This is a genomic window from Demequina activiva (assembly GCF_016862815.1).
GTDB classification, from domain to species: Bacteria; Actinomycetota; Actinomycetes; order Actinomycetales; family Demequinaceae; genus Demequina; species Demequina activiva.
In genome coordinates, this window is record NZ_BONR01000005.1 from 1 (window position 1) to 57536 (window position 57536).

The following is a 57536-nucleotide window of genomic DNA, read 5'->3' on the forward strand; positions in this document are numbered from 1 at the left end:
CGCGCGAACACGTGGGAGCGCGGCACGTCCGAGAATGTCGGGGTCGCGGGAAGGCTCTGCTCAGGCGATCCGACCAGCTTGTACAGGAAGGCTGCCATCTGTCCGCGCGTCACGGCGTCGGAGGGGCCGAAGGTGCCGTTGGCGTAGCCGGAGGTGACGCCCGAGTCCGCGAGCCATTGGATGTGCTTGGCGAAGACGTGCCCGCTGGAGACGTCCGCGAATGACGTCGCGGCCCGCGCGGGCGCGGCCACCATCGTGGTGAGCATCAACGCCACCAGCATCGCGACGCTCGTCAGTGCTGCGGTCAGGCTCACACGCGTGTTGGCGTGCATGGATGGACCCCCCTGCTCGATGGCTGTCATTCCGCAGGGGAGCGTACTGAGGGAGTGTGACGCGGTCAACACCGCGCGTGGATCTCAGCTGAAGACGATGGTGCGGTGCCCGTCGAGCAGCACACGGTGCTCGGCATGCCAGCGCACGGCCCGGGCCAGGGCGCGGCGCTCGACGTCCGCTCCCAGCGCCGTGAGCGTCTCCGGCGTCGCGGTGTGGTCCACCCTGTCCACGTCCTGCTCGATGATGGGCCCCTCGTCCAGGTCCGCGGTCACGTAGTGCGCGGTGGCCCCGATCAGCTTGACCCCCCGGTCGTGCGCCTGGAAGTACGGGCGCGCGCCCTTGAAGCTGGGCAGGAACGAGTGGTGGATGTTGATGGCCCGGCCGTGCAGGGCGGTCGACAGCTCGGGAGAGAGGATCTGCATGTAGCGGGCCAGCACCACGAGCTCCACGTCCAGCGACTCCACGAGCGCGAGCACCTGCGCCTCCGCCTGCGGCTTGGTGTCCGCGGTCACCGGAATGTGGTGGAAGGGCTTGCCGTAGAACTCCGCGAGCGGGCGCAGCGTCTCGTGATTGCCCACCACGGCAGCGATGTCGATCGGAAGGGTCCCGGCGCGCTCGCGGAACAGCAGGTCGTTGACGCAGTGGGCGGCCTTGGACACCATCACCACCGTGCGCATGCGCCGGCCGGCGACGTCGAGCGTCCACGTCATGTCGAAGGGCGCCAGCACCTCGAGGATGGCGCCCTCCAGCGTGGCGCGATCCGCGCTCGAGGAGAACTCCACTCGCATGAAGAACAGCCCCGTGTCAGGGTCGCCGAACTGCTGGCTCTCCGTGATGTTGCCCTCGTGGCGTGCGAGCAGGCCGGAGACGGCGTGCACGATGCCGGGACGATCGGGACACGACAGACTGAGAATCCAGGAAGCGGAGGCCATGACCTCAGCGTAATGGGGACCGCCCCGCCGCCTGCTCCGTCACAGGTCGCGCGGCGAGTAGGTCGCCCACACGCTCGAGAGGCCTCGCGTGCGCATGTAGACGCCGCGCTGCGGGTCACCCGATCCGTCGGTGGTGTTGCCCTCGATCGTGAACAGCGTGCTGCCCCCGGACACCGAGCGCACCATCGCCGCGTGCGATGGAGTCCCCGTGCCCCAGTCGAACAGCACCACGTCGCCGGGCTCCAGCTCCGCCGTGGAGGGGCTCATGTCGAGCACGCCCCGAGAGCGCAGCTCGTTGACGAAGCTCGGGTAGCTCGAGCTGTAGGGAATCTTGGAGCCCTGACCCGACGCGTAGAAGGACCAGGTCACGAACACCGAGCACCAGGCGTTGTTGTCGCCGATCCACGAGTTGTACTTGTTGCTCCGCCAGGACGGCTCCTCGTAGCCGGCCTGCGAGTAGGCCGCCGCGAGGGGCGAGGCGAGGTCGGGCGCGCCGTACGCGACGTACGTCCCCGGGCTCATCGAGGAGCCGTTCTCGTACACGGCGCCGCCCGAGAACTGCTGCAGGCAGCCGCTCTCCAGGTAGCCGCAGGTGACGTCGCCGAAGGGAAGGCCGAGCGACCCGCCCCACCAGTGGCGGTTGCGGTATGCCGTCTCGATGTCGTCGAGCACCATCCAGGTGCGGGTACCGAAGCGGTTCGTGACCTCGACGAGCATGCCGTCCTGGAAGAACTGGTAGCGGCCCGCGGTCGCCCCACCGGGATAGTCGGCCTTGCTCAGGTAGGCGGCACCGAGGTTCTTGATGGAGGACGTCGGCGAGCCCAGGCGCCAGGCCACGTCCTGCCGGCGCTCCTCGAGGGTGCGCGAGCCGGAGGAGGCCGTCACCGTCAGCGCAGGCCCGATGACCTGGCTCGACGTCCCCGGCAGCGCGACCACGCGGTAGTCGGTGGTCCTGCTGGGGTTGACCTGGTGACGGAACGAGCCGTTGCCCCAGGTCGTCAGGGTGGTGACGGTGAACCAGGATCCGCCCGTGCGCTGCTGGATGCGGACGCGCGTGGCGCCGGGGTTGCTGCCGCGGTCCTTGACCACGCCGGTGACCCACACCGCCTCCTTGTCCTTCACCGTGTTCGCGCTCACCGAGGACGACAGCGAGTAGCGCGCAGGTTGCGCCACGTAGATGCGGAAGGCTCCGGTGCTCGCGCCGAACGCGTTGACGCGGTAGTAGCGCGTCGAGGAGGGGCGCCACTGGATGTTCGCCTTGCCGTCGTCGCCGAACTCGACGCCGATCGAGGACGTGCCCCAGGTGCGACCGTCGCGGCTGTACTGCAGCACGCCGGAGCCCGACCCGCCGTGTGAGGCGCGCACGGTGACCTCGGCGACGTCGCCGCGATCGATGGACGCGTCGTGACGGTAGTAGGTGAGGTCGATGGGCTCGACGCGGACGGTGAAGGTGTCGAAAATCTGGCCGTTCGAGGTGAAGCGGTAGGTCCGCGTGCCTGACGGCGACCACGTGTGGGTCGCGACGCCATCCTGGATCGCGAGATGGATCGGGAACGTGTGCCAGGCGCCGTTCAGCTTGTACTGGAGATGCGCCGGCCCGGCCACGCCCTCGTCGCTCAGGTCGATCGACGCCGTGGTCGAGTCGCCTCGCTGGATGCTCGCCTCGCTGGTGGTCTGCGCCGCCTGCGCGCTGGTGGACGCCGCCACCATGAGAGCGGCGACCATGGCGCCGATGAGGAGAGCCACAATGCTGCGGTTCAACGTGGGTCGGAGTGATGCTGGCATGGGTTCCCGTTCTGGTCGCGTGCGCCTGTCCCGCCGTGCGGGCCCATTGTAGACAAAACGGATGTCGTCACTCTGAGAGTTCTCTCACACTGGCAGTATGGAGACATGAGCGAAGATCAGGTGCGCATCGATGTCGTCACAGCCGACCACGTGGGAGAGCTTCTCACCGTGCGCCGCGCGGCGTTCGTGACGGAGGCTCAACTCTACAACGACCCGAACATCCCCGCCCTCACGCAGACGCTCGAGGAGCTGCTGGTGGACCTCGAGTCCGAGGACGTGGTCACGCTGGGCGCATGGGAGGGTGCACGCCTCATCGGTTCGATCAGGGTGGGCATCGAGGGGGACAAGGCGACCATCGGCCGCCTCGCGGTGACGCCGGACAAGCAAGGGCAGGGCATCGGCACCCAGCTGCTGTTCGCGGTGCTGGGCCACCTGCCCGAGTCGACCAAGGAGGTCTGGGTCTTCACCGGCCAGAACTCCAAGCACAACATCGCGCTGTATAACAAGGCGGGCTACGAGCACCAGTTCGACCAGGTCGCCGGCGATCTGACCTACGCGTACCTCAAGAAGGTGCTCGAGGCCGGCGCGATCGTCGACGACGACGCGGACAACGCGGTGCGCGGCGACAACTGAGGCCGTCCATCTGAGCGTCATCTGAGAGGCGCAGCGGTGACGATGAGGGTGTGAGCACCGCACTGTCCACCCCCACGCCCGCGACCTCGCATGCCGCCGCAGGCGACGCCCCAGAGCGCGCGCCACGCGACCGCTCGATCGACACGGTCGCGGGCGCGCTCATCGTCCTGGTCGTGTTCGGTCACGCGATCGAGCCGCTCGAGGGTCGCGTCTCCGAGGCCGTGCTGCAGTGGCTGTTCCTGTTCCACATGCCTGCGTTCGTGTTCCTGACCGGCTACGTCACCCGGTGGTCCACGCACATCTCGCTGCGCAGCCTCGCGACGCGACTGCTGTTCCCGCTGGCGGTCTTCACCGTGATCCACGTGGCGCTGGCGGCCGCGCTCACGGCGGAGAGCCCCGCGTTGACCCCCCTGACGCCACCGTGGACCCTGTGGTACCTCGCCGCGGTGTTCGCGTGGCGTGTGGCCGCGCCGTGGCTGAGCCGCCTTCCGGCAGCGGTGACGGTGACCACCTGCGCCGCGCTGCTCGTGGGCACCCTCGATGTGGTGGGCTCGACGCTGGCGCTGGCGCTGTCGCGCATCGTCGCGTTCGCGCCGTTCTTCGTCGCAGGCCTGCTGTGGCGCGACGCGTGGTGGGCGCGGCTGCGCACCCGTCCCGTGCGGATCGCGGCGGCGATCGCGCTCGCTGGCGCGCTCGTCTGGTCGTGGGTGTCCTCACCCACGTTCGATCGCAGCGTGCTGTTCCTGACGGACAGCTATCAGGTGTTCGGGCTCACGAACGCCGCGGGGATCGTCCAGCGCGCGGCGGTCCTTGCCCTCGGTGGCGCGCTCGCTCTCGCACTGCTGTCGTTCAGCGGGCCGCAGTCGCGGCGTCTCGCCGTGATCGGCGCCGCCACCCTGCCGGTCTACCTGCTGCACCCGCTCCTGCTGTATCCGGCCCACCTGCATGGCTACCCGGAAGCGCTCTCGGGGCCGGTGATGCTGCCCGTCCTGGCCCTCGCATCGGCCCTCTTCGCGTGGGCAGTGACCCAGCCGCGCGTGGTCGCCTGGACACGCCCGCTCATGGACCTGCGGTGGTGGAGGGACCGCGCGCGCTCGCGTTAGCGCCGGGCTCGCACGCGGCCGATGCGCGTTGCTAGACTGGCGCGCGTCGCGACTGGCGCAGTGGGTCACCACGAGGGAGCGGCACTCTTCTAGGACTGTTGGTCGTACGCCTGGGCCAAGGTCACCGGACAACCGGCGGCCCTGCCGCCGCGGCAAGCAGACAAGGAACGAGATGAGCACCGACTCCAGCGCCACCGCAGAGGTCATGAACGCGACCCTGCAGGACTTCGACCCCGAGATCGCCCAGGTCCTCGACCGCGAGCTCACCCGCCAGCAGACCTACCTCGAGATGATCGCGTCCGAGAACTTCGTGCCCCGTTCCGTGCTGCAGGCGCAGGGCTCGGTGCTCACCAACAAGTACGCCGAGGGCTACCCCGGCCGCCGCTACTACGGCGGCTGCGAGGAGGTCGACGTCGCGGAGAACATCGCGCGTGACCGCGCGAAGTCGCTCTTCGGCGCCGAGTACGCCAACGTTCAGCCGCACTCGGGCGCCACCGCCAACGCCGCGGTGCTGCACGCCCTGATCAACGCGGGCGACACCATCATGGGCCTGTCCCTTCCCCACGGCGGTCACCTGACGCATGGCATGAAGCTGAACTTCTCCGGCAAGCTCTACAACGTCGCCGCCTACGGCGTCGACGAGCAGACTCACCGCATCGAGATGGACCAGGTGCGCGAGCAGGCCTTGGCCGAGCGTCCCGACGTCATCATCGCCGGCTGGTCCGCGTACCCCCGTCACCTCGACTTCGCCGCATTCCGCGAGATCGCGGACGAGGTGGGCGCCAAGCTGTGGACGGACATGGCTCACTTCGCCGGTCTGGTCGCCGCAGGTCTCCACCCCAGCCCCGTGCCGCACTCGGACGTGGTGTCGACCACGATCCACAAGACCATCGGTGGGCCGCGCTCGGGCATGATCCTGTCGCGCGATACGGAGTATGCGAAGAAGCTCAACTCCGCGGTGTTCCCGGGCCAGCAGGGCGGTCCGCTGATGCACGTCATCGCCGCGAAGGCCGTCGCGCTCAAGGCCGCCGCGGCACCCGAGTTCCGCGACCGCCAGGACCGCGTGCTCGAAGGCGCGCGCATCATCGCCGAACGCCTGCTCGCGCCCGATGCGACGGACGCCGGCGTGTCCGTCGTCACGGGCGGCACGGACGTCCACCTGGTGCTGGCGGACCTGCGCCACTCCGAGCTGACCGGCCAGGATGCCGAGGACCTGCTGCACGAGGTGGGCATCACGGTCAACCGCAACGCGGTGCCCTTCGACCCCCGCCCGCCGATGGTGACCTCCGGGCTTCGGATCGGCACGCCTGCGCTGGCCTCACGCGGCTTCGGCGCCGAGGAGTTCACCGAGGTGGCGGACGTCATCGCGACGGCGCTGATCGCCGGCAAGGGTGCGGACGTGAGCAGCCTGCGCGCTCGCGTGAAGCGCCTCGCGGACGACTTCCCGCTGTACGACGGGCTGCAGCAGTAGTGGCGGCTGCGGAGATGTCGGCTCAGCGACTCGACGGCAAGGCCACCGCGGCCGCCATCAAGGCCGAGCTCGCCGAGCGCGTCGCGGTCCTGCGGGACCGCGACGCGGCTCCGGGCCTCGGCACGCTGCTGGTGGGGGACGACCCGGGCTCCACCTGGTACGTCAACGGCAAGCACGCGGACTGCGCAGAGGTGGGCATCGCGTCGATCCGCGAAGACCTCCCGGCGACCGCGACGCAGCAGGAGATCGAGGCAGCGGTCGCGCGCCTCAACGAGGACCCGGCGTGCACGGGATTCATCGTCCAGCTGCCCCTTCCCCCGGGCATCGACACCAACCGCGTGCTCGAGCTGATCGACCCCGACAAGGACGCGGACGGACTGCATCCCACGAACCTGGGCCGCCTGGTGCTGCGAGTGTCCGAGGAGGTGACCTCCTCGCTTCCCTGCACGCCCAAGGGCATTATCGAGCTGATCGAGCGCCATGGCGTCTCGCTGCGCGGCAAGGACATCGTGGTCGTGGGACGCGGCACCACGGTGGGCCGCAGCATCGGCCTGCTGCTGACCCGCAAGGCCGTCAACGCCACGGTGACGCTGTGCCACACCGGCACCGCGGACCTGGCGTCGCACACGCGCGCAGCCGATGTGATCGTGGCTGCTGCGGGCGTTCCTGGCATCATCGCCGCGGACATGGTGAAGGACGGCGCCGTGCTGATCGACGTGGGAGTCTCCCGCGTGACGGACCCGGAGACCGGGAAGTCGAAGGTCGCCGGCGACATCAGCGGCGGTGCGGTGGCGAAGTCCTCCTGGTACTCGCCCAACCCCGGCGGCGTGGGTCCCATGACCCGCGCGATGCTGCTGTCGAATGTGGTCGAGGCCGCCGAACGAGAGGCAGGGATCCGCTGATGCGCATCGTGTCCGTCAACGTCAACGGCGTGCGAGCCGCCGCGCGCAAGGGCATGGCCGAGTGGCTCGACGGCTCGGGTGCGGACGTGGTGTGCCTCCAGGAGGTGCGCGCGCCGCTCGAGATCACGGGGCCGCTCGTCGGCGAGCACTGGCAGGTCGTCGAGGAGGCCTGCGAGATCAAGGGCCGCGCAGGCGTCGCGATAGCCTCGCGTTCCGAGCTCACGGATGTGGTGTCGGGCGTGGAGGCGCTGGGGGAGATCATGCGCGAGCCCGTCCACACGGGACGCTGGATCGAGGCCACCGTGCAGTCGCCCGCGGGGCCCGTGCGCGTGGTCTCCACGTACCAGCACTCCGGCACCGCAGGGACGCCCTCGATGGACCTGAAGTACGCGATGCTCGACGCCGCGACGGCGCGCATGGACGCCCTGCGCTCGCAGTTCGAGCGCGTGGTGGTGATGGGCGACATCAACATCGCGCACCAGAACAACGACATCAAGAACTGGAGGGGCAACCTGAAGTCCGCGGGCTTCCTGCCGGAGGAGCGCGCCTACCTCGATCGCTGGGTCGAGGCCGGCTGGGTCGACACCCACCGCACGCACGTGGGCGACCAGCCGGGGCCGTACACGTGGTGGTCCATGCGAGGCAAGGCGTTCGATAACGACGCGGGATGGCGCATCGACTACCAGTTCGCCTCACCGGCACTGGCAGCGGCCGTCACGGACGTCCGCGTGGACCGCGCGCCGTCGTACGACACCCGGTGGTCGGATCACGCGCCCCTGATCGTCGACTACGCGCTGTAGCCGCCTAGACCATCAGGAACCGCGGTCGCGGGCGGTGCTCCGCGACGAAGGCCTCGTCGATGCGGGCCGCGACGTGGTCCGCCTCTGCGCGGCGCACGAGTGCGATCGCGCTGCCGCCGAACCCGGCGCCCACGAGACGCGCACCGAGCACTCCCGCGCGGAAGGCGGAGTCGACGGCGAGATTGAGGTCCGCGCTCGAGACGTCGAAGTCGACCTCGAGCGAGGCGTGCGAGCGGTAGAGCTGCTTGCCCACGTGCACGAACCGCTCGTGTGCCGGGCCCGTGTTGGCGAGCTCGGCGCAGACGTCGGAGACGCGCTCGATCTCCGCGACCACGTGCCGTGCGCGCGCCTTCAGCACCGGATCAGCGAGGGCCTCGATGCGCATGCGCGCGTCCGGCGCCCCGGCGAGCTCGCGAAGCGAGGCCACGCCCAGCGCCTGTGCCGCAGCCGCGCACTGGCGCTGACGCTCCACGAAGCCCTCGGTGCGCCGGCGGCCTGCGGTGCGCACGTCGATCACCAGGAGTCCGAGCCCGTAGTCGGGAAAGTACAGCGGACGATGCTGCGCGAGCGGAGGGTGCTCGCTGAAGTCCAGCTCGAGGGCCTCGCCCTCGCGGCAGCGCAGCTGGGTGTGCTGGTCGAGCCCGCCCGTGGGCGCGCCCGCGATGGCCTCCTCCGCATGGAGGCAGGCCTCCGCGAGCTCGGCGTGCGCCTCGTCCGAATCGAGCGCCAGGCGCCACAGGGCGTTCGCCGCCAGTGCCGTCGCGCACTCGACCGCGCCCGATGACGCCAGGCCCGCACCCGGCGGCACGCATGACGTGATCGCGAGGTCGAGGCCAGGTCCGTCGAAGCCCCGCTCGCGCAACGCCCACACCACTCCGGCGCAGTACGCGGGCCACCCCTGAGCCGTCGTGGGATCGATGAGGTCCATGTCGCACTCCCAGGTGCGACCAGGGCCCTCGAGCCAGTCGCCCGCCTCCGAGACCACCCGCAGCCTGCCGTCCTCGCGAGCCCTGCCGGCCACATAGGTGCGGTGGGGAGTCACGGTGGGAAGCGAGAGGCCACCGTTGTAGTCCGTGTGCTCGCCGATGATCGTGATGCGACCGGGTGCGGACCAGACCCCCTTCGCCTCGCCGTCCCACGTCTGGGAGAACAGCGCGCGCGCACGGGCCTCCCCCTGCCCCCGTGTCCACGGATCGACCCAATCCGGGCCCTCCATGGAGGCCTCGCTCCCCATAGGGGCCATTGTGCCAGGAAGGACCGTGATGGCGAGGGCGTCGACGCGAGCGGCGTACCATGGGCGAACCGGTTCCGAGCAGGAGGACGACCCATGGCCGACGACGCATCTGCCCCCTCGGGCTCCGAGGAGGCTCCGGCCGCCCCCAAGCGAGCCCCGAGGAAGTCTCCCGTACGCAAGCCAGCGGCCACGAAGGCGCCCGCGACCAGGCGACCCGCAGCCGCGAACGCAGCCGCGCCCGCATCGGCGAGTGCCCAGGACGTCGCGCCGCCAGCAGACGCGGCGAGCGACGCACCGGCCGCGGAGCCGCCCGCGTCCGCTCCCGCCGTGGAGCCGTCCCACAGCAGGTCGATCCTCGACCGCGTGCGCGAGAATCGGGTGGGTCCGGTGACCGCTGGGCTCATCGTCGCGCTCGTGGTGGGCCTGCTGCTGTCCGTCCTGGTGGCGAGCGAGCCCAGCGTGCTCGCGATGACGATCCTGGGCGCGCTCCTGGCCGCCGCCGTGGGCTTCGCCGTGCGCTACCTGGCGACCGGTCCGAGTCTGCTGCTGCAGGCCGAGACGTTCCTGGTGACGGTGATCGGCATCCATCTCATGGGCGTGACGGGCATGGTCGGCGGCGACATCCCGCTGCTGTCGGAGCTGGGAGCGCAGGGGCCGGGCTTCAACGAGGCACTCCTCGTGGCGCTCGCGACGCCTCCGGTGTCCACCGGCGGCCTGTTCGCCGGCGTCGTGGCAGCGATCATCGTGGGCTGGGGCAGGCGAGTCGACCCCGTCTGAGCATGCAGGGCGGCTGAGTCGAGGGACTCAGCGGCTCACGGGGGTGACGCCCAGCGAGCGGCCTGCGAGGCCGCGCTGACGTCCGCTCAGCGTGCGTGCCATCTCGCGCATCGCCTGCGCAGCAGGCGACTGAGGGTCGCTGACCACCACGGGCGTGCCGGCGTCGCCCGCCTCGCGCGCCACGATGTCCAGCGGCACCTGACCCAGCATCGGCACCGTGGTGCCGAGGGTCTTCGAGAGCCTGTCAGCGACGATCTGTCCGCCGCCCTCTCCGAACACGTGAAGGCGCGAGCCGTCCGCCTGCTCGAGCCACGCCATGTTCTCGATCACGCCCACGACGTTCTGCGACGTCTGCGTCGCGATCGAGCCGGCGCGCTCGGCGACTCCAGCGGCCGCCGACTGAGGCGTGGTCACGACCACGAGCTCGGCGTGAGGCAGCAGCTGGGCGACGGAGATCGCGATGTCACCGGTGCCCGGCGGCAGGTCCAGGAGCAGCACGTCGAGATCGCCCCAGTAGACGTCCGCGAGGAACTGCTCGATCGCGCGGTGCAGCATGGGCCCGCGCCACACCACGGGTTGGCCCTCGGGCACGAACATGCCGATCGAGACCGCCTTGACCTCGTGCGCGATGGGAGGCAGGAGCATGTCGTCCAGGCGCGTGGGCTGGCCCTTGACTCCCAGCATCCCGGGAATCGAGAACCCGAAGATGTCCGCGTCGAGCACGCCCACCTTGAGGCCGTCCTGCGCCATGGCGGCGGCGAGGTTCGCGGTCACAGTGGACTTCCCCACGCCGCCCTTGCCGGAGGCGATCGCGTAGATCCGGGTCATGTTGCCGGGCTGAGTGAACTGGATGACGGGCTCAGGCTTGCCGCCGCGCAGCTTGGAGCGCAGCTCGAGGCGCTGCTCCTCGCTCATGACGCCCAGCTCGATGCGGACGTCGGCGACTCCGGCGACCTTGCCGGCGGCGCCCTTGACGTCGTCCGTGATGCGCTCCTTCATGGGACATCCGGACGTGGTGAGGTCGATGCCGATCACGGCGGTGGCGCCATCGAGGTCCACCGAGCGCACCATGCCGATCTCGGTGATCGGGCGGCGGATCTCGGGGTCGATGACGGTGCTGAGGGCGTCGCGGAGCAGCTCGACGGTAGGCATGCGTCCATCGTAGGTGCTGGGCTGCTGGCAGCGAACCGGCGGGGACGGCGCGGTGGCCGTCCTCTAGCCGGTGCATTCTCAGGCCTCTGCGCAGGGGCGTGTGAGATACTGCACGCGACGCGCCGCGCACCGTTGCCGACGCCGCGATTACATGCAACGATGCATGCAATGAGCGCCGGTTTCACGGGAGGGGTGACGGTGTCGTACTCACAGACGTTCTATCCGGAGCGCGGCTCGTCCGCGCCGCGGCAGTCTCGCGGAGGCGCCGCGATGGGCCCAGCGGAGCGCATCCATCCGCCCCGCGCGAACGCGCTGCCTCACGCCCCGGTCGAACCTGATCGCGAACGGGTGTGGCCACGGGCCCTCGCGCTCAGCGCCGTCCTGAGCCTGGCAGGGGGAGTCCTCTACGTGGCGCTGCAGGTGCTGGTGGGCCAGGAGATCCTCGCCGCGACCATCGTGATCGGCGTGCTGGCCGGTGCCGGCATGCGCCTGGGAGGCCTCGCGGATCGATGGCTGGTCGCGTTCGCGGCCGCAGGCATCGCCATGCTTGCCTGGATGCTCGCATCGGCGGTGGGAACGGCGCTCGACCGTGCGCTCCACCCCGAACAGTCGCTCATCACGGCGTTCGAGTCCTCGATCGCGCCCGACGCGATCATCGGCATGCACGCGAGCGAGCCCCTCCTGGCGCTCGTCGCTGCGCTGCTCGTGAGCTCGGGCGCCGTGGTCGCCACGGCGATGTTCACCCGCTCGCGCTCGCGAGCGCTTCCCTGGGACTGAGCCGCCAGCTCAGCGCACGCCCGGCTCGGTGGGCTGGGACTCCTCCTGCTCCGTCTGCTGGAGCTCCTCGAGAAGCGCCCGCAGCTCCGAGCGCACGAAGTCGCGCGTGGCGGTCTCGTTGATGGCCTGGCGCAGGGACGCGACCTCGCGCGCGAGGTACTCCGTGTCCGCGAGGGAGCGCTCGGCGCGCTGACGGTCCTGCTCGGCGGAGACGCGGTCGCGATCGTCCTGGCGGTTCTGGGCCAGCAGGATCAGCGGCGCGGCGTAGGACGCCTGCAGGGACAGCATGAGCGTGAGGGCGGTGAAGCCGTTCGCGGCTGAGTCGAAGCGCAGGTCCGCCGGCGCGAAGGAGTTCCACAGCAGCCACACGATGCAGAACACCGTGAGGTAGACCAGGAACCGAGGCGTCCCCAGGAACCGCGCGATGCCCTCCGACACCGCCCCGAACCGGTCGGAGTCCTTGCGCCGTCGCCGGCCGAACCTCCGCTGCTCGCCCTTGGGGCGATCGAGGCGGTCGCTCATGATGCCGCCTCCGCGGCGTCGGCATCGTCCATGTGCTCGCGCCAGTCGTTGGGGAGCAGGTGGTCCAGCACGTCATCGATCGAGATCGCGCCCAGGAGCCGGCGGTCGTCATCCACCACGGGCAGCGCGAGGATGTCGTACGCCGCCATGCGGCGCGACACCTCCTGGAGCGAGTCCTGCGCCTCGAGCGCCTCGATCGCGGGATCCGTGTAGCTGCCGATCGCCTCGTGCGGCGCCTCACGCAGCAGGCGCTGGATGTGCACGAGACCGAGGTAGCGACCGGTGGGAGTCTCGAGTGGCGGGCGCACCACGAACACCATCGAGGCAAGCGCGGGCGGCAGCTCCTGCTTGCGCACCAGGGCCAGGCAGGCGGCCACGGTGGTCTCCGGTCCCACGATCACGGGCTCCGTGGTCATGAGTCCGCCGGCGGTGTCGTCCTCGTAGGCGAGCAGCTGCCGCACCTGCTGAGCGTCCTCCGGCTCCATCAGGCCCAGCAGCGCCTCCGCCTGCGACTCCGGCAGGTCGCCCAGGAGGTCCGCGGCGTCGTCCGGGTCCATCGCCTCGAGCACGTCCGCGGCACGATCGCTGTGCAGCGTGCCCAGCAGGCGCATCTGGTCGTCCTCGGGCAGCTCCTCGAGGACGTCTGCGAGGCGCTCGTCGTCCAGCGCGGCGGCGATCTCCGCAGAGCGCTCGGGGGACATCTCCATGAGCGCGGCCGCGAGGTCCGCAGGCTTGTTGTCCGCGAAGCTCTGGATGACCAGCTGCGCCCCCTGGACCTCGTCGCGTCGCATGAGGCCGGTGACCTGGTCCAGCTCGACCACGACGGCCTCGCCGCGACGCGAGAAGCCCAGCACCGCCTTGCGGCGCTCGGCCTTGCGCACGTACAGACGCGTCACGGCCCAGGTGCCGCCGCGCATCGGCTCGATCGCGATGTCCTCGATGAAGGCCTTCTCGCGTCCGGACTTGATCGTGACCGAACGCTCGAACAGCTCCGCGATCGCGAGCGTCTCCGACGCGCGCGCCTTGAACCGGCGCAGGTTCAGCACGCCCGTGCAGATCACCTGCCCCGGCACGATCGACGTGACGCGGGTCAGCGGCAGGAACACGCGACGTCGCCCCGGAACCTCGACCACCAGGCCCACGGCCACGGGCGCTGCCCCTCGGCGCATGAGGATCACGACGTCGCGCACCCGCCCCACGGCGTCCCCGATGGGGTCGAAGACGGTGGTGCCGGCGAGGCGTGCGACGTAGACGCGCTCTGCGGGCTGACTCATGGGGTCAGCCTAACGGCGCCACCCGCGCCCGCCGGGGAGCCGCGCGAGCGTCAGGCCCGCACGGCCTCCCAGCACCGGAGCATCGCGGCGGCGCTCGCGTCCACATCGTCCGCTGTGGTGGCGACGTCGGAGACGGACACACGCATGGCCCGCCGTCCCTTCCACACCGTGGTGCCTGCCCAGCAGGTGCCGTCGCGCTCGATCGCCGCGATCACGGCCGCCGTCGTGTCCTCGTCGCCGAACTGGACCAGCACCTGGTTGAGCGACACCGGCGCCAGCACGGTCGCACCGCCCGCCTGCAGTGCGCCGGCGAAGCGTCCCGCGAGGTCGCACGCGCGCTCGACGAGCTGGGCGAGCCCGTGGCGTCCGTGCGAGGCGAGCATGGCCCATGCGTCGATGGCGCGGGCGCGTTGGGAGATCTGGATGCCCTTATACATGGGGGCCGATGCGGCGCCGCGCAGGTAGGGCGCGTCGCCGGCCATGGCGCGCGTCAGGTCCTCCGGCTCGCGCACGATGACGATCCCTGAGTCGTAGGGGACGTTCAGCCACTTGTGGCCGTCCGTCGCCCACGAGTCCGCCAGCTCGACGCCTGCGACCTGGTGGCGCAACCGGGGCGAGGCCGCGGCCCACAGGCCGAATGCCCCGTCCACGTGCACCCATCCGCCGCGCTCGCGCACGCCCGGGATGATCTCCTCGAACGGGTCCGAGGCGCCCGTGTTGACGTTGCCCGCCTGCAGGAGCACCAGGGTGCGGTCGTCAGTGTCCGCCGGGAACGCATCGGCGCGGATGGCGCCGGCGGCGTCCGTGGGGACGCGCTCGATCTGGCTCTCCCCGAACCCGGCCAGTCGCAACGCCTTGAGAGCGGAGGCGTGGACCTCCTCGCCCACGACGATGCGCAGGGCCGGGGCGCCGGCGAGACCGTCTCGCGCGACGTCCCAGCCCTGGCGCGCGTAGAGCGCGTCGCGAGCGGCGATGATGCCGGTGAGGTTCGCGACGGTGGCTCCCGCGTTGAAGGACGCGACGGCCGTGGAGGGAAGGCCGAGCGCGTCGATCACCCACCCGCACGCCACCTCGTCGAGGACGGACGTGACGGGGGACATGCCGCCGGCGTTCTGGTCCCAGGCTCCGGCGAGGATGGCGGCCGCCCCTGCGGCCAGGTCGGTGCCGCCCGTGACGAAGCCGAAGTAGCGGCCGTCGTTGAGGACCGTGGTGGCGGGGGAGCCGAAGGTGTCGAGCTCCGCCAGCACCTCACGGGCCGGGATGGGGTCGTCCTGGAGGGGGCGCCGGAAGACGTCCAGGCCGGCCACGGCATCGGCGCTGGGGAAGACGGGCCGATGGGCGGCGCCGGCCACGTACGAGCCGGCGCGCCGCGCGGCCTCCGTGATGAGGCCGATGCGCTCGCGGCTGCGGCCCAGGGTCACCGGGTTGGTGTGGACTCGGTTCAGGGGATCGGTGATCGTCATGGCTCGAGCATGGCGGTGACTGGCCCCTCGATGAAAGAGCCAGTGCAATCGCGACTGGCTCTTGCTCCAAGGGGCCAGTTTGCGGTGTGATGGCCCCATGCGCACCACAGCCGATCAGCTTCGCGACGTCCTCGACCACTGGCAGTCGGGGACCGGACCGCTCTACAGCCAGCTCGCGGACGCGATCGTGTCGCTCGCGGAGGCCGGCTCGCTCGACCACGGCACCCGCCTGCCGTCCGAGCGTGCGCTGGCCGACGCCCTGCACCTGTCCCGCAACACCGTCACCGCCGCCTACCAGCGGCTCCGCGACGAAGAGTGGCTCGAGGTGCGGCCCGGGGCCGCGCCCACGCTCGGCTCGCGAGCGCGAGGGCTCGATGGCATGTCCTATCAGGACCGCTTCGCACGCATCCTCCCCGGCGTACAGGCGCCGCTCGTGGGCCTGAGCTCGGCGTGCCCTCCGCCGGCGCCCGTGGTCTCGGAAGCGCTGCGCGACCCGGCCGCGATGATCGACGGCTCCGTCTCCGCCGGCACGGGCTACGCCGCCCTGGGCGACCCGGACCTGGTGCGGGCGATCGTCGAGCACCTGCGCGCTCGCGGCATCGACGCCCACCCCGACGAGGTGGTGGTGACCGCGGGCGGCCAGCAGGCGCTCTGGCTGGCGGTCACGGCGCTGGCTGGCCCGAGCTGCCCTGTCGCGATGGAGGCCGTCGCGTATCCAGGCGTGTTCGACGCGATCGCCTCCGCAGGGTCGAGGCCCCTCGCGCTGCCCATGACGCCCGACGGCCTCGACGTCGCCGCGTCGGTGAAGCTCATCCGCGCGGCCCGCCCCGACGTCGCGTATCTCACCAGCTTCCAGAACCCCACTGGAACGGCGCTCGCAGCCGAGGACGCGGCGCGGCTGCTCGCCGCAGCCGAGGCAGCCGGCACCACCGTGATCGACGATCGCATCACCGGGGAGCTCGCGCTGACCGGCTCCCCGCGCACCCCCTTCGCCGCGCTGGGCACCGGCGCGACGGTGGTGACCATCGGCGGGCTGTCGAAGATCTTCTGGGGCGGCATGCGCATCGGCTGGCTGCACACCAACGCCACGCTCGCCACGCAGCTGCGCAACCGCAAGGCGGCCATGGACCTGGGCAGCCCGGCCTTCTTCCAGCAGCTCGCGACGCGATTCCTGACAGCGCACTACGACGCGACCCTCGCGTGGCGGCTGGACTCCATGCGGGAGTCGCTCGCCGCGACCGTCGACGCGATCGCGGAGCACGGTCTGGACTGGGAGTTCCGGATGCCCGACGGCGGACCGTGCCTGTGGGTGAGGATCCCGGGTGGCAACGCCGAGCGCTTCGCGGCTCGGGCGGCCGATGCGGGCGTCCCGGTGGCGCCGGGCCCGGCCTTCGAGGTGATCCCAGGCGCCGGCGCGGAGTACTTCCGTCTGCCGTTCTACCTGCCGCCGGAGGACATGCGCCTGGGCGTGAAGATGCTGGCGGAGAGGGCGGCGTAGCCTCCGGTGGAGTCGGTGGAGTCGGTGGAGTCGGTGGAGTCGGTGGAGTCGGTGGAGTCGGTGGAGTCGGTGGAGTCGGCCCGCCCGCGCGATGGTCGCTAGAGCTATGACCAAGTTTTCGGTACAAGACCAACTGTGCTCAAGAAGTGCTCAAGGCGAACGCGCGTGATATAGGGAGCACATGACCCGCCGTAACTGCCCTCCAGAAGGCTGTAGTTCTCGACAATTCGTGCGCGGAGTTCATCTGGACCCAGTGTGCTCGACTTGAGCGCGAATATGCAGTCGCTCAGAACCACTTCGTCTGCCCGGTCCAACACGGCGATCTTGTCGACCGCGGGACGTCCAACTCTTGGAAGCAGAACGGCCGGACCCCGGATCCGGCGTCCGCGGGTCGTCCGCCGACTCGCCTTTGCGACCTTTCCGCCGCGAAGATTATCGGAGTGAATGAACTCCACTGGTGGTGAACTGCCGGAGTCGCTCAAGTGCACCGGCGTCGTGCCTCGGTAAAGCTCTACCGATTGGGTGGCTTTGCGGACGAAGGGCGGGATCACCGCCTCCAAGGACGCCTGTCGTCTCACCCCCGGCTCCTGGGTGAGCCTAACGAGCACAGTGGATGCATTTGTTCCAGCAAACGTACCTCGGCCATACTCTGCCAGCAGTTCAAGACTGTAGACCGCGCGGACCGCCTCGCGTGCCCTCTTGTCGATCTCAGAAGTCAAGACCGAGCGCGGAAGCAGGACCACTGCGGCTAGCGCCATAGGGGAGCGATCCAAAGCGCTTATCACGCAGGCCAAGGCACGCGAAGACCGCAGCTCGTCTCCCCGCAGGGTTGAGTGGAACCCGCGGTTGCCGCGATAGCTAAATGGTGGATTCAGAAGAAGTTGGGTGGGCTGCGGACAGGCATCATCGTGGCGGCAGGACATTTTAGGGCTGGCCGAGGAGAGTAGGTCGGCACGGCCAATGTGCCAGTAGGCCCGTGATCGGCTCAGTGCCTCGGTGACGGTCGGGTCCACGTCGGTCGCAAAGTACTGTCGCCGGCTTCCGAAGCGGTCTTCAGCGGCGTCGAGTAGAGCTCCTCCGCCTACGGCGAGGTCCCCGATCACACCATTCTGGTCGTCGGGAAGCGCGGCCGCCATCGCCGCCGCAATCTCGAACGGCGTGTAGTGAGCGTCGATGGCTATTCCCTAGTGATCGACGCGCGACTCGTCCGCCGCGCGATCAAGCAAGAAACCGGAGATGTCGTACGTACACACACGATGGACTCCGCGAGCGGCGTCCTCCCTCGGCACAGGGTGATCGTAGACGATCTCGACGCGCCCAGGGTTCGTCAGTGCAAACAGAATCGCACCCACCCCATGCGGTCGGGTCCCAATGGGTGCCACGATTAGGTACGGATCGTCCTCATCGCGTGCGATATCCTCCAGCAGCCCAAAGACGGAGAATGGACAACTTGCTTTCGCGAATCTCACTCTCCGGAACATGAAGCCGTCTGCGAGGGGATCCTGATTGCCGGCCCATGCAGAGAACGGGTAGTCGAGCCGATAGCCAGGAACGCCGACCACGGGATGTACCGATTCAGCAGGCTCCTGAACGGTCTCTACGATGTAGCCGAGGCGATTGCCTTCGAACCCTAGGAGAGGGACTACAAGCTTGTTGTCTTCGTGCTCGGCTGAAATCTTGGCGAACCCGGGAAGCGGACGCACGCCTCGAATTGTTTCGCTCAGGTCGAAGAGTACGCCCCGCTCATTGAAGTCGCTCTCGACGTACTCGTTGGGCGCGCGGTAGACGACGTGAAGTGCCTGCGGCACATCGAGTGCTGCCTTCAATAGGGGCGCCCACAGGGCGTAAGGCAACTGAGTGATGTCCAAGTACATTGGCCGGCCGATGCCGGAGAGGTACTCAACGACATGGTCTAGCTCGTACAGGTCAAGCTCCGTCGTAGAAGCTTCTCCAAGCGTCGCCTCAACGCGCGCTTCGCCCGATGGGCTCAGGACGAGAAAGAGCGTTCCTGCGGACTCCTCGCTAGCGCGCCACTCGTTGTCAATTGCTCCTCGCGGGCCTGCCCCCGAGCCATATATGTACACCGCTGCTGCGGGCACGTGAAACTGCTGCGGCTCGCATTCCCGAGTGCGAAGCAACGTATCAAGACTCGGCACGGAACACCTCCGAGAAAAGCGTGTTCTCGCTGGCGGCGGTGTCGTGAGGCGACCTGCTCGCGCGCTTGAGGATGACGTCGAGATGGCGGCGTGGGTCAGAGCCAAGACCCAGAATCTCGCCAGCGCGCAACTTCAACTTGCGCTTTCGACGATGACTGTAGTTGAAGTACGCAGAGAATATGGGATGAAGCTGGTAGCTAAAGTCGCTCACCTCACCTGACGCTGACGCCCGCTTGTCGGTTCGAAAGCGAGTGAGGGCGATATGCATCACTCCGGCATTGAGAAGCGGCAATGCACCTTCAATATTGCCCGTTGGAGTGAACTGATTGACCTCGGGTGCATGACCCTCCGGATGCGCAGCAAGAACTTGAAAAAGCCGGCCCAATCCTAGAACCAGTCGCGCGAGCTGCGCACCCTCGGCAGCGAGACCCGGGAGTTGTAGTAAAGCCCTTTCAGGCACACTGTGCGCCGCCGCTGTCTGCGTTCTGGGTGATACAGGATCCTCAAGAGAGTTGTCAAGTTCGAGGTGGCGATTGAGCGCCTCGAAAACCAGCTCCAACAAGAACCTGATGTTGCCATCGGCAAGCAGAGTATAGGTTCCCCAGCCGCAGTAGAACTTCTTCTTCCCGAGTTTATTTCTTCCAAGTGTGAACAGCATCGCATAGGCGTGGTTGTTGTACGCGTTTCGAAGCTTCGTCCTATTTCCGACGTAGGCGGAGCAAGTATCTACAAGAGTGCGCTCTTCAGCGCGCGCAAGATAATCAAGCAACAGAACGTAACTCACTGGCAGAGCCTCAACTTGCTCGACAAGTCCTTGCGACGCTCCCTGCTCAGACAGGCTCTCGATCACTCGCCTCGAGGCCGGCTCGCCGTCGAGCTGCAATGCTTCCTCGTCGACCGTCAGTCCTGGTAGGAGCGCACGGATTTCCGGCGCTTCGGCTCCATCGAAGACGCGATTGAGCCGTAGCTGGCAGATGTTCCGAGCGAACTCCTCAAAGGCGTCTCCACGGAGGCTCTGCGCGATATCGACAGAAGCAAAATCTGCTGGCTCCGAAATTGCCTGGCCATTTCCTAAGGTGCCAACCTCCCGATGCCCAGTTTCCTTGACCCCAATCTTGAAGGTGTAGGCCGCATCGCCGGAGTGCTTAACTAACGTGTTTATGACGCGCTGCTGATAGTTCAGCAGGTTTTCAAACTCATCTACTAGGAAATAAACGGGAAGCTCACCGCCGGGCTTCAGCGCCGAGACCTCGGCTGCTAATTCGTCGAGCGGTCTGCCAGGCAGGGAGAGCGTGACCGCATCTAGGGCCGATGAACTGTTGATGCGAGTCTCAAGATCGAGCAGCGCCTCATGAATCGATCTCGCGAGCGCTGCGGCCGAGGAGCACGATTCTAGCCCAAGAGAAGTCGCAGTGGCGCGGCAGGCGCTGCGGTCTGAGGGGCCAGCATTGACCCTATCATCGTGCCAGATAAGAAAGCGAGCCAACTTCTCCGCGAGTACAAGGTTGACATAGTGGCCGAACACGCTTTCCCATTTGTGCTCGTCGTATCCTCGCTGTTCGAAGGCACTCACAGCATTGGTGTTGACTCGCCAGTACACGCCGACGTGATTCCAGCGATCTAGGTCCTCTCCCTGTAGCGCTGCCTCACCCTCGTAGGACAGGCCCCTCAGGACTGTAGTCTTGCCAGTCCCCCGGCCGCCGATTAGGAACACTGGACGCATGGTCAATAACTCGGGCCAGTAGGTTGGCCTCGTGAACAAGCCGAACAGTTCGTGACGAAGATACTCTGCCCTTACTCCACCAAAATTCGCGTGGAGCGCCTCTACCTGGTCGTTGACTTCCATGAGTATCGCTACCTCCGCTTCACTAGGCAGGTCCATCCGGGGGTCTCAGCCCAGAACAGCGGGATCGTCGCATCGGGCACGGAGTGTTCGAAGGCGATGGCCAAGCCCAGTTCCTTGTATCCGTATCGTGCGTTCTCTTGGATTCCCGCGCGCTCGGATGCGGAGGCAATCGTGTCAACAATTGTTGCTCGCACGTCTGAGGGTAGAAGGTAGCACTCAGGGTGGGTGACGGAGGCTTCCGCCGCAAGCAGGTGTGCGCAAGCGAGGTGTACTTGCGGGGCAACTTCGGCGATACGTGTCGCTGCAGTCGATGTAGACACGGCGTTGCAGTACACAACGCTCGACAGGCGCCCTTCGTTTGCGAGTCCTGCCATCGAGTACTCGCGGCCGTCAAGCAGTGGGTAGTTTCGCTCCCACGTCTTGATGAACTGGTCGCCGCTGCCTGCGAAGTCGTCGATCAGCATAAGAGGACGCCGTCGGCCGAACGCCAGGCTTGCGACAGCATCTTCTGGCATCATCAACTGTGACTCGGTGATACCGAGTCTTTGTCGAGCGCGTCTTGCGAAAAGATGTCCCGAATCGGTGGGGTTCGGTGTTTCACCGGTTGGGAATGTGACAATCAGTCCCTCGCGGTACTCGGCCCAACTCGCGCGAGTAGGAAAGACGGGGCTAGCGTCCTTATCGGTTCGACTCGAGATGTCGTGATACGCGGAGCGCAAGAGCTGGTTGGTGTGCTCGTCGTCAAAGTAGACGAATGCATTTAGCAACGCAATTGCATGGTCGTATTCTTCTTCGGTAAAGTTGGCCAGCCACTTTTGCGGGTTGGTGTCCGAGGGGATCCGTGGCCAGATTCCAAAGTTCGAGAATCCATTCCGAGTTCGAAGAATCGTGTCGACATGCACCGTTGGACCACCGTAGTTCTCGTACCCGTTTTGAGCTCGCGGACGTGCGCCAGTATTCCCTAGCACGACGGTGCGGTCAACGGAGCGCTTCGCGGCTCGCGCGGCCGATGCGGGCGTCCCGGTGGCGCCGGGCCCGGCCTCCGAGGTGATCCCCGGCGCCGGCGCGGAGTACTTCCGCCTGCCGTTCTGCCTGCCGCCGGAGGACATGCGCCTGGGCGTGAAGATGCTGGCGGAGAGGGCGGCGTAGAGGCCTCCGTCCCGCCAGCGCGCGTCAGGCTGCGGCGGTCAGCCGTACCGAATCGACCCGCGCATCGGCCTCCAGAGCGCCGTGCGCGGTGATGACCTCGTCCGCTCCCAGCGACCGAGCGAACTCGTCGAGCCACGCGCGCGCCTGAGCCCCTGTGCCCACCGCGGTGATGCGCATCATGTCCGCGAGCTGGACGCCCTGCGGCGAGACCAGGAACGCGTCGATGTCCGCGTCCGAGTACTCCGGGACGGAGGGGCCGCGCTTGAGCATGCCGCGCACCCGCCAGCGACGCGAGCGCTCGAACTGGTCCTGCGCCTGCGCCGGATCCTCGGCGGCGAAGACGTTCGCCGCGACCATGAGGTGCGGCTCGGCGAGCTGCTGGGACGGCTGGAACCCGTCGCGATACGCGGCGACGGCCTCGTGCAGCGCGGCGGGGGCGAAGTGCGAGGCGAAGGCGTACGGGAGCCCCAGCTGCGCCGCGAGCTGGGCGCCGAACAGCGACGACCCCAGGATGTACAGCGGTACGTGCGTGCCCTTGCCTGGCGTGGCGACCACGCCGTGCACCCTCGACTCGTCGCCCAGATAGCCCTGCAGCTCGAGCACATCCTGGGGGAAGCGATCGGAGGCCTCGGGTGTGCGTCGCAGCGCCCCGAACACGAGGCGATCCCCGCCAGGCGCGCGGCCGAGCCCTAGGTCGATGCGCCCTGGGTGGAGCTCCGCGAGCGTGCCGAACTGCTCCGCGATCGTGAGCGGCGAGTGGTTGGGCAGCATGACGCCGCCCGCGCCGAGGCGGATGGACGTCGTGTGCGCCGCGACGTGCGCGATCAGCACGCTCGTGGCGGAGGACGCGATGCGCTCCATGTTGTGGTGCTCGGCGTACCACACGCGCTCGTAGCCGGCGGTCTCCGCGGCCTGCGCGAGTGCGACGGAGTGGCGGAAGGAATCGGCAGGGGTCTCGCCCGGCGCGATGGGCGCGAGGTCGAGGACGGACAGGCGTGTGGGCATCTCTCTCCAGGCTGGGGGCGCCTGGACAACGCCGCGGCGTGCGCGCGTATGCCCGGACGCTAGGGCCTGTCGCCGCCCAGGGCCGCCAGCGGATCGCTCTCGGGCTCGAGCTCGGGCTGACGCGACGCACGCACCCGCACGGTGACCAGATGGATCGCGAGTGCGAGACCGAACGCGGCGGCGAAGAGCGACAGCGCCGCGACGGGGCTCTCCATGAGCGTGGGGTCGATGACCATCACTGCGGCGAGCACCAGCATGGTGACGCCGGCGAAGAGCTTGAGCAGCTCGCCGTGCCGGTCCTGGATCTTGGTCGAGCGCATCGTCACCACGGCGATCCCGAAGATCAGCAGCTCGTCCAGCAGGAAGGGCACCATGTACGCGACGAACAGGCCGGCGGTCTCCGCGGGCCCCACGCCGTTCGCGTGCAGCATCCCCGTCCACAGCACCGGGAAGCCGGCGGTGCACGGCGTCTCCAGCAGCGACACCCCCACCGCGAGCACCACGGTGGCTCCCAGCGCCGGCAGCAGCGCCTTCTTGCCTGCGGCCTCGCGCATGCGCCGGTAGATGCCGGGCTTGTCCTCCTTGCGGATGGTGAAGGACACCCCCTTGCCGAAGGCGAAGTAATCCTTGACCGACACCACCCCGAACACGCCGGCCACGGCCGCCACGGCGAGCTGGATCCAGCCCATGAAGCCCACCACGGCCAGCGCCGAGTAGAAGGCCGCCATGTACAGCCCGTACATCGCCGCCGTCACCACCAGGAAGGTGGTGCCGATGGCGATCAGGCGGCGCCGGGAGTTGGTGCGCAGCACGATCGCGAGCAGCACGGACAGCACCCACAGCGAGCAAGGATTGATGCCGTCGACGAAGCCGATCACGATGGTGGACACCAGCAGCGAGTCCGCGCTGAGCGTCACCTCGCCCGCCAGCGGCACGTCGATCACCGTCTGCGGGGACTCTGCGCTGCACAGGCCCTCGTCCTGCGAGCAGGTGCCGGCACCGGCCGTACCGAAGACCCCCGGCATCGGCGCGCCGCCGTTCTCGACGGTCGCGATCGCGCCGGCCATGTCCTGCTCGATCTGATCCGTCCAGCCGATCCACACGCGCTCGCCGATCACGGTCGTGGGCACGGACCCGGCCTCGAAGCCCAGGCGCGCGGCCTCGGCGGCGAACAGCTCCTGGTTGGCGGCGTCGCCCCACACCTCGTACTGCACGATCCGGAGCTCGGGATGCTGGGCCTCGACCGTCTCGAGCCACTCCTTCTCAGCGGCGCAGTTGGGGCAGCCGTCGCCCCAGAACAGCACCAGATCCGCGTCCGGATCCACGGCCGATGCCCCGGTGGCCCGGGACGGGGCGGCTGGGGCGATTCCGGTGCTCGCGCCCGCGACGGTCGCGACCGAGGGCTCGGAGGCGGCGGCCACGTAGGCGCTCAGCGTCCTTCCTCCCACGAGCGCCAGCACTGTCAGGGCGAGCAGTGCGCCGCACACGACGGCGAGAGCGCGCTGCGCGCGCGAGGCGGGGGCGTGCATGGTGGCTCCAGTGCTCGACGACTGCGCCGCTGGCGCGGCGATGCCGTCAGGCTAGGCGCGGCCCCTGGGGCGGCCTCGGGACCCTGGTCCCGAGAGCGCTGCTACGCCCGGCGGTGCTTCCGCATCCAGGCCTCCACCGCATCGGCGTCACGCGGCAGGGCGGCGGACAGGTTCTCCACGCCGTCCTCGGTGACCAGCACGTCGTCCTCGATGCGCACGCCGATGCCGCGCAGCTCCGCGGGCACCGCGAGATCGTCGGCCTTGAAGTACAGGCCGGGCTCGATGGTGAAGACCATGCCGGGCTCGAGAGGCCCGTCCATGTACAGCTCGCGCTTCGCCGCCGCGCAGTCGTGCACGTCGAGTCCCAGGTGATGCGACGTGGAGTGCACCATCCAGCGGCGGAACAGCTTGGACTCGGGGTCCTTCGACTCGGGGACGATGCCCCACGCGGTCAGCCGGGCCTCGATGACCTCCATCGCCGCCTCGTGTACGTCGCGGAAGCTCACGCCGGGACGCGCCGCCGCGAACGCCGCATCAGCCGCCTCGAGGACCACGCCGTACACACGCCGCTGCACCTCGGTGAACTCGCCGTTGACGGGCATGGTGCGCGTGATGTCCGCGGTGTAGAGGCTCTCGACCTCGACCCCGGCGTCGAGCAGCAGCAGGTCGCCGTTCCGAACCTGGCCGTGGTTGGTGATCCAGTGCAGCGTGGTGGCGTGATCACCGGACGCGGCGATGGTCTCGTAGCCCACGGCGTTGCCCTCCTCGCGCGCGTGGCCGTCGAACGTGGCCTCGACCACGCGCTCGCCTCGCTTGTGAGCGATCGCGCGCGGCAGCTCCCCCACCACGCGCTCGAAGCCCGCGATGGTCGCGTCCACCGCATCACGCAGCTGCTGGATCTCCCACTCGTCCTTGACCAGGCGCATCTCGGACAGCGCGCGACGAACGGCCTTGACCGGCTGGGCGTGCAGGCGGATGCCGCTCGGCAGCTCGGACAGCGGCGCGGTGGCGATGCCCGTCATCGCCGCGAACTCCTCGAGGCCGGGCCGGCGGCCAATCCAGAACTCTCCCGTGCGGGGGTCGGTGTAGAAGTCGTCGTCGTCCTTCCCGGCCGGCGGCACCAGATAGAGCGTCGCCTCGTGTCCGCCTTCGACCGGCTCCATCACGAGAACCGCGCCCGGCTCGCGGTCGGTGCCCAGCCCCGTCAGGTAGGCGAAGTCGCGGTCAGGGGAGAAGCGGTAGTCGGTGTCGTTGCTGCGCACCTTGAGCTCGCCGGCGGGAGCGACGATGCGCGTGCCGGAGAAGCGCTCGGACAGTCTCTGGCGGCGCTCGGCGGCGAAGGACGCGGAGGCCATCGCCGTGGTCTCCCGGTCCTCGGGCTCCGCCCATTCCGAGCCGATCCACGCCTTGAACTCGGCGTTGTCGGGGCGCAGGGCGCGGGCCTTGTTGGTCTTGTCTGACTGCTCTTCGCTCACCGCCCTATGGTCGCATGCGGGCGCAGCGCGCTTGAGCGCCCGTACGCTGACTGTCATGCGCATCGACCTCCACACGCACTCGACCGTCTCCGACGGGACGGGCAGCCCGGCACAGGTGATGCGAGAGGCCGCCGATGCGGGGCTCGACATCGTCGCACTCACCGATCACGACAGCGTCGACGGCTGGGAGGCGGCTGCCGCCGAGGCTGCGTCGCTGGGGCTCGGCTTCGTGCCCGGCATCGAGGTGTCCTGCCGCCACCATGGCATCTCGATCCATCTGCTGAGCTATTGGCACGATCCCTCGGACGAGGGTGTCGAGGGGATGCTCCGGCGCACGCGCGAGGCGCGCGTCCATCGTGCCCGCGAGATCGTCGAGCGCATCGGCGTCGACTTCCCGATCACCTGGGAGGCCGTGATCGAACGCTCCGGCGGCGCCGTCACCGTGGGTCGCCCCCACATCGCCGATGCTCTGGTGGACCAGGGCGTGGTGCCCAACCGCAGTGCGGCCTTCGACAGCATCCTCATCCCCGGCTCCCGCTACTACGTCCCGCACTACGCCCCGGAGGTGACGGACGCGGTACGGACCATGGCGGCGGCAGGCGGAGTCACGGTGTTCGCCCACCCTGGTGCAGATGCGCGCGGGCGCATCGTCACCACCTCGGTGATCGAGCGCATGGCGCGCGCGGGACTCACGGGACTCGAGGTCGACCATCGCGACCACGACGAGCGTCAGCGGGACCGCCTGGGACGCATCGCCGACCGGCTGGGGCTGGTGCGCACCGGGGCGAGCGACTACCACGGCACGGGCAAGCTCAACCGGCTGGGCGAGAACCTGACGTCTCCCCACGCCCATGCGCGACTGGAGGCTGCGCGTCCTTAGAATCGCGCCATGCCCTTCGCCGCCGCGCCAGTGCTCGAGAACCCCTGGGTGCGCCTCGAGCCATTGACGCTCGCCCACGCGCCCGAGCTCGCGGGTGCGATCGCCGCCGGAGACCTGGCGAGGATCGCCTACACCCGCATCCCGCCGCCCGATGCGGTGGACGAGGAGATCGAGCGACGCCTGGCTCTTCAGCGCGAGGGCTGGATGGCGCCCTGGGCGGTCGTGGACAGCGCGTCAGGGCGAGCGGTGGGCATGACCACCTACATGAACATCGACGCGCTGCACCGCCGCGTCGAGATCGGCTCCACGTGGCTCGCGCGCCAGGTGCAGGGCACGCGGGTCAACCCCGCCATGAAGCTCCTGCTGCTCTCTCGAGCGTTCGAGGATCTCGGATGCATCGCGGTCGAGCTGCGCACTGACCGTCGCAACGCGCAGTCGCGCGCGGCCATCGAGAAGCTGGGCGCGCGCGAGGACGGCGTGCTGCGCCATCACATGATCATGCCCGACGGGCATCTGCGCGACACGGTCGTGTACTCGGTGCTCGCCCAGGAGTGGCCCGCCGTGCGCGAGCGTCTGCTGGCGCGCCTGAGCGAGCCCTCCTAGTCGCACGCGAAGGGCCCCGCCGACGCGTGGTCGACGGAGCCCTTCGTGGAGTGTGGAGGTCAGTCCTGCTGCTGCGCGGGCTGCCCGCCCTGGCCGCCCTGTCCGCCAGCGCCGCCCGAGCGGCGACGGCGACGGTTGCGCTTGCGGGGCTGGCCGCCCTCGGAGCGATCGCTAGAGCCGGCGCCGGATGCCTGCTCGCGGGGCGCATCGGCCGGGCGATCGCCACGGCTGCCGCCGCGTCCGCCGCCCTGGCCACCGCGGCCGCCGCGCGAGCGGCCGCCCGGTCCGCCGTCACGGCCTCCGCGACCGCCGTCGCGGCCGCCTCGACCGCCGTCGCGACCACGGTCGCCGCCGGGCTTCTTGCCCGTCTCGCCCAGGTCCTCGACCCGCTCGGCCTCGAGGCCCTCGAGGGTGCGCTTGTCACGGGGCAGGCGTCCCTTGGTGCCCGCGGGGATGCGCAGCTCCTCGTACAGGTGGGGGGAGCTCGAGTAGGTCTCGACGGGCTCCGGGAACCCCAGGTCGAGAGCCTTGTTGATGAGGCCCCAGCGCGGGATGTCGTCCCAGTCCACGAAGGTGACGGCGATGCCTGTCTTCCCAGCGCGGCCCGTGCGGCCAATGCGGTGCAGGTACGTCTTCTCGTCCTCGGGGCACTGGTAGTTGACGACGTGGGTGACGTCGTCGACATCGATGCCGCGCGCAGCCACGTCCGTGGCGACCAGCACGTCGATCTTGCTGTTGCGGAAGGCGCGCAGCGCCTGCTCGCGTGCGCCCTGACCCAGGTCTCCATGGATCGCGCCGGCAGCGAAGCCGCGGTCGCGCAGCTCGTCCGAGACCTTCGCGGCGGTGCGCTTGGTGCGGGCGAACACGACGGTGCGGCCGCGGCCCTCGGACTGCAGGATGCGGGCGAGCACCTCCACCTTGTCCATCGCGTGCGCGCGGTAGATGAACTGCGCGGTGGCCTTGACGGTCGCGCCGTCATCATCCGGGTCGGCGGCGCGAATGTGCGTGGGCTGCGTCATGTAGCGGCGGGCCAGGGCCACGACCGGTCCGGGCATGGTGGCGGAGAACAGCATGGTGTGGCGCGAGGCCGGTGTCGCGGCGAGCAGGCGCTCGACGTCAGGCAGGAAGCCCAGGTCGAGCATCTCGTCCGCCTCGTCGAGCACCACGGTGCGCACGTAGCGCAGGTCGAGGTGGCCCTGGTTGAGCAGGTCGATCATGCGGCCGGGGGTGCCCACGACGACCTCGGCTCCGCGCTGGAGCGCCTCGATCTGCGGCTCGTACGCACGGCCGCCGTAGATCTGGACGATGCGCGTGGACCGCTTCTTGGATGCGGTCTCGAGGTCGCCTGCCACCTGCACTGCGAGCTCGCGGGTGGGGGCCACGACGAGCGCCTGCGGCTTGCCCGGCTCGTCGAGCTCGTCGAAGCCGGCCTCGCCGGGAGACGCGGTGCGGTGCAGCAGCGGCACGCCGAAGCCGAGCGTCTTGCCGGTTCCCGTCTTCGCCTGGCCGATGATGTCGTGGCCGGACAGCGCGACGGGCAGCGTCATCGACTGGATGGGGAACGGCGTCTCGATGCCCTTGTCCGCGAGCGCCTGAGCGATCAGCGGGTTGATGGGGTACTCGGCGAACGTCTTCTCGGGGGCGGGCGCGGGAGCGTCCGTGGTGGTGTCAGTCATGTGGATCCTTGATCGCGCGCGCCCACACGGGCGCGTCTTCGGCGGGCAGCCGATCGCGAATCATTGTCCTTGCGGCCTTCGCTCTCTTCAGCGGCACCGCGCATCTCATGACGACCGGTCAGCCCCGGGTCGCTCACCAGTCTACCGTGCGGCCCTCCACCACGCCCCCCTCCACGCAAGGCGCGCCGAACTCGGTGGGGACAGGGGTGCGCCGGCAGGCACGTCTACTCTTGTCGGCATGCGAGTCGTGGTCATGGGCGTCACCGGGTGCGGCAAGTCGACCGTGGGCGCGAGCCTCGCCCAGCGCATCGGCGCGGAGTTCGCCGATGCGGACGACTTCCACCCCGCGAGCAACGTGGCGAAGATGACGGCGGGCATCGCGCTCACCGACGCGGACCGCTGGCCGTGGCTCGAAGAGGTGGCCTCCTGGCTCGCGAGCCGCGACGAGGCCGTGGTGGCGTGCTCAGCGCTGAAGCGCTCCTACCGCGACCTCCTCCGGGCCGTGGCCGGCGACGTGATGTTCGTCCACCTCGCGGCGCCTCAGAGCGTCCTCGAGCCGCGGGTGCGCCTGCGCGCCGAGCGCGACGGCCACTTCGCGCCGCCGGGCCTTCTCGACTCCCAGTACGCGACGCTCGAGCCCCTGGAGCCGGACGAGCCGGGCGGCGCCGTTGACGTGGAGACGGCCGATGCCGCGGCGGTCACGGACGCCGCCCTGCACCTGGTCGCAGGGCGGCCGTGAGGACGTCAGGCGTTGAAGCCCACGCGCCGCTTGCTCTCCTCGCCGATCTCCACGTAGCCGAGCGCGCCGGCAGGGACCACCAGCCGGCGGCCCTTCGTGTCGGACACGTCCAAGGTCGCCCCAGCGAGCGCATCGGCGACCGCCTTCGCGACCTCGTCCGAGCCCATGTCCGTCTCGAGCACGATCTCGCGAGCGACGTTCTGAATACCGATCCGGATCTCCACCGTGGCCTCCTGTGGTCAGTGATGATGGCGTCACTGATTATCGTAGAGGCGTGAATCGAGGGGACGGGGCGATGTTCGCGCGCAGGGGAACCGGTGGGCCCGGCCTTCGGGCCGTGGTGCTGGTGATCCTCGTCGCGTTCGTCGCCGGCATCGCGATGGGATGGGGCACTGGCCTCATCGGCGAGCAGCTCGCGGCGCCCGCGCCGTCGCCCTCACCGTCCTCCACTCCCACGCCCTCACCCACACCCGATGTCTCGGTGCCGCCCGTGGAGCCCATCGATCGCCAGCTCGACGAGGCGGACCGACTGGCCGGGCTCACGTCCCTGGCCGTCCCAGAGGAGGGCGAGGGCACGTTCACCGTCGGGTCCACCGATGGGGAGCCGAGCGGCGACGCCGCCTCCGTCAAGTGGGTGCGGGTGGAGTACGAGGACGGCCTGGAGATGAACGGCAGGGCGCTGAGCCAGTTCGTGCTCGCCGTGCTGAACGACCACCGCGGGTGGGGCGCTCGCGGGCGGTACGAGTTCGTGCCCACCTCCGGCGCGCCTGACATGCGCATCGTGGTGGCGAGCCCGACGACCACCGCCGCCACATGCCTCAACCCCCACGCCCCAGCGAGCATCGGCGCTGCGGTGGACGAGGAGACGACGCCGACTCCCACCCCGGAGCCGAGCCCCTCGGAGGCGATCACCTGCGCGGATCGCGGCCTCATCATGATCAGCCACTACGACTGGGCCGCGGGTCTCGACGCCTACGGCGAGGACCGCACCGGCTCGCGCGCGTTCCAGGTCAACCATGGCGTGGGTCACCTGCTGGGCGATGAGGACGGCGTGTGCGCCTCGGGCCGTGCGCTCATCATGACGGACCAGCGCGACCTCGCTGAGGAATGCGAGCCCAACCCGTGGCCCTGGCCCGACGAGCCCGCCCCAGAGCCCAGTGAGACGCCGCAGCCCACCGCCTCGCCCGCGGCTCGCGAGCAGGACGCTGGGTAGACTCGCGCCCATGTCAGCGCACACCGGGCCCGGCTCGGGCCTCCCGCCTCAGCGGGGTCCTCGACACTTCATCCTGAACGTGGCTCGCGGCGGCGTCATCGGCGCCGTGGAGATCGTGCCGGGAGTGTCCGGCGGCACCATGGCGCTCGTCCTGGGCGTCTACGACACCCTCATCGACTCCGCCGGCTCGCTCGTGCGCGGCGCGGTCGCGTGGGCACGCCGCGACAGGGACCTCGCGCGCGAGCACATGAGCCATGTGCGGTGGCGCGTGCTGCTCCCGCTCGGCATCGGCATGCTGACCGCGATCGTGCTGGTCGCCGCGGCCATCGCGCCATTCCTCGAGGACCACCCCGAGGAGATGCGGGCTCTCTTCGCCGGGCTGATCGTCGCCTCGCTCGCCGTGCCCATCGGGATGGTCGAGCGCTGGCGAGCGCCGCAGTACGCGATCGCGGCCGTCGCGGCCGTCGCGGCGTTCCTGCTGACCGGGCTCACCGGAACCGAGCGGTCCGATCCCTCGTTGCTGATGGTCGCAGGCGCCGCTTCCGTCGCGGTGTGCGCGCTGGTGCTGCCCGGCGTGTCCGGATCCTTCCTGCTCGTGGTGCTCGGCATGTACGCGCCCACGATCGCCGCGGTGAACGACCGCGATCTCGTGTACCTGGGTGCGTTCTCGATCGGAGCGATCATCGGTCTGTCGGCGTTCGTGACGGGCCTCCAGTGGCTGCTCGCGCACCGTCGCTCGCTCACCTTGGCCGCGATGACGGGGCTGATGGTGGGCTCGCTGCGGGCCCTGTGGCCGTGGCAGGACGAGGACGGCGCGCTCGAGGCGCCGTCAGGAGACGTCGGCGTCGCGGTGGGGCTGTTCCTCCTCGGCATCGCCGTCGTGGTCGCGCTGCTGGCCCTCGAGCGCAGGGCCAAGCGCCGGGCGGCCGTGCAGCTGGAGGCCGCCGGGCGATGAGCCTCGGCTGTGTCAGTGGCGGATGCTGAGATGGGCACATGACAGCCGCCCTGCTCGCCCTCCCCGAGGAAGGGTTCCGCGCGCCTGATCTCGACCCGAGCCAGACCGCTGCAGTCGAACGCTCCGTACGCGGCTCGGGCCACGTCGTGGTCGTCGGGCCGCCCGGCAGCGGCAAGTCCACGGTGGTCGTGGCGGCCGCCGCCCGCGCGGCCCGGCTCGGGATGCCGCCGGAGCGCCTGCTCGTGCTGGCACCCACGCGCAGCGCCGCCGCGCGCCTGCGCGACCGCGTCGCGGCGAGCGTGGACCGGGCCTCCGGCGTGGCGGTGGTGCACACTGCGGCCTCCGTCGCTCACGCGATCCTGTCCGCGAAGGCGAACGCGATCGGCGAGCCCCCTCCCAGCCTCATCACGGGCGCGGACCAGGACGCGATCCTGCGCGACCTCCTCGAGGGCCATCGGCGCGGGGCGGGCGCGGCGCCCGACTGGTCCGCCGTGCTGCCCCCGGAGGCCACAGCGCTGCCCGGCTTCCGGTCGGAGCTGAGGGACCTCATCATGCGTGCGACCGAGGCGGGCCTGCTGCCGGATGCGCTCCGCGAGCTCGCATCGCGCACCGGGCGCCTCGAGTGGGACCGCGCGGCGGCTGTCTACCAGGAGTATCTCGAGACCGTCGGGTGGCAGGAGCTCGAGGGGCGCGGCCTCCGATACGACCCCGCCAGCGCTGCGCGGGACGCCGCGCTCGCCCTCGACGGCTGGGAGCGGGGCTGGGGCCCGCGACCATCCTGGGACCTGGTCGTGGTCGACGACTACCAGGATGCGACCGCGGCATCGATCGCGCTTCTCGAAGCCCTCGCAGCCGGAGGTTCGCGTCTGTGCCTCGTGGGGAACGCGGACCAGGCGGTGCAGGGCTACCGCGGCGCGGTGCCATCCGCACTCGCCCAAGCCACGGCGGCGTCGGGCCGCCACGCCTTCGCCGCCACCACCGTGCGACTCGACGGCGACCACCGCCAGCCGCCCACCGTCGCCAGGGCCTACGACCACGTGGCCGAACGCATCGGCATCCAGTCGGTCGGCTCCGCGCGTAGGGGCGCGGCGGCGGACTCCCACGAGGCGTCGGGCGACCTCGAGATCCTGGTGGCGCCCCACCACTACGCGCAGTCCCGCGCGATCGCGGCCGCCCTGCGTCGCGCGCGCCACGGCATCGATGGACCCGAGGTGCCGTGGGGGCGCATGGCGGTGATCGCGCGCTCGAACGGCCAGCTGCGAAGCCTCCGCGCGGATCTGCTCGCGGCGGACGTCCCGTGCGAGTCGCTGGGTGACGGCGTCGCGCTGCACGAGCAGCCGGTGGTCGCTCCGCTGCTGGGCATGATGCTGGTCGCCGCCGGCCGTGAGCCATGGAGCGAGGAGCTGGCGACCCAGGTGCTGTCCTCGCGCCTGATCGGGCTCGACCCGGTGGGTCTGCGGCGGTTGCGCCGCGGACTGCTGCGAGAGGATCGCGCCGCCGGGGGCAGGAGCGCCGCCTCAGACCTCCTCGTGGATGCGCTGGCCGACTCCGCCCGGTGGGCAAGCCTGCCCGGCGAGGAGGCGCGCGCCGCCGCTCGCGCGAGCCGCGCGGTCGAGCATGCCCGAGCCGCGCACGCGGCAGGCGAGACGTCGCCGCGCCGGGTGATCTGGGCTCTGTGGTCCGCGCTGGGCGTCGCGGACCACTGGCGCGAGGCCGCGCTCGCGGGATCCGCGCGCGACGATGCCGACCTCGACGCCGTGATCGCCCTGCTGCGCGAGGCGCAGAACGTCGAGGAGCGCAGGCCCGGCATCACCGCCGAGGGCTTCGTCGCCCACCTGACGTCACAGGAGTTCGCGGTCGACAGCCTGGGTGCGCGGGCGCAGGGCACTGAGGCCGTCGCCTTCGTCACCCCCGCCTCCGCCTCCGGCCGGGAATGGGACCTGGTGGCCATCGCCGGCGTCGAGGAGGGCGTGTGGCCCAATCTGCGGCTGCGCGACTCCGTGCTCGGCGCCCAGCACCTGGCGGAGATCCTCGCGTACCGTGCGCCAGCGGAGCCGCTCACTGGCGAGGCGCGGTCGCGGCTCGCCGCGTCGGCACGCCGCACCGTGCTGGACGACGAGGCCCGAGCCTTCGCCGTGGCGCTGTCCCGCGCTCGCTCGCGGGTGGTGCTCACGTGCGTCGAGGACGAGGACACGCGGCCGTCGCGCTTCGTCGACTGGCTCGAGGCCGCGACCGGTGTGACGCGTGCGGCCACGGGAACCGTGCCGCGCGTGTCGGACCTCCGGCACGCCGTGGCGCGACTGCGCGCGGAGGGCGGCCGCGCATCGGCCGTAGGGGATGACACCCACGCCATGGCCCTGGCCCGCCTCGCCGCGCTCGGCGTGCCGGGCGCGCACCCGTCCTCCTGGAGCGGTGTCGCGACGCCGTCCACCGCGGAGGGCTTCTTCGAGCCCGACCGGGCGGTGCGCGTGTCCCCGTCCAAGGTCGAAGGCGTCGAGCGCTGTGCGCTGCGGTGGGCACTCGAGAGCGCTGGGGGAGTGGGGCAGGATTCGGACAAGCAGCAGCTCGGCACGCTCGTGCACGAGCTCGCCCAGGCGCATCCCGCCGGCACCGAGGAGCAGCTGCGCGCCGCTCTCGACGAGCGCTGGTCCGAGATCGCAGGCACGGAGTCGCTGCCGGATCGGGTGCTGCGCGCCAAGGCCGATGCGATGATCCACCGGCTCGCGGAGTACTTCGCTGCGAACCCAGCGGACGCGGTGGGGCTCGAGCAGCGCTTCGAGGTCGCGATCGAGGACGCCCTCCTGACAGGATCCGCCGACCGGGTCGAGACCCGAGGCGAGGCGACCCGCATCGTCGACCTCAAGACCGGCGATCCCCAGTACGCAGGAGACCCGTCCACGCACGCCCAGCTGTCGATGTACCAGCTCGCCGCCGCGCACGAGGCCTTCGAGGGCGTCGACCATGCCGAGGGCGCCGCGCTCGTGTTCGTCGGCGGGGGCAACAAGGGCTACTCCATCAGGGAGCAGCCGCCCATCGACGTCGACGCGCAGCGCGCCCGGCTGGCGAGCGTGGTCGAGACGATGCGCGGGACGCACTTCCTCGCGGTCGAGAACGACATGTGCGGGCGGTGCCCGGTACGGCGTGCGTGTCCCATCCAGCCCGAGGGCCACCAGGTGAGCGACGCATGACGGAGCCGATCGAGTCCGGCCACGTCGACGGCTACAGCCGCACGGTGCCGGAGCTCGCGGCGATCATCTCGCCCGACACGAGCCCCACGCCCGAGCAGTCCGCCATCATCGGGGCGGGGCTCGAGCCCACCCTCATCGTCGCTGGCGCCGGGTCGGGCAAGACGGAGACGCTGTCGATGCGCATGGTCTACCTGCTGGACCACGGCGAGCGCCTGTTCGGGCGTCCCATCAGCCCCGACGAGATCCTGTGCCTCACGTTCACCCGCAAGGCCGCGGCAGAGATCGCCGAGCGGGCTGCCGCCCGGATCACGTCCGTGTTCGGCGCGGACCCGGCCCGTCCTCCGGTGAGCGTCGCGACCTACAACGGGTACGCGGCGTCGCTGGTCGCCGAGCATGGCCTGCGGCTGGGGACCGACCCCGACGCCGCCACCCTCACCGACGCGGCACTGTGGCAGATCGCCGACGCGGTGGTGTCGCAGTGGTCGGACCCCGTCGACACCGCGGCGTCCGTGAGCACGCTGACGCGCGCCGTCTCCTCGTTCGCCGCCCAGACCCGCGAGCACCTCACCACCCCGTTCGAGGTACGGGACTGGGCGCGAGGCACACTGGACGGACTCGCCGCGCTGCCCGGTGCCCGCGGTGGCACGGCACTGGTCAACGCGAACGGGAACCCGACCCCGGAGGCGAACGCGCTCAAGCAGCTCACCACGCTCATCGATCTCGCGCCCATGGCTCACGAGTTCCTGCGCCGCAAGCGCGAGGGGTCGTACCTCGACTTCTCCGACCAGGTGGCCTACGGCGTCGCGCTCGCGGACCTCGACACGGTGCAGGCGATCGAGCGCAGCCGCTACCGGGTGGTCCTCCTCGACGAGTTCCAGGACACGTCACCCGCGCAGCTGCGGCTGTTCGCGCGGATGTTCGGCGCGGATCACCCCGTGATGGCCGTGGGGGACCCGAACCAGGCCATCTACGGCTTCCGCGGAGCCTCGGCGAGCGCGCTGTCCGCGTTCGTGGAGCAGTTCGGCGGCGCCGAGCACGTCTCCCGACGGAGCCTGTCGGTGTCCTGGCGCAACGAGGCGGCGGTGCTCGCGGCAGCGAACATGGTGGCGAGCGCGCTGCCGGAGCAGGGTGCGGTGCGAGTGGAGCCCCTGCGGTCCACGGGGCAGTACCTGGGCCGGCCCGAGCCGAGGCGCGCCGCGCCTGGCGTCGTGGCGCACATGGCGCAGGACCTGAGCGACGAGGCCGACGCCGTTGCGGCATTCATCGTCGCCAGGCGCCGCGAGATCGGGAGGTCAGGCGTCCAGCCCACGGCTGCCGTGCTGTGCCGGCGCCGCTCGCAGTTCGGCTCGATCGTCGAGGCGCTCGCGAAGGCCGGGCTCGACTACGAGGTGGTCGGCCTCGGCGGGCTCATCGACACCCCGGAGGTGGCGGAGCTCATCGCGTTGCTCCAGGTCGCCCACGATCCCTCGCGCGGCGACTCGCTGATGCGGCTGCTGGCAGGCGAGCGCATCGCTCTCGGGCCGCGCGACCTCATGGCGCTCAAGGACTGGTCCGACCATGACGCGGACCGCTCGCCCGGAGCGGACAGGAGCGTGCCCGGCCTGCGGGAGCACGCCCGCACCATCGTCGATGGGCTGGACTCGCTGCCCGGGCCCGCATGGGTCTCGCGTGAGGGGCGCTCGTTCACCCCGGAAGGGCTCGCCCGGCTCGCGACGCTGCGCGAGGTGGTGCGCGCGATCCGCCAGCACACGTACCTGTCTCTGACGGAGACCATCGCCTTCGCCGAGCGTGCGTGGTGCCTGGACATCGAGGCAGAGGTGAGCCGCCCGGATGGTCGCGCATCGCGCAATGTCGACGCATTCCTCGACGCCGCCCGCACCTTCGCCGCAGGGGCCGAGCGCGCGACGCTCGGCGCGTTCCTCGCATGGCTCGACGCTGCGCGCGATGAGGAGCGTGGCCTCACGGCTCCGGTCAAGGAGCCTGAGCCCGGTGCGGTCCAGGTGCTCACGTGTCACAGCGCGAAGGGCCTCGAATGGGACATCGTCGCCGTTCCAGGACTCACCCAGGGCGCCAGCACGCGCGGCCGCAGCCAGTTCCCGTCGGGGGCCGTCCCCACGGTCGTTTCCGAGGATGGCCGCCGTCGCATCATGGTCAAGGACAGCGGATGGATGTCCGAGGCCGGCCAGCTTCCCTACCCGCTGCGGCTCGACCGCGACGACCTCCCTCCCCTCGACCTGGGCGACGTGGTCGATCGCGCGAGCCTCAAGGAGGCGATCGAGGACTTCAAGGCGGAGGCCGGGGCGCACCGCGTGGACGAGGAGCGGCGACTGTTCTACGTCGCGCTCACCCGGGCCCGCTCGCACGTGCTGCTGAGCGGCTCGTGGTGGACCGCTGCCGCCTCGCGCTCGGCGCCGTCCCTGTTCCTCGCCGAGCTGCGCGACGCGGGAGTCGTGGACGACACCTCCTGGGCGCCCGAGCCGGCGGAGGACGCTGAGCGGCCCGTGCGCGAGCCGGCGATGGCGCTGTGGCCGGGGCCGCCGAGTGCCGAGCAGGCCACGCGTCGAGACCTCGCCGCACGCGTGCGAGAGGCGCTCGACGCTCGCGAGCAGCCTGCCACGGCATGGGAGGACCTGCCGTTCGGTCGCGACATCGAGGCCATGCTCGCCGAGCGCGCGCGACGCGGCGGCCCGGCAGCGGCGGTGCCCATGCCGGGCCACCTCACGGCGTCCCACCTGGTGGCCATGCGCCGTGATCGCGACGCCTTCGCGCGACAGCTGCGCCGGCCGGTGCCGCAGGAGCCGACTCTCGCCTCGGCGCGCGGCACGGCCATGCACGCATGGATCGAGGCGCACTACGGTCATCCCACGCTGTGGGAGCCGGACGCGATGCTCGCAGACGACGGCGACGACGGGGACGACATCGCGGCGCTGCGGGCGACCTTCGAGGCCTCGGAGTGGGCCGGCCGCCAGCCCAGCGACATCGAGGTCAAGGTGGAGATGCCGCTCGGCGGCGTCACCATCCGCTCGCGCATCGACGCCGTCTTCCCGCCGGGCCAGGGCCTCGACAAGGTGACGGTGGTCGACTGGAAGTCGGGCGCGCCGCCGCCAGACGCAGACGAGCGCGCCGCGCGCGAGGTGCAGCTGGCGATCTATCGACTCGCATGGTCAGCGTGGAAGGGAATCCCTCTTGAGGAGGTCGACGCCGCGTTCTACTACGTGGGCGCGGACACGACCGTGTGGCCAGAACGGCTCCTGGAGCGCGACGAGATCGTCGCGCTGCTGCGCGGCGAGTGATCGCCGATGGCTGATGTGCACGACCCCCCAGCGGAGGGTCCGGCCTCGGACGAGCGATGGCTCGTCATCGAGGGCAGACGCTGGCGCCGCACGGACCCCGTGCTGCCCCGCGACACGGTGGCGGCGCTCCAGTCTCATCTGGGGCGCGGTCGAGCGGCCGTGCGCGCCGCACGCCGGACGGGAGACGACGCCGCCGTCGCTGCGGCGCGCGAGAGGGTGAACATCGCCAAGCACGGCTTGGGCGAGCGCGGACCGTACTGGTGGGACGAGCCGGAACCGGCGCGTCTGGCTCGGGCCTACGAGGCGCTCGAGCGCCTCGACGCCATGGACGGACCCCAGGCGACCTAGGCGGTCGGGTCGTCGAACAGGAGCGCCTCGAGGTCCGCCAGCATGCCCTCGCCGTCCGCGATCACGTCCGCGTTGTCCGTGCGCACGCCGTACATCAGCCATCGCACCAGGGCGAGCTCGGACGAGAGCCGGGCGCGGTCCAGCAGATGCGGGTCCCGAGTCTCGCGGCGCGCCATGCGGTAGGCCTCGACGATCGACTCGAGCACGTCCTCCGGAGCCGAGGCGGCGAGCCACGCGAGGTCGTCCGCAGGATCCGCGACACGGGCATCCATCCAGTCGGCGACGCCCGTGACGCGGTCGCCGCGCACGTGGATCTGGTGCTCTCCCAGGTCTCCGTGGACCACCGTGGGCTCGAACCTCCACCAGGCCACATTCTCGAGCTGGTGCTCCCAGCGGTCCGCCAGTCGCGGGGGGATCTTGCCGGTGTCGATGCACGCATCGAGCTCCGCCATGCGCCTCTCCCGGTACTCCTCCGCGGTGTAGGTGGGCAGTCCCTGGTCCTCGATGAGGGTGGGAGGGAGCTCGTGGATCTTCGCGATCGACGTGCCCAGGTCAGCCGCGAGGCCGGGACCGGCGTCGACCCGCGCCAGCACCAGGGGGCTGCCGGCAACCTCCGAGTAGACCACGGCCCTGCCGCCCTCGGAGTCCGCGAGGGCGGCGGCGCCACGCGGTCGCGGGACGTCGAACGGGATCAGTCCCGTGTCGTGGGCGCGCGCGAGTGCCGTCAGCAGGCTGCGCTCCGCCTCGAGGGCCGCGCCGGCGGCCGGGCGCTTGGGCGCCCGCACGATCCAGCGAGTGCCGGTGGCGTCCTTGACCACCACGACGTCGAAGTCCGCATCGGAGTGCGGGCTTCGAAGCACGTCATACACGTCGAGGCCGGGCACGGCGACCGACGCGAGCGCGGCGAGCGCGAGCGGAGAACGAGGCACGCCCTCACGATAGAACCTCCTGCGTGAGACGCGCCACAGCCCACGCCGCCCGACCAGGCACGACGGCGCGGTGGCGTAGGTTGGTGCGGTGATCTCCCCGGGCTCCTTCGCCGCACCCATGACGGTCGACCGTGCGGCGCACCGCCGCGAGTCCGACCACGTGGGTCACGCGCACGCGGTCGTGATCCGGGAGGGCACGGTGCTGGCAGGCGCCGACGGGCTCCATCTGGTCGAGCCGGGTGGGTGGAGCGCCGATGCGCTCGTCGCCTACCTCGGGCACGACGGCGAGCGGGACTATGTCGCGGTGGCGGCCGAGGAGGGCGCGCATGCGGGCGAGGAGGGCGCGCATGCGGGCGAGGAGCGCGAGTTCGTGCCGGCGCGCGCGCTGCTGGGCGCCCTGGACGCCCACCCGCGCGGAGCCCGCGATCGGGACCTGGTCCTGACCGCGACCGCGATCGCGCACTGGCATGCCGCGCACGCCCGGTGTCCGCGGTGCGGGACTCCCACAGTCGTGGGAGCCGGAGGGTGGGTGCGTCGGTGCCCGTCCTGCGAGCGGGACCACTACCCGCGCACGGACCCGGCGGTCATCGTCGCGATCACCGATGCGGACGACAGGCTGCTGCTGGCGCACGCGAGCTACTGGTCGGCGCGCCGGTACTCGCACCTGGCCGGCTACGTCGAGCCGGGCGAGAGCTTCGAGCAGACGGTGCACCGCGAGGTGGCGGAGGAGGCCGGCCTCGCTCTCACGGGCCTGGAGTACATCGGCTCGCAGCCGTGGCCATTCCCCGCCTCCGTCATGGTGGGATTCCGCGCGCGAGCGGTGAGCACGGTGCTCCGGCTCGACCAGGACGAGATCTCGGACGCGATGTGGCTCACCCGCGATCAGCTCGTGGAGCGGGTGCGCGACGGCTCCGTCGTGCTCGCTCCTCGCGGCTCGATCGCGCGCTCGATGCTCGACGCGTGGCACGGCGATGGAGCCGCGCTCACGCGCGTGCAGGGGGACTGATCGCGCTCTCGCGCGCGTCGATCCGTGTCGCAGCCACCTGACACAATGCGGTCCATGTCCGCAGACGAGATCCTCGACGCGCTCGACCCCGAGCAGCGCGAGGTCGCGACAGCGCTGCACGGTCCGGTGTGCGTGCTCGCCGGAGCGGGCACCGGCAAGACCCGCGCCATCACCCACCGCATCGCGTACGGCGTGCGCGTCGACGCGTACGCGCCGCAGTCGGTGCTCGCGGTGACCTTCACAGCGCGCGCCGCAGGCGAGATGCGCCAACGGCTGCGCGCGCTGGGCGCGAGCGGCGTCCAGGCGCGCACCTTCCACGCCGCCGCCCTGCGCCAGCTCAGCTACTTCTGGCCCCAGGTGGTGGGAGGTCAGATACCCCAGCTGGTGGAGCAGAAGGCCCCCCTCGTGGGTCGCGCCGCTCGCCACGCGGGACTGAGCCCGGACCGGCTGACGGTCCGCGACCTCGCCAGCGAGATCGAGTGGGCCAAGGTCTCCCTGGTCGCGGCAGAGGACTACGCCGCCACCATCGCGCGCCAGGGACGCCCGACGCCCGCGGGACTCGCCGCGGCGCAGGTGGTGGATGTGATGAGGGCGTACGAGGAGGCCAAGTCGGACGCGGTGGTGCTCGACTTCGAGGACATCCTCCTGCTGCTCGCGGACATGATCGGTCGCCACGGTGAGGTGGGGGAGCAGATTCGCCGCCAGTACCGCCACTTCGTGGTCGACGAGTATCAGGACGTGTCGCCGCTGCAGCAGTTCCTGCTCGAGCAGTGGCTGGGACAGCGCCGCGAGCTGTGCGTCGTGGGAGACCCCGCGCAGACCATCTACTCGTTCGCGGGCGCGAGCCCGCGCCACCTGCTGGGCTTCACCCGCACCTATGAGGACGCCGCTGTGGTGCGGCTGGTGCGGGACTACCGCTCGACCCCGCAGGTGGTGAATCTCGCGAATGGCCTCATGGCCGAGCGTGGCGGCGTCCGCTCCGGAGTGGAGCTCGTCGCGCAGAGGCCCTCGGGCCCGGAGCCCATCTACACGGCCTACGACGACGAGCCTGCGGAGGCGGCCGGTGTCGCCGACCGCGTCGGTGCCTTGATCTCCGGGGGAGTGGCCGCTGCCGAGATCGCGGTGCTGTATCGCACCAACAGTCAGTCGGAGGCGCTGGAGGAGGCGTTGTCGGAGCGCGGCATCGGCTATCTCGTGAGGGGTGGTCAGCGCTTCTTCGATCGCGACGAGGTCCGCAAGGCGATGGTGCTGCTGCGAGGTGAGGCGGTCGCGGCATCGGAGCTCCCGCTGGGCGAACGGGTACGGTCTGCGCTGGCGGAGGCGGGCTGGAGCGAGCAGGCGCCAGCCGCTCGCGGCGCGGTGCGCGAGCGCTGGGAGGCGCTCGAGTCGCTGGCGCAGCTCGCGGACGACTTCGCTGCCGACGCCGGGGGCGAGGCGACCATGCGCGAGTTCGTCGAGCACCTCGCGGAGCGCGCCCAGGCCCAGCACGCTCCTGTCGTGGACGGGGTCACGCTCACCACGATGCATGCGGCGAAGGGCCTCGAGTGGGATGCCGTCTTCATCGTGGGCTGCTCCGAGGGCCTGATGCCGATCTCCCTCGCGGAGACGGACGAGGCCGTCGCTGAGGAGCGCCGACTGCTGTACGTGGCCGTCACCCGTGCGCGCGAGCACCTGCATCTGAGCTACGCGCGGGCCCGCAAGAGCGGTGGCAGGGCCACGCGCAAGCGCACCCGCTTCCTCGAGAAGTGGTGGCCGCAGGCCGCCCGCCCCGCGACGCGTCGTGCGTCCCGTGCGGAGCGTCTCGAGGGGCTCGACGCGGATCAGGCCCACCTGTTCGAGGCGTTGCGACAGTGGCGGCTGGGCGTGGCGCAGGAGGCGTCGAAGCCCGCCTTCACGGTGTTCGCCGACCCCACGCTCATCGACATCGCCGTGCAGCGCCCGCGCACGCGCGGCGAGCTCGCTCAGATCAACGGCGTCGGCGCCGTGAAGCTCGACCAGTTCGGGGCGCAGGTGCTGAGGGTGGTCGCGGACAACTGAGGCCGGTCAGGCGACGCCGCATCGGCAGCCTGGGTGCGCGGCCGGCACCGGCAGCTGCTCGACGCCATGCCCGTCCACTCTCCACCGCGACGTCGCGACGCCCGCGACGAAGTCCGCGGCCAGGCGGGCGACCAGCATGCCGGCCATGCCGGCGGTCAGCGGGTCCGTGCGCGGTCGCCGAGCCTCGCATTGCAGCGCGATCCTGGGCCACAGCCCGTCCTGGTCGGCGGCGTGCATGCCCAGGCACTGGGCGCACGCCCCCGCGCCGGGGATCACCACAGGCCCCACGGTCGCTCCGTGCTCGTCGCAGCAGACCAGCAGGTGTGGGGCGTCGGCCGCGAGCAGCGTGCGGTGGCGCGTCGCTGGTACGCCCACGGTCACGAGGACGTCGAGATCCGCGTGCGCCTGCGCCCCGCGCACCGAGGCGGCAGCGACGGCACGCCGGACCCGCTGCGCGGCGTGCGCCCCCAAGCTCGAGCCCGGCGCCACCGGCTCGCGACCGCCGCGGTCGTGCGCGGCGCCCGCATCGGCGAAGGAGACGTTCCAGCCCAGCCGCGCGAGCATCACGGCGGCCTCGACGGCGATGGCTCCAGCGTTGTGGAAGCGCACGGTCGCGGCCGGAGCGCCGCGCGGCGCGAGCATCCCGCCCTCGTCGAGTGCCGCGAGCACGGTGGCGTGCGTGCGCTCCTCGCGAGCGCTCACCAGCCGGCCCCCCTCGAGGGAGCCGAGGAAGTGCATCTGGGCCGGGCTCAGCCCGGACAGCACCACGGGCCGGTGGATGCCCACCTGCGCCTCGGTCGCGGTGCGGGCGAGGACGGGAGCCGCTGGCCTCAGTCTCATGATCGCCAGCGTGGCACCGCTGGAGGGGGCCGATGCGGTTCTCCACAGCCGGAAGGGGTCGTGACCGCCGGCTGCGGACATGCGAGAGGCGGGCGGCCCGTGGGCCGCCCGCCTCTGATGTCTCCGTGGTGGAGGGAGACTTACGCCTTGCCGAGGATACGGTTCAGCTTGGTGCCGCACACGGGGCACGTGGCCTTCGCCATGCGACGGCCGTTCTCCGAGACGACCACGTCGCCCTCGGTCTCGCGCTTGTCCTTGCACTTCACGCAGTAGAACTCGCCCTGGTACTTGTCGGCCATAGCCTTCTCCTTCTCTCACACGCGACGACGCGCGTCGCGTTCCGTTGGCCACGAGGGGCCGATCACGCACAAGCCTAGACGGAAGCGGTCACGATTCCGCACAACCTGAGGCGGCCGTGTCGTGCGTGGTTCAGCGGTCGTCGCTCTCGTCCTCGCCGCCAGGACCGTCGGACGGCTCGTCACCCGCGGCGCCGTCGAGGCCGCCGGACAGCAACGCCTCGAGCTCCCGATCCACGTCGTCCTCGCTCTCGCCGGACACGAACCGCTCGACCCAGGCGGCGGGATCGTCGAGCGCCTCGGCCGGCGGCAGCACGTCCGGGTGCGCCCACACGCGGTCGCGCCCGGCGTCGCCCACGCGTTGCGTGAGCGCGGCCCACAGCGTCGCAGCGTCCCTCAGACGGCGCGGTCGCAGCTCCAGGCCCAGCAGGGTCGCGAACGTGTCCTCTGCGGGACCGCCCGAGGCGCGCCGGCGGCGCATCATCTCCCTCAGCGCACCGATGCTCGGCAGGTGCGGTGCCGCTGCGCGCACGGTGACCTCCTGGACCCAGCCCTCGATGAGCGCGAGCAGCGTCTCGATCGAGCGCAGGGTCTCCCGCTGCTCGTCGGAGTGATGCGACGCGAAGATTCCGTGCGTGAGCGCCTCCTGGAGCTTCGCGGGCTCCGTGAATCCGGCGCCGCGCACCGCATCGTCGAGCGCCTCGGTGTCGATCGAGATCCCTGCCGCGTAGCGCTCGATCAGATTGTGCAGGTGGCCTGGAAGCCAGGGCGCGGCGGTGAACAGTCGCACGTGCGAGGCCTCGCGCAGAGCGATGTAGCTGCGCACCTCCTCCTCGGGCACGCCCAGTCCGGCCGCGAAGTCGTCGATCGCGCTGGGCACCAGCACCACGCGCGGCTCCGGCAGCAGCGGGAACCCCAGGTCCGTGATGCCGAACGCCTCCCGCGCCATCTCGCCCGCAGCCTGGCCCACGTGCATGCCGGTCACCGTGGGGCTCACCGAGCCGACGATGCCGGACGCGTCGCCACCGAGGTGCGCCGTCGCGTCGTCGGAGCCCAGGATGCCGCCCAGCGCCTGCGAGACGCTCGTGGCGACGGGACCGGCCAGCACCCGCCAGGTGGGCATGGTCGCCTCGACCCACTCCGCACGGCTCCACACGCGGGGCTCGAGCCCGGACGGATCGAAGTCGGTCGCGGCGTCGAGCCACAGCTCCGCTCGGGAGACGGCCGCGCGGAGTGCGCTCGCGGTCGCGCTCGAGACGGTCGGGTCGCCGCCCTGCGCCGCCACCCCGCGGGCCACGTCATGCGCCAGAGTCCAGTTGACGTCCTCGCCCTGTGACTGCGACACCAGCGAGCGAATCTGTCCCAGCACGTGGTCCATCATCGCGGGATTGGCGAGCATCCCGCTCGCCTGAGCGAGCGCCTGGGGGTCCATGCCCATGCGCTCGAGCTCCTCGAGCGCCGCCTCCGCGTCATCGCCGAAGAGCTCGCGCAGCAGGCGCATCCACGGGGTCTCGTCGTCGCTCACGCAGTCTCCTGGAGGTTGGGACCGCGCCTGGCGCGCGGTGCTCTTCAACTTAACGTTCGAGGAGGCGGATTGGGCGCTTCGTTCGCTATAAGCAATGATGGGCGGGTGACACTCCCGCCCGAGCGCAGCGCGACCGTCGCCACCCCCCAGGACAGCGGTGCGACGGCGCTCGACGCTGGTGACCGCGAGCCCGCGCCCGACGACCTCGTGCCGACGGACCGCCGCACTCTCGTGATGTCGGTGTGCGGCCTCGGTGGCGCGATCCTCGTGGCAGTGCTGTCCGTGCTCCCGGCCTCGTTCGCGCTGGGAGGGCCCGGCCCCACGTTCGACACCCTGGCGCAGGACGATGGCGTGCCGACGGTGGAGATCAGCGGCGCCCCGACCTTCCCCGCCTCGGGCGAGCTCCGGCTCACGACGGTGACGGTGGCGCGCACGAGCGAGACCCCCTTCACCTTGGGCCGCGTGCTGCGCGACTGGGCCTCGCCGTCGGCCTATGTGACCCCCGAGGAGGAGGTGTTCGGCACCCCCGACCAGGAGGACGAGTTCGAGGAGCAGTCCCAGCAGGCGTGGATCACCTCGCAGGAGGCGGCCACGGTGGCCGCGCTGGAAGCGCTGGGCGAGCCCGTGCCGGCGACCCTCACCGTCGCCGAGGTCGATGAGACCTCCGACGCCCTGGGCGTGCTCGAGCCCGGCGATGTCATCACCGGAGTGGACGGCGCCGAGGTCGGCACCTTCACGGGACTGTCCGACGCCGTCGGCGACCGGTCCCCGGGCGCTGACATCACGGTCGACTACCTGCGTGGCGGGGAGCAGCAGGAGGCGACCTTCGGGACGCTCGACGACGGCTTCGGCGAGGCGATCATGGGAATCTGGATCGACCCGCAGTTCGACCTGCCCGTCGACGTCTCCGTGAACGTCGCTGAGGTCAGCGGGCCCAGTGCGGGGCTGATGTTCTCCCTGAGCATCATGGACCAGCTCACGGAGATCGACGAGCTGGGCGGCGCGAAGGTCGCCGGCACCGGCACCATCTCCGCCGCCGGCGACGTGGGCCCCATCGGCGGCATTCGCATGAAGATGTACGGCGCGCGGGACGCGGGATCCAGCAGCTTCCTCGCGCCGGTCGAGAACTGCGGCGAGGTGGCCGGGAACGTTCCGGACGGCCTCGACGTATTCTCGGTGGACACCCTCGACGACGCGTATGCCGCGATCACCGCGATCGGGGCCGGCGACACGTCGGCCCTGGCCACGTGCGAGGCCCCATGAGATCGCTTGACGTGAACCTCAACCTCAGAAGGACAGACCAGTGACGTTCGACGACCGACCCACCCCTCCGCGCCGTCCCGTGGAGGTTCCGCGCCGCCGCCGTTCGCCCCTGGCGCTCGCCGGCATCGCGGTCGCGATCATCTTCGTGATCGTGATGGCGTCCGCTCAGGTGTGGACGGAGATCTCGTGGTACCGCCAGGTGGGTTACACCGAGGTGTTCTCCACGCAGTGGCTCGCCAGGCTCGGCATGTTCTTCGGCTTCGGCCTGGTCGCCGCCGGTGCGGTGTGGCTCACGCTGTGGATCGCGCGCCGCGTGCGCCCGGCGGTGACGGGCAAGCGCACCGCGCTCGACCAGTACCGCGAGCAGATCCGGCCGCTCGAGCGCCTGGTGATGGTCGCGCTGCCCGCGTTCGTGGGCCTCGTCGCCGGCCTCGCGATGGCCAGTCGATGGACGGACTTCCTCGCATGGTGGAACCGCGAGCCCTTCGGCGTCGAGGACCCGCAGTTCGGCCTCGACGCGTCGTACTACGTCTTCACGCTTCCCGTCCTGCAGGCCATCGTGGGCTTCGTCCTGACCATCGCGATCCTGTGCACCCTGCTCGCGGCGTTCGTGCACCTGCTGTACGGCGGGATCGGCGGAGGCCGCAGCTTCGTCGCCTCGCGCGGTGCGCGCATCCAGCTGGCGATCTCCGGACTCATCGTGATGCTCGCGATCGCTGCGAACTACTGGCTGGGCCGCTTCTCCCTGCTGAACTCGCAGGGCGAGCGGTTCTTCGGCGCCTCGTACACGGACGTCAACGCGATCATCCCTGGTCGCGCGATCCTGGTGGGCATCGCGGTGCTCGTGGGCCTCATGTTCTTGGCCGTCATCTGGCGCGGCGACTGGCGCATCCCTGCGGTGGGCGTGTCCTTGATGGTGCTGTCGGCTCTCGTGATCGGCGGGATCTACCCGTCCATCGTCCAGCGCTTCCAGGTCGAGCCCAACGCCCAGACGCTCGAGGCCGAGTACATCCAGCGCAACATCGACGCGACGCTGTACGCGTTCGGCCTGGACGGCATCGAGACCATTCCTTACGACGCCGCCACCGAGGCGGAGGCGAACGCTCTGCGAGCGGACGCCGAGACCACCACCCAGATCCGTCTGCTCGACCCGAACGTCGTGTCGCCGGCCTTCCAGCAGCTGCAGCAGAACAAGCAGTACTACAACTTCGGCGACACGCTCCAGGTGGATCGCTACGAGATCGACGGCGAGCTGAGCGACACCGTCATCGCGGTGCGCGAGCTCGACCTCGCGGGCCTGAGCGACGACAACCGCAACTGGGTCAACGACCACACGGTCTTCACCCACGGATACGGCGTGGTCGCCGCATACGGCAACGCCACCACGTCTGACGGCCAGCCGGCGTTCTGGGAGGGCAACATCCCGTCGACCGGCCAGCTCGGCGAGTACGAGCCCCGCATCTACTTCGGCCAGACGCTCCCCGACTACTCGATCGTGGGCGCCCCCGCCGGCACGGAGCCCTGGGAGCTCGACTACCCGGACGACGACTCGCCCACCGGCCAGGTCAACACGACCTACGACGGCGACGGCGGCCCGAGCATCGGCTCCTTCCTCGAGAAGCTCATGTACGCCATCAAGTTCGGCGAGGAGCAGATCTTCTTCTCGGATCGCGTGACCGAGGAGTCGCAGATCCTCTACTACCGCGACCCCATCGAGCGCGTGCAGCGGGTCGCGCCGTACCTCGAGATCGATGAGACCGCCTACCCCGCGGTCGTGGACGGCGAGGTCGTCTGGGTGGTCGACGGCTACACCACCAGCGGCTCGTTCCCCTACTCGGCGGCCGTGCAGGGCACGGGCCTGTTCGCAGGCTCGGAGACGAGTCAGTTCCCGGTGACGCTCAACTACATCAGGAACTCGGTCAAGGCGACCGTCAACGCGTACGACGGCTCGGTGACGCTGTACGCGTGGGACGAGGAGGACCCGATCCTCCAGACGTGGCAGAAGATCTTCCCCAGCACCGTGGAGCCCATCTCCGAGATCTCCGGCGACCTGATGTCGCACCTGCGCTATCCCCAGGACATGTTCCACATCCAGCGTCACCAGCTGCAGAGCTACCACGTGACCGATGCCTCGGCCTTCTACTCCGGTCAGGACGAGTGGGACCTTCCGCAGGACCCGACGGTCACCGAGAACGCCGCCAACCCCGCCGCCACCCTGCAGCCGCCGTACTACCAGACGCTGCAGATGCCCGGGCAGGACGACCCGTCGTTCTCGCTGACGAGCTCGTACATCCCTGGCGGCAACACCGACCGCAACATCCTCACGGGCTTCCTCGCCGTGGACTCGGAGACGGGCTCCACCGCCGGCGAGAAGGCGGCGGGCTACGGCACGATGCGCCTGCTCGAGCTGCCTCGAGACACCACCATCCCCGGTCCCGGCCAGGTGCAGAACAACTTCAACTCGGATCCCAGCGCACAGGAGACCCTGAACCTGCTGCGCCAGGGCGAGACGGACGTGGTCAGCGGCAACCTCCTGACCCTGCCGGTGGGCGGCGGACTGCTCTATGTCCAGCCCGTCTACGTCCAGTCCAGCGGGGGCACCCAGGTGCCGCTGCTGCGCAAGGTCTTCGTGTCGTTCGGCGACGAGGTGGGCTTCGCGGACACGCTGCAAGGCGCTCTCGACCAGGTGTTCGGCGCCGGCGCCGCGCCGGACCTCCCGGGTGAGCCCGATGACGTGGTCGAGCCGGACGTCGAGGTCGACCCCGAGGTTCCGGACACCACCGAGGACCCTGATCCCACGGCGACCCCCGAGCCCACGCCCACCCAGACCTCCGACGACGAGCCCGCCGGGGACCTGGCCGGTGCGCAGGCGGATCTGCGGTCGGCGCTCACCCGGGCGCAGCAGGCGATCGAGGAGGGGCAGGCTGCCCTGGCCGAGGGCGACTTCGCCGCGTACGGCGACTCGCAGGCGGACCTCGGGGCCGCGCTCGAGGATGCGGTGGCCGCCGAGCGCCGCATCGCGAACCTCGAGAACGAGTAGGCGATTTGGAGGCTGGCCCCGCGTCGGGTAATGTAGGTATCTGCCGACGCGGGGTGGAGCAGTTCGGTAGCTCGCCGGGCTCATAACCCGGAGGTCGCAGGTTCAAATCCTGTCCCCGCTACTCCAGCATCACGAAAGCCCGGGCCTCATGGCCCGGGCTTTCGTGCTGTGTCCCCCCTTGCCGGCGTGCGCGCCCTAGACTCTCGGCGTGACCTCGACGCGCAGGGTGGGACTGCTGGGAGCGATCGGCATCGGCGTGGGAGCCATGCTGGGCGCCGGTGTCTTCTCCGACATGTGGGGGGACGTGCTCGCCGCGGGCCGCTGGTATCTGCTCGCCGTGGTGCTCGCGGGAGCAGTGGCGCTGGCCAACGCCCTGTCGACGGCGCAGCTGGCGGCGCGCCATCCCGTGGCCGGAGGCGCCTACGCGTACGGCCGCGCGGAGCTCAATCCGCTGGCCGGGCACGTCGCGGGAGCGGCGTTCGTCGTGGGCAAGACCGTCTCGGTGGCCGTGGGCGCACTGGTGCTGGGCGCCTATGTGCTCCCAGGGCAGGCGCACGTGACCGCCACCGCGGCCATCGTGCTGTGCTGGGCCCTCAACGCCCGCGGCATCACCAAGACGGCGGCCGGCGCCACCGTCATCGCGATCGTCGTGGTCACCGTCCTGGCCGCCGTCGTGACGCTGTCCGTGCTGCGTGACGTCGACGTGGTCGGGGCACCGCTGGCCACGGATCAGGACGCGCTCGTGACGCTGCCGCCGCTGCTGGTGGGCGCCGCCGCCGCGTTCTTCGCGTTCGCCGGCTACGCACGGATCGCCACGCTGGGGGAGGAGGTGCGCGATCCCGGCCGGACCATCCCCCGTGCGATCCTCATCGCCCTGGGGCTCGTGTTCGTGCTCTACGCCGCCGTGGCGTGGGCGCTCGATCGCCTGGGCACGGACCTGATCGTCCCGGCGACGCCCACCGGCGGCGGCACCGTCGAGACCACAGGCGTGGCGGCACCGATCGAGCAGCTCGCGCGAGCGGCCGGGCTGCCCGTGTGGGCGGTGACCGCGACCGCCGCGCTCAGCATCGGCGGCGCGATGCTCGCGGTGATGGCTGGCGCAGGTCGCACAGCCATGGCGATGGCTCGCGAGGGCGACCTCCCTCGGGCCCTGGCGCACCAGGGCGCGAGCGGAGCGCCGTGGCGCGCGGAGGGCGTGATCGCCCTGGTCGCCGTGGTGCTTGTGTGGTCGCAGGGAGTGAGCCTGATCCTGGTCTCGGTGGCGTGCATCCTGCTCTACTACGCCGTGGCCAACCTCGCGGCGATCCGGCAGCGACGGGCGCGCAGGACGGCGACCCTGCGAGTCCCCGTCTGGGTCTGCGCTGCGGGACTGGCGGGATGCACCGCCTTGGGAGCGGTGGCGCTGGTGTCCGCCTCCGGAGCTCTCGCCCCAGCGGCCGTGGTGCTGACCGTGGTCGTGGGCTGGCCGCTCGTCGCGGCTGCGCTCCGACGCTCACGCGCCCGAGCGTGACGCTCCGGGCCCGGTGTCAGATCACCCTGCCCTGATGCTCCGAGCCCGTCGCCCGCGAGCCCGTTCCCACGAAGGTGGCGTCGTCCGCCGACACGAGCCGGCCGTCCGCGAGGCGCACGGTGTCGTCCGCGATGTCCATCATGCCCTGGTCGTGGGTCGAGACCAGCGCCGTCATTCCCTCGGCCGCGATGACGTCTCGCAGCAGGGCCATGATCGCGGCACCGGTGTCGGCGTCCAGCTGCCCCGTGGGCTCGTCGGCGATCAGCAGGCGTGGCTCGTTGGCGAGGGCTCGCGCGATGGCGACGCGCTGCTGCTGTCCGCCAGACAGCTCTGCGGGGCGTTGGTCCTTGTGCTTGGACAGGCCCACGAGGTCCAGCAGCTCGGCCACGCGCCGTTCGCGGACGGACGTCTTCGCTGTCTGCAGGCGCATCGGCAGCCCGACGTTCTCCGCGGCGGAGAGCATGGGGACCAGGCCGAAGGTCTGGAACACGAACGCCACCGTGTCGCGACGCAGGGCCGTGCGGCGGCGCTCCGAGAGCGTCGTCACCTCGACATCGTCGACCACGATCCGTCCGCTGCTGGGCCGGTCGAGACCGCCGATGCAGTTCAGCAGGCTGGTCTTGCCCGAGCCCGAGCGGCCCACGAGTGCGACCAGGCGCCCGCGAGGCACCTCGAAGCTGACGTCCTCGAGCGCGATCACCTTCCCGGATCCGTGGCCGAAGGTGCGGGTCACCGACTCGACGGTCACCATGGGCGTGGCCTGGTCAGTCATCCTGGGCCTCCTCGTTGCGTGTCCGCGGGTCCGGTGAGGTGCGCGGCAGATACGGTGCATCGTCGCCGCGGGCGGCGTCGATGTCGAAGTTCTCCGGCAGCTTCGAGGCACGTGGGGGCGGTGTGGGCGCCGGGGGAGCGTACGGATCCGGCCCGTCCGATGCGCCGGTCGCCGCGTCCTGCGCCGGCACGTCGCGCTGGGGCGGCGTGGCAGGCGCCGCGGGCGCCTGGGCGACCGGCGCTTCGGCGGGCCGCTCCCGGTGGGGCGCGGTGTCGTTCCAGACGCCCACGTGGTCTGGTTCGAGCTCGAGGCGCACGCGGTCCCTGAGGCCCAGCGCGTCGCGGTAGTCCTTGGGCAGCTGCATGCGCCCAGCGCGATCCAGCACCGCGTACTCCTCGTGGATGGTCTGCGTCTGGCCCTCGTCGTCCACGTGCGTGCGGCGCACCACCTCGGTCGCGGTGCGGCCGTCCCGGATCGCCACCGTGCGCTGCACCTGGGAGCTCACGGCGTGGTCGTGCGTCACCACCACGACCGTCGCGCCCAGCTCCTGGTTGGCCGCGCGCAGGGCCGCGAACACGTCGTCGCCCGTGCTCGAGTCGAGCTCTCCGGTGGGCTCGTCCGCGAAGATCACCTCGGGCTCGTTCGCCAGCGCCACCGCGATCGCTACCCGCTGCTGCTCGCCGCCGGACAGCTGCGCGGGGCGGCGAGCGCCCTTGTCGGCCATGCCCATCGCCGCGAGCAGCTCGTCCGCGCGCTCCCCGCGACGGCGGCCGGACACGCCATCGAATGCCATGGGCAGCATCACGTTCTCGCGTGCGGAGAGGTAGGGGAGCAGGTTGCGGGCCGTCTGCTGCCACACGAACCCCACCACGGACCGGCGGTACGTGAGGCGGTCCGCGTGGCTCATGCGCAGCAGGTCCCAGCCAGCGACGCGCGCCGCGCCCGCGGTCGGCACGTCGAGGCCGGACAGGACGTTCAGCAGCGTCGACTTCCCGGATCCCGACTGGCCGACGATGGCGATCATCTCGCCCTTGTCGACCAGCAGGTCAAGCCCTTGCAGCGCCTGCACCTCGATGTTCTCGACCTGGTAGATCCTCACCAGGTTGTCGCACACGATGAGCGCGTTCGCGCCGTACTCCACCTGGGACGTGGCGGCTGTGGTCTGGGTCATGATCGTTCCTCCCTCATCGGGACTCTCCATAGCGAAGCACGTCGCTGAGCCGTTCGCGACGGTGGGCGAGCACCTCGGCGGTGACCGCGATGAACAGCAGCACGAGCACGCCGGCGGCGACGGCGCCGATGAACACGGGACTCGCCACCAGCGGCGGCGCGGCGAGCCCTCCTGCGAGCACCTCGAGGCCGAGCGCGCCGCCGAGCAGCAGCAGGATCACCAGCCCCGCGCCGGCGCCGCCCACGACCGCTGCGGCGGTGAGCGGACCGAGCTCCGCGAGCGCGAGCCACCAGCCGTAGCCGGCTCCCATGCCCTGGGTGCGCAGCATGGCGAGCGCGCGGCCACGCGTGCGCACGCCGTGCAGGACGGTCACCAGCAGCGCGGCGGCGGCCAGCAGGCCGACGGTCGCGACCGCGATCGTCATGAGTCGTTCGACGCCGCCGATGAGCGCGGAGTCGCGAACGGCGGACAGCCAGCCCTCGCGAGTGGTGACGGCCTGGTCCGCGATCGTGGGATCGGACTCGACGGCCTCCACGGCTCCGTCACCGCCGACGAACGCGAGATTGGTGGTCCAGGGGGTCTCGTACTCGAACTCCTCGAGCGCCTCGAGCGGCGCGACCACGAACGGGCCCTCGGCCCAGCCGTCCGGCGTCACGGTGGCGACGCCCACGACCTGGATGGGCACCCAGGTGCGGCCGATGTAGATCTCCGAACGGTCCTCAGACACCACGATGTCCGCGATCTCCTGGCTCACCAGGACCGGCACCGGGTCGCCTGGAGAGCGCTCGGCGCTGGTGGCATGCAGGTCGCGCAGCTCCTGCGGGTCCTCCAGGCCGGCCTCCGCGACGATGTCGGGGTACGCGGCATCCTGAGCCAGCAGGAAGGCCTCGGCGTACTCCGAGCCGAGCGCGGTGTTCGTGAACTCCCGCGTGTACTCGCGAGAGACCACCGCGCCCGCTCCTTCGAGCTGATCCACGGACGCCTCGTCGAGCTCGGCGTCGATGCGCACCTGTCCGCCCACGCGCTCCCACGATGCCTGCTCCTGGCCCGAGCGCACGGTGCCGACGAGCAGGCCGCCCGAGACCGCGACGGCGATCGCCAGGGTGAGCGCCAGGAGCGGGAGCACGGGGATGCGCTCGCGAGCCTTGGCCAGGGTGATCACGCCAGCGACGCCGCGGGTGCGGCGGGCTCCCCACTGGATCAGCGCCATGGGAATCGGGTAGAGGCGCACCACGACCACGACGATCGCCAGCGCCACGAGCACGGGCGCGGCAGCGAGGAAGGGGTCGATGCCGGTGGTCTGGGTCTGCAGCACACCGCGTGAGCGCAGGGTGACGACCGCGAGGATCCCCAGTACCACGGCGAGGGCCTCGAGCGTGAGCCTTCGCGACGCCCGCGCCCGCCTCTTGCGCGCGCGGTCCTGCCGGTTCGCGGGCTCGCGGCGCCCTGTCCACGACGCGCGCGCGACGGCGGCGCCGAGAGCGGGAGCCGCGAGCATCGCGACCAGCGCGACCACGAAGGCGGGTCCGTTGCTCCACGGCACCGCGCCGACGGCGGCGGTCGCCGCTCCGTATCCGGCCGCGACACCCACCACGGCCACGATCACGGACTCGATGCCCATGCGCAGTGCCACGGACGGCACCGAGGCGCCGCGTGCGCGCTCGAGCGCGATGTCGCCCTCGCGCCGGCTGAGCAGCAGCCGGGCCATGAGAGCGATCACCACCGCCGCGACCGCGATCACGCCCGCCACGACCACCGAGGTCTGAGCGAGTGCGGCGCGCGCTCGAGCGGGATACGCGTCGAGCGCCGGGCCCAGGTCGGAGGAGACCTGCGCGGTGACGGTCGCCTCGTCGCCCAGCACGTCACCCTGCTGGGTGAGCTCCCGCATCTGCGCCGCGACCACGCGCGCGTTGTCGAGCGTGAGCGCCTCCGGGGTCACGGCGAGCTCCATCGTGCCGGAGAAGGGCGTGCCGAGCCGCGTGGACAGCTCGTCGAGCGTGGGCGCCGAGACCAGGACGGTGCCGCGTCGGTACAGCGGGCGGGCAGGGTTGTCGACCACGGCCGGAGCGAATGCGTCAGGGAACCGCTCCCAGACGTCGGCATCGGGATCGGCGGGCACGACGATGCCGGTCACGCGCAGCGCGACCTGGACGCCCGTCGCGTCCTCGAGCATCAGGACGTCGCCCACGCTGATCTCGAGGACGTCGGCCACCTGCGGAGTCAGGGCGATCTCGATGATCTCCGGCTCGGTGAACACCGCCTCGCCGTTGTCGCCCAGCGAAGGCGTCACGCCGATGCCCGCGGTCTCGCTCTCGACTCGTCTTCCCTCGCCGGTCGCCTCCGCCGGCAGTGCGCCGTCCACCAGCTCCACGACGGCCGCGTCGGCGTAGCCGAACGTCACCTGGTCGCCGAGCCGACTGTCGCGGTCGATGGCCCGGTCCTCGTCGAGCGCCGCGTCGACCTCCTCGGCCGAGGCGCCCCAGGACAGGCCGATCTCGGGGGAGGCCACCCAGGTCGACACGCCGTCGACGAGCGCCGCCGTCTCCGCTGGCAGTCGCGCGGGAACCTCCTGTGCGGTGCGCTCCAGCTCTGCGGCCGGCATGCCGCGCACGGTGGTGATGTTGTCGCCGCCGGTGTTGCCGACCGGGACCGTGACGTCGATGTCCGCGCCGGCGCCGGCCGCCGCCACCGCATCCTTGGCGCCGTCGTCGATGGTCATGAGCACCAGCTGCGGGCCTGCGTAGGCGATCAGGGTCGCGATCGCGATCACGACGGCGGAGCCGACCAGCAGCGCGCGGTCGCGCCACATGCGTCGCCGCACCAGCAGACCCAGCCCGCCCAGCACCGCGCCGCCGCGGCCCGAGCGCGCACCGCGTGGACTGTCGACGTCCATGGTCGAGGTGTCGATCACGGTGCTCATTGCTCCCCCGATCGCAGAGTCTGGGCCGGCCGGATGCGGCGGATCATCGCGGCGACGATGATGATCGCGACCATCACCACGACCACCGCCTCGACCGCGAGCAGCCCCACGGTGGTCCAGGGGATCTCGACCACGACGGACGGCAGCGGTGGGCGCCCGTCCGCTCCCACGGACACCAGTGGCGCGACCAGGTAGGCGAGCGCCACTCCCAGCCCCAGGCCGAATGCCAGGCCCAGCACCGTCAGCAGCACGCTCTCGACTGCGACCACCCGCACCAGCTGGCCCTGTCCCAGGCCCACGGCGCGCAGCTGCGCGAACTCCACGAGTCGCGCCCGCACGGTGACCACCGCGTGCACGGCGAAGCCCACGGCCGCGAGGACGATCGCGGCCGCCGTGACCAGCCACAGCGCGGCCTGCGTCGCGACCCTCAGCGGATCCTCCTTGAGGGCCGTCGCCTCGCCCACCTGAGTGGTCACGGAGGCCTGTGCAGGGAGCGTCCCGACGTAGGCGTCGAGGTCGTCGTCAGCGACGTCGATCCACCATGCGTCCGGGACGGCAGTCGCGGCGCCGGCCTGCACGAGGGCGACCTGGAGCGCGTCGAGATCGGTGATGACGGCCTCCTGACGGGGCCGCTCGCTGGGAAGCAGAGGCACCACGTCCGCGACGGTGGCCAGGACGGAGCTGCCCTCGAGGCCGATCCTCACCTGCTCGCCCGGCTCGAGGGACAACCGGGTCGCGAGCGAGCGCGTGAGCACGATCGGCACGCTCTCGGCCACCGGCTGGGCGGTCTGCGCGAGCGCAGCCGGACGGAAGCGCAGAGCGGTGGCGCTCGTCAGCATCTCGACGCGCAGCTGGTCCCCATCCGGCTCGAGGGAGGTCACGCTGACGTTCGACTCGCTCGCGTACCACGGCGCCCCCAGGTCGACCTCGACGGCGGTCGCCGCGAACACCGGGTCCACGCCGTCGACCGGCGTCGCCTGGTCGAAGGTCAGTGCTGAGATCTCGTCGATGGACAGCCGCAGCGTCAGCGCGCCCTCAGCGGAGATGTCACCCGCGCTCACCGACTCGCCTGCGGTCGACAGCCAGACCGACTGCAGGCCGGTGATCGAGAACGGGCGGGCGAGGTGATCGAGGTCCTCGAGCGGCGCGAACGTCGCCTCGACCTGCTGCGGCTCGCCGTCGACCGCGAGAGTGCCCAGATCGAGCGTGGCGACCGCACCGGTGGCGTCCGTGACGACCGCGCGCAGCGACACCAGGATGTCCGTGAGCGCGGTGGTCGACGTCGACGGCGTGACCGTCATCGCGATCCCGTCCGCGGCGTCCGGCAGCTCGATGACGCTGCGGGACTCGGGAACCACGGTCTCGAGGGCGGCCGGAATCGCCGCGGCGCCGTCCTCGCCGGCGCGGCCCTCGGTGTACACCTCGAGCCCGGTCGCGGTCGAGGCCACCAGCTGGGTGGGCCGCCCCGTGAGCTCCTCGTCGCCGAACCCCAGGTCCGTCTGCGTCGAGATCACGC

46 protein-coding genes, 1 tRNA gene and 1 riboswitch (1 of these 48 running past the window's edge) are annotated in these 57536 nt (G+C 70.7%); of the genes, 23 read left to right on the plus strand and 24 right to left on the minus strand.

The genetic code is table 11. From position 1 onward, the window contains the following. From Dac01nite_RS10425 to Dac01nite_RS10435, 3 genes are all read right to left on the minus strand, one after another. Positions 1–332, minus strand: a 332-nt coding sequence (locus Dac01nite_RS10425) for an S-layer homology domain-containing protein (protein WP_203656708.1), incomplete at its 3' end; no start/stop codon positions are given. Between the two features lie 84 nt (positions 333–416). After that, positions 417–1265, minus strand: coding sequence for a formyltetrahydrofolate deformylase (purU, locus tag Dac01nite_RS10430; protein WP_203656717.1), 849 nt, complete (start codon positions 1263–1265; stop codon positions 417–419). A 39-nt stretch (positions 1266–1304) separates the two neighbouring features. Then, the gene (locus Dac01nite_RS10435) at positions 1305–3026 is read right to left on the minus strand and encodes an LGFP repeat-containing protein (RefSeq protein ID WP_203656719.1); all 1722 of its coding nucleotides are present in this window, start codon (positions 3024–3026) and stop codon (positions 1305–1307) included. Positions 3027–3155: 129 nt separating this feature from the next. Between Dac01nite_RS10435 and Dac01nite_RS10440 the strand changes: the two genes are divergently transcribed. The 5 genes from Dac01nite_RS10440 (at position 3156) to Dac01nite_RS10460 (ending at position 7959) form a co-directional block, all read left to right on the plus strand. After that, positions 3156–3683, plus strand: a complete 528-nt coding sequence (locus Dac01nite_RS10440) for a GNAT family N-acetyltransferase (RefSeq protein ID WP_203656720.1) — start codon at positions 3156–3158, stop codon at positions 3681–3683. Between the two features lie 50 nt (positions 3684–3733). Further along, positions 3734–4786 carry an acyltransferase family protein gene (locus Dac01nite_RS10445; RefSeq protein WP_203656721.1) on the plus strand — a complete coding sequence of 351 codons (1053 nt, stop codon included), beginning with the start codon at positions 3734–3736 and terminating at the stop codon, positions 4784–4786. A 38-nt stretch (positions 4787–4824) separates the two neighbouring features. Then, positions 4825–4909, plus strand: a riboswitch (ZMP/ZTP riboswitch). A 49-nt stretch (positions 4910–4958) separates the two neighbouring features. After that, on the plus strand, positions 4959–6257 hold the full coding sequence (gene glyA / locus Dac01nite_RS10450; protein ID WP_275404550.1) for a serine hydroxymethyltransferase: 1299 nt from the start codon (positions 4959–4961) through the stop codon (positions 6255–6257). A gap of 14 nt (positions 6258–6271) precedes the next feature. Continuing rightward, a complete protein-coding gene (locus Dac01nite_RS10455; RefSeq protein WP_203656722.1) occupies positions 6272–7159 on the plus strand; it encodes a bifunctional methylenetetrahydrofolate dehydrogenase/methenyltetrahydrofolate cyclohydrolase in 888 nt (295 codons plus the stop codon). After that, the gene (locus Dac01nite_RS10460) at positions 7159–7959 is read left to right on the plus strand and encodes an exodeoxyribonuclease III (protein WP_203656727.1); all 801 of its coding nucleotides are present in this window, start codon (positions 7159–7161) and stop codon (positions 7957–7959) included. The genes Dac01nite_RS10455 and Dac01nite_RS10460 overlap by 1 nt, the downstream gene beginning before the upstream one ends. Positions 7960–7963: 4 nt before the next feature. On the opposite strand, the gene Dac01nite_RS10465 is transcribed toward Dac01nite_RS10460, so the two are convergent. Next, a complete protein-coding gene (locus Dac01nite_RS10465; protein WP_203656729.1) occupies positions 7964–9193 on the minus strand; it encodes a galactokinase in 1230 nt (409 codons plus the stop codon). A 93-nt stretch (positions 9194–9286) separates the two neighbouring features. Between Dac01nite_RS10465 and Dac01nite_RS10470 the strand changes: the two genes are divergently transcribed. Beyond that, a complete protein-coding gene (locus Dac01nite_RS10470) occupies positions 9287–9970 on the plus strand; it encodes a hypothetical protein (protein ID WP_203656731.1) in 684 nt (227 codons plus the stop codon). Between the two features lie 27 nt (positions 9971–9997). Here Dac01nite_RS10470 and Dac01nite_RS10475 read toward each other — a convergent pair whose 3' ends face one another. Continuing rightward, the gene (locus tag Dac01nite_RS10475; RefSeq protein WP_203656733.1) at positions 9998–11122 is read right to left on the minus strand and encodes an Mrp/NBP35 family ATP-binding protein; all 1125 of its coding nucleotides are present in this window, start codon (positions 11120–11122) and stop codon (positions 9998–10000) included. Between the two features lie 168 nt (positions 11123–11290). Between Dac01nite_RS10475 and Dac01nite_RS10480 the strand changes: the two genes are divergently transcribed. Then, positions 11291–11899 (plus strand): hypothetical protein, encoded by a 609-nt coding sequence (locus Dac01nite_RS10480; RefSeq protein WP_203656735.1) that lies wholly within the window; start codon positions 11291–11293, stop codon positions 11897–11899. Positions 11900–11908: 9 nt separating this feature from the next. On the opposite strand, the gene Dac01nite_RS10485 is transcribed toward Dac01nite_RS10480, so the two are convergent. Genes Dac01nite_RS10485 through Dac01nite_RS10495 form a run of 3 tightly spaced genes read right to left on the minus strand, consistent with a single transcriptional unit; the run spans position 11909 to position 15158 of the window. Continuing rightward, on the minus strand, positions 11909–12421 hold the full coding sequence (locus Dac01nite_RS10485) for a DUF1003 domain-containing protein (protein ID WP_203656737.1): 513 nt from the start codon (positions 12419–12421) through the stop codon (positions 11909–11911). After that, positions 12418–13695 carry a magnesium transporter MgtE N-terminal domain-containing protein gene (locus Dac01nite_RS10490; protein ID WP_203656739.1) on the minus strand — a complete coding sequence of 426 codons (1278 nt, stop codon included), beginning with the start codon at positions 13693–13695 and terminating at the stop codon, positions 12418–12420. The genes Dac01nite_RS10485 and Dac01nite_RS10490 overlap by 4 nt, the downstream gene beginning before the upstream one ends. A gap of 50 nt (positions 13696–13745) precedes the next feature. Then, entirely contained in the window at positions 13746–15158 is a 1413-nt protein-coding gene (locus Dac01nite_RS10495; protein WP_203656741.1) for a pyridoxal phosphate-dependent decarboxylase family protein, read from the minus strand. Positions 15159–15255: 97 nt separating this feature from the next. Between Dac01nite_RS10495 and Dac01nite_RS10500 the strand changes: the two genes are divergently transcribed. Continuing rightward, positions 15256–16656: an aminotransferase-like domain-containing protein gene (locus Dac01nite_RS10500; protein ID WP_203656743.1), complete on the plus strand. Its 1401-nt coding sequence runs from the start codon at positions 15256–15258 to the stop codon at positions 16654–16656. 1184 nt (positions 16657–17840) lie between these two features. Here the strand turns inward: Dac01nite_RS10500 and Dac01nite_RS10505 are convergent. Genes Dac01nite_RS10505 through Dac01nite_RS10515 form a run of 3 tightly spaced genes read right to left on the minus strand, consistent with a single transcriptional unit; the run spans position 17841 to position 21560 of the window. Then, positions 17841–18755 carry a hypothetical protein gene (locus Dac01nite_RS10505; RefSeq protein WP_203656744.1) on the minus strand — a complete coding sequence of 305 codons (915 nt, stop codon included), beginning with the start codon at positions 18753–18755 and terminating at the stop codon, positions 17841–17843. A 43-nt stretch (positions 18756–18798) separates the two neighbouring features. Next, on the minus strand, positions 18799–20658 hold the full coding sequence (locus Dac01nite_RS10510) for an ORC-CDC6 family AAA ATPase (protein WP_203656747.1): 1860 nt from the start codon (positions 20656–20658) through the stop codon (positions 18799–18801). An 8-nt stretch (positions 20659–20666) separates the two neighbouring features. Next, the gene (locus Dac01nite_RS10515) at positions 20667–21560 is read right to left on the minus strand and encodes a phosphoribosyltransferase-like protein (RefSeq protein WP_203656749.1); all 894 of its coding nucleotides are present in this window, start codon (positions 21558–21560) and stop codon (positions 20667–20669) included. Positions 21561–21630: 70 nt separating this feature from the next. Between Dac01nite_RS10515 and Dac01nite_RS10520 the strand changes: the two genes are divergently transcribed. Then, on the plus strand, positions 21631–21807 hold the full coding sequence (locus Dac01nite_RS10520; protein WP_203656750.1) for a hypothetical protein: 177 nt from the start codon (positions 21631–21633) through the stop codon (positions 21805–21807). Positions 21808–21831: 24 nt separating this feature from the next. Here Dac01nite_RS10520 and Dac01nite_RS10525 read toward each other — a convergent pair whose 3' ends face one another. The 3 genes from Dac01nite_RS10525 to Dac01nite_RS10535 form a co-directional block, all read right to left on the minus strand. Then, positions 21832–22812, minus strand: a complete 981-nt coding sequence (locus Dac01nite_RS10525) for an LLM class flavin-dependent oxidoreductase (RefSeq protein WP_203656751.1) — start codon at positions 22810–22812, stop codon at positions 21832–21834. Between the two features lie 59 nt (positions 22813–22871). After that, positions 22872–24341: a thioredoxin domain-containing protein gene (locus tag Dac01nite_RS10530; protein ID WP_203656752.1), complete on the minus strand. Its 1470-nt coding sequence runs from the start codon at positions 24339–24341 to the stop codon at positions 22872–22874. Between the two features lie 101 nt (positions 24342–24442). After that, the gene (locus Dac01nite_RS10535; RefSeq protein ID WP_373307248.1) at positions 24443–25966 is read right to left on the minus strand and encodes an aminopeptidase P family protein; all 1524 of its coding nucleotides are present in this window, start codon (positions 25964–25966) and stop codon (positions 24443–24445) included. On the opposite strand from Dac01nite_RS10535, the gene Dac01nite_RS10540 reads away from it, so the two are divergent. Together Dac01nite_RS10540 and Dac01nite_RS10545 are read left to right on the plus strand one after the other, a co-directional pair. Next, complete coding sequence (locus Dac01nite_RS10540) at positions 25872–26696, plus strand: PHP domain-containing protein (protein ID WP_203656754.1); 825 nt, start codon at positions 25872–25874, stop codon at positions 26694–26696. The two genes, Dac01nite_RS10535 and Dac01nite_RS10540, sit on opposite strands and share 95 nt — an antisense overlap. 9 nt (positions 26697–26705) lie before the next feature. Next, positions 26706–27299, plus strand: coding sequence for a GNAT family N-acetyltransferase (locus Dac01nite_RS10545; protein WP_203656755.1), 594 nt, complete (start codon positions 26706–26708; stop codon positions 27297–27299). 59 nt (positions 27300–27358) lie between these two features. On the opposite strand, the gene Dac01nite_RS10550 is transcribed toward Dac01nite_RS10545, so the two are convergent. Beyond that, positions 27359–28975 (minus strand): DEAD/DEAH box helicase, encoded by a 1617-nt coding sequence (locus Dac01nite_RS10550; protein ID WP_203656756.1) that lies wholly within the window; start codon positions 28973–28975, stop codon positions 27359–27361. A gap of 238 nt (positions 28976–29213) precedes the next feature. Here Dac01nite_RS10550 and Dac01nite_RS10555 point away from each other — a divergent pair, with 238 nt between their 5' ends. Next, positions 29214–29714, plus strand: coding sequence for a gluconokinase (locus Dac01nite_RS10555; protein ID WP_203656758.1), 501 nt, complete (start codon positions 29214–29216; stop codon positions 29712–29714). Positions 29715–29719: 5 nt separating this feature from the next. Here the strand turns inward: Dac01nite_RS10555 and Dac01nite_RS10560 are convergent, their stop codons facing one another. Then, positions 29720–29938 carry a DUF3107 domain-containing protein gene (locus Dac01nite_RS10560; protein WP_203656760.1) on the minus strand — a complete coding sequence of 73 codons (219 nt, stop codon included), beginning with the start codon at positions 29936–29938 and terminating at the stop codon, positions 29720–29722. A gap of 50 nt (positions 29939–29988) precedes the next feature. On the opposite strand from Dac01nite_RS10560, the gene Dac01nite_RS10565 reads away from it, so the two are divergent. The 5 genes from Dac01nite_RS10565 to Dac01nite_RS10585 are packed head-to-tail and all read left to right on the plus strand — an operon-like array spanning position 29989 to position 38711. Continuing rightward, positions 29989–30927: a DUF3152 domain-containing protein gene (locus tag Dac01nite_RS10565; RefSeq protein ID WP_203656762.1), complete on the plus strand. Its 939-nt coding sequence runs from the start codon at positions 29989–29991 to the stop codon at positions 30925–30927. Between the two features lie 10 nt (positions 30928–30937). Further along, positions 30938–31882 (plus strand): DUF368 domain-containing protein, encoded by a 945-nt coding sequence (locus Dac01nite_RS10570; RefSeq protein WP_203656764.1) that lies wholly within the window; start codon positions 30938–30940, stop codon positions 31880–31882. A 38-nt stretch (positions 31883–31920) separates the two neighbouring features. Beyond that, positions 31921–35070: an ATP-dependent helicase gene (locus Dac01nite_RS10575; protein ID WP_203656765.1), complete on the plus strand. Its 3150-nt coding sequence runs from the start codon at positions 31921–31923 to the stop codon at positions 35068–35070. Next, on the plus strand, positions 35067–38363 hold the full coding sequence (locus Dac01nite_RS10580; protein ID WP_203656766.1) for an ATP-dependent helicase: 3297 nt from the start codon (positions 35067–35069) through the stop codon (positions 38361–38363). The genes Dac01nite_RS10575 and Dac01nite_RS10580 overlap by 4 nt, the downstream gene beginning before the upstream one ends. A gap of 6 nt (positions 38364–38369) precedes the next feature. Next, a complete protein-coding gene (locus Dac01nite_RS10585) occupies positions 38370–38711 on the plus strand; it encodes a biopolymer transporter Tol (RefSeq protein WP_203656767.1) in 342 nt (113 codons plus the stop codon). Here the strand turns inward: Dac01nite_RS10585 and Dac01nite_RS10590 are convergent. Continuing rightward, positions 38708–39640: a macrolide 2'-phosphotransferase gene (locus Dac01nite_RS10590; RefSeq protein ID WP_203656768.1), complete on the minus strand. Its 933-nt coding sequence runs from the start codon at positions 39638–39640 to the stop codon at positions 38708–38710. The genes Dac01nite_RS10585 and Dac01nite_RS10590 overlap by 4 nt on opposite strands. A gap of 88 nt (positions 39641–39728) precedes the next feature. Here Dac01nite_RS10590 and nudC point away from each other — a divergent pair, with 88 nt between their 5' ends. Beyond that, entirely contained in the window at positions 39729–40646 is a 918-nt protein-coding gene (gene nudC, locus Dac01nite_RS10595) for an NAD(+) diphosphatase (RefSeq protein WP_203656769.1), read from the plus strand. Between the two features lie 54 nt (positions 40647–40700). Continuing rightward, positions 40701–42683, plus strand: a complete 1983-nt coding sequence (locus Dac01nite_RS10600; protein ID WP_203656770.1) for an ATP-dependent helicase — start codon at positions 40701–40703, stop codon at positions 42681–42683. A gap of 6 nt (positions 42684–42689) precedes the next feature. Here Dac01nite_RS10600 and Dac01nite_RS10605 read toward each other — a convergent pair whose 3' ends face one another. The 3 genes from Dac01nite_RS10605 to Dac01nite_RS10615 all read right to left on the minus strand — a co-directional run bounded on the left by Dac01nite_RS10605 (position 42690) and on the right by Dac01nite_RS10615 (position 45344). After that, positions 42690–43523 (minus strand): hypothetical protein, encoded by an 834-nt coding sequence (locus Dac01nite_RS10605; RefSeq protein ID WP_203656771.1) that lies wholly within the window; start codon positions 43521–43523, stop codon positions 42690–42692. 140 nt (positions 43524–43663) lie between these two features. Further along, positions 43664–43822, minus strand: coding sequence for a DUF5679 domain-containing protein (locus tag Dac01nite_RS10610; RefSeq protein WP_203656773.1), 159 nt, complete (start codon positions 43820–43822; stop codon positions 43664–43666). 130 nt (positions 43823–43952) lie between these two features. Continuing rightward, positions 43953–45344 (minus strand): zinc-dependent metalloprotease, encoded by a 1392-nt coding sequence (locus Dac01nite_RS10615; protein ID WP_203656775.1) that lies wholly within the window; start codon positions 45342–45344, stop codon positions 43953–43955. Between the two features lie 105 nt (positions 45345–45449). Here Dac01nite_RS10615 and Dac01nite_RS10620 point away from each other — a divergent pair, with 105 nt between their 5' ends. From Dac01nite_RS10620 to Dac01nite_RS10635, 4 genes are all read left to right on the plus strand, one after another. Next, on the plus strand, positions 45450–46607 hold the full coding sequence (locus tag Dac01nite_RS10620; protein WP_203656777.1) for a YlbL family protein: 1158 nt from the start codon (positions 45450–45452) through the stop codon (positions 46605–46607). A 40-nt stretch (positions 46608–46647) separates the two neighbouring features. Further along, positions 46648–49647: a UPF0182 family membrane protein gene (locus Dac01nite_RS10625; protein ID WP_203656779.1), complete on the plus strand. Its 3000-nt coding sequence runs from the start codon at positions 46648–46650 to the stop codon at positions 49645–49647. A gap of 47 nt (positions 49648–49694) precedes the next feature. Then, positions 49695–49768 (plus strand) — tRNA-Met (locus Dac01nite_RS10630). An 87-nt stretch (positions 49769–49855) separates the two neighbouring features. After that, positions 49856–51157: an APC family permease gene (locus tag Dac01nite_RS10635; protein ID WP_203656781.1), complete on the plus strand. Its 1302-nt coding sequence runs from the start codon at positions 49856–49858 to the stop codon at positions 51155–51157. Between the two features lie 16 nt (positions 51158–51173). Here Dac01nite_RS10635 and Dac01nite_RS10640 read toward each other — a convergent pair whose 3' ends face one another. The 4 genes in view from Dac01nite_RS10640 to Dac01nite_RS10655 are tightly spaced (at most 13 nt apart) and all read right to left on the minus strand, a layout consistent with a single transcriptional unit that may run on beyond the window. Further along, positions 51174–51929, minus strand: a complete 756-nt coding sequence (locus tag Dac01nite_RS10640; RefSeq protein ID WP_203656783.1) for an ABC transporter ATP-binding protein — start codon at positions 51927–51929, stop codon at positions 51174–51176. Next, complete coding sequence (locus Dac01nite_RS10645; RefSeq protein ID WP_203656789.1) at positions 51922–53100, minus strand: ATP-binding cassette domain-containing protein; 1179 nt, start codon at positions 53098–53100, stop codon at positions 51922–51924. The genes Dac01nite_RS10640 and Dac01nite_RS10645 overlap by 8 nt, the downstream gene beginning before the upstream one ends. A 13-nt stretch (positions 53101–53113) precedes the next feature. Further along, positions 53114–56020 carry a hypothetical protein gene (locus tag Dac01nite_RS10650; protein WP_203656790.1) on the minus strand — a complete coding sequence of 969 codons (2907 nt, stop codon included), beginning with the start codon at positions 56018–56020 and terminating at the stop codon, positions 53114–53116. Then, positions 56017–57536: the 3' portion of an FtsX-like permease family protein gene (locus Dac01nite_RS10655; RefSeq protein WP_203656791.1), read on the minus strand. It continues 1822 nt past the right edge of the window; only the last 1520 of its 3342 coding nucleotides appear in the window; its start codon lies beyond the right edge, outside the window — the gene reads right to left on this strand; its stop codon occupies positions 56017–56019. Before Dac01nite_RS10655 ends, Dac01nite_RS10650 begins: the two co-directional genes overlap by 4 nt.

Coding starts and splice junctions, on each gene's coding strand:
- Dac01nite_RS10580 (WP_203656766.1), top strand. CDS start 35,067: ATGACGGAGCCGATCGAGTCCGGCCACGTCGACGGCTACAGCCGCACG.
- Dac01nite_RS10570 (WP_203656764.1), top strand. CDS start 30,938: ATGTCAGCGCACACCGGGCCCGGCTCGGGCCTCCCGCCTCAGCGGGGT.
- Dac01nite_RS10605 (WP_203656771.1), bottom strand. CDS start 43,523: ATGAGACTGAGGCCAGCGGCTCCCGTCCTCGCCCGCACCGCGACCGAG.
- Dac01nite_RS10500 (WP_203656743.1), top strand. CDS start 15,256: ATGCGCACCACAGCCGATCAGCTTCGCGACGTCCTCGACCACTGGCAG.
- Dac01nite_RS10545 (WP_203656755.1), top strand. CDS start 26,706: ATGCCCTTCGCCGCCGCGCCAGTGCTCGAGAACCCCTGGGTGCGCCTC.
- Dac01nite_RS10470 (WP_203656731.1), top strand. CDS start 9,287: ATGGCCGACGACGCATCTGCCCCCTCGGGCTCCGAGGAGGCTCCGGCC.
- Dac01nite_RS10640 (WP_203656783.1), bottom strand. CDS start 51,929: ATGACTGACCAGGCCACGCCCATGGTGACCGTCGAGTCGGTGACCCGC.
- Dac01nite_RS10440 (WP_203656720.1), top strand. CDS start 3,156: ATGAGCGAAGATCAGGTGCGCATCGATGTCGTCACAGCCGACCACGTG.
- Dac01nite_RS10650 (WP_203656790.1), bottom strand. CDS start 56,020: ATGAGCACCGTGATCGACACCTCGACCATGGACGTCGACAGTCCACGC.
- Dac01nite_RS10465 (WP_203656729.1), bottom strand. CDS start 9,193: ATGGGGAGCGAGGCCTCCATGGAGGGCCCGGATTGGGTCGATCCGTGG.
- Dac01nite_RS10455 (WP_203656722.1), top strand. CDS start 6,272: ATGTCGGCTCAGCGACTCGACGGCAAGGCCACCGCGGCCGCCATCAAG.
- Dac01nite_RS10495 (WP_203656741.1), bottom strand. CDS start 15,158: ATGACGATCACCGATCCCCTGAACCGAGTCCACACCAACCCGGTGACC.
- Dac01nite_RS10475 (WP_203656733.1), bottom strand. CDS start 11,122: ATGCCTACCGTCGAGCTGCTCCGCGACGCCCTCAGCACCGTCATCGAC.
- Dac01nite_RS10555 (WP_203656758.1), top strand. CDS start 29,214: ATGCGAGTCGTGGTCATGGGCGTCACCGGGTGCGGCAAGTCGACCGTG.
- Dac01nite_RS10540 (WP_203656754.1), top strand. CDS start 25,872: ATGCGCATCGACCTCCACACGCACTCGACCGTCTCCGACGGGACGGGC.
- Dac01nite_RS10575 (WP_203656765.1), top strand. CDS start 31,921: ATGACAGCCGCCCTGCTCGCCCTCCCCGAGGAAGGGTTCCGCGCGCCT.
- Dac01nite_RS10550 (WP_203656756.1), bottom strand. CDS start 28,975: ATGACTGACACCACCACGGACGCTCCCGCGCCCGCCCCCGAGAAGACG.
- purU (WP_203656717.1), bottom strand. CDS start 1,265: ATGGCCTCCGCTTCCTGGATTCTCAGTCTGTCGTGTCCCGATCGTCCC.
- Dac01nite_RS10610 (WP_203656773.1), bottom strand. CDS start 43,822: ATGGCCGACAAGTACCAGGGCGAGTTCTACTGCGTGAAGTGCAAGGAC.
- Dac01nite_RS10530 (WP_203656752.1), bottom strand. CDS start 24,341: ATGCACGCCCCCGCCTCGCGCGCGCAGCGCGCTCTCGCCGTCGTGTGC.
- glyA (WP_275404550.1), top strand. CDS start 4,959: ATGAGCACCGACTCCAGCGCCACCGCAGAGGTCATGAACGCGACCCTG.
- Dac01nite_RS10480 (WP_203656735.1), top strand. CDS start 11,291: ATGAGCGCCGGTTTCACGGGAGGGGTGACGGTGTCGTACTCACAGACG.
- Dac01nite_RS10600 (WP_203656770.1), top strand. CDS start 40,701: ATGTCCGCAGACGAGATCCTCGACGCGCTCGACCCCGAGCAGCGCGAG.
- Dac01nite_RS10525 (WP_203656751.1), bottom strand. CDS start 22,812: ATGCCCACACGCCTGTCCGTCCTCGACCTCGCGCCCATCGCGCCGGGC.
- Dac01nite_RS10535 (WP_373307248.1), bottom strand. CDS start 25,966: ATGTCGAGCCCCGCATCGGCGGCCTCTCGCATCACCTGTGCCGGGCTG.
- Dac01nite_RS10585 (WP_203656767.1), top strand. CDS start 38,370: ATGGCTGATGTGCACGACCCCCCAGCGGAGGGTCCGGCCTCGGACGAG.
- Dac01nite_RS10485 (WP_203656737.1), bottom strand. CDS start 12,421: ATGAGCGACCGCCTCGATCGCCCCAAGGGCGAGCAGCGGAGGTTCGGC.
- Dac01nite_RS10490 (WP_203656739.1), bottom strand. CDS start 13,695: ATGAGTCAGCCCGCAGAGCGCGTCTACGTCGCACGCCTCGCCGGCACC.
- Dac01nite_RS10645 (WP_203656789.1), bottom strand. CDS start 53,100: ATGACCCAGACCACAGCCGCCACGTCCCAGGTGGAGTACGGCGCGAAC.
- Dac01nite_RS10460 (WP_203656727.1), top strand. CDS start 7,159: ATGCGCATCGTGTCCGTCAACGTCAACGGCGTGCGAGCCGCCGCGCGC.
- Dac01nite_RS10510 (WP_203656747.1), bottom strand. CDS start 20,658: ATGGAAGTCAACGACCAGGTAGAGGCGCTCCACGCGAATTTTGGTGGA.